The organism is Pseudoclavibacter sp. AY1H1, assembly GCF_002931055.1.
Classification (GTDB): Bacteria; Actinomycetota; Actinomycetes; order Actinomycetales; family Microbacteriaceae; genus Pseudoclavibacter.
Genome location: NZ_PSXX01000003.1, coordinates 229,595 through 285,450, shown reverse-complemented (window position 1 = coordinate 285,450; position 55,856 = coordinate 229,595). Strand labels below are relative to the sequence as shown.

Below are 55,856 nucleotides of genomic sequence, written 5' to 3'. Positions count from 1 at the left end.
CGTCGAGGTCGGTCGTGTACTTGTCGATGCCGTGCTTCGCGGCCAGCTCGCGGAGGCGTTCCTCGTTGCGGGCGACGAGGTAGAGCTCGATCGGGCGACGCGTGCCGTCCGACAGCGGGATGCCGCCCTCGTCGCGGAGGGCGAGCAGTGAGCGGACGAGGTGCTGGCGGTAGCCCATGCGCCCCGTCGCGCCGTTGACGATGATCCCGAGCTTGTCCGTGGTCATATCCATCCTCTCGTCTGAGTCTCGGCGTTGAGACTTCGACCAGCGTATTGGAAAGCGCTTACCGAAACAAGCGCGAGATCGAAGCGGGGTGCCTGGGCCTGGTCTGCTGGCCTAGTCGCGGGAGGTCTCGCGGGGAGTTTCGCGGGAGATCTCGCGGGTGGTGTCACCGGTGGCGTCGCGGACGCTCTGGCGAACGGGTCAGCCGCGGCGCGGAGTGCTCTCGCGGATGACGACGGCCGTGTTCACGGGCAGCACGACGGGGCCGTCCGTGCCGCGCTCCGCGAGGGCGAGGCGCACGGCGCGGTAGCCCATGTCGCTCAGGGGTGCGACGACGGTCGTGAGGGGAGGGGTCACGTCGCGCACGAGCGCGATGTCGTCGAAGCCGGCGACGGACACGTCGCGGCCGGGTTCCTTGCCGAGGTCCCGGAGGGCGGTGAGGACGCCCGTGGCCATGAGGTCGCTGGTCGCGAAGATGGTGTCGGTGTCCGGGAAGCGGGAGAGGAGCGTGCGCAGCGCCTCGTAGCCGCCGTCGCGGGTAAAGGAGGTGGAGATGACGGCGTCGTCGTCGATGCCGAGGTCCGACTCCGCGAGCCCCTCGGTGAAGCCATCCACTCGGTCTCGGTTGGTGAGCAGCTCCAGGGGCCCCGTGATGATCCCGAACCTCCGGCCGCCCTGGTTCACGAGCTGACGAGCGAGCTCCTGCGCGCCGTCGCGGTTGCGGAGCTCGACGACGTCGAAGGGGGAAGGGGCCTGGGCGACGAGCACGACTCGCCCGCCGGAGGCGTCGTACGCGAGCAGCTGCTCTTCGAGGGCCGCCTGCTGCGGGTCGTCGATGCGCCGGGACCCGGTGAGGATGATGGCGCGGGGGCGCTGCCCGCGCAGGGTGCGCACGATCTCGAGCTCGTTCGTGACGCTCCGCTCTGCCGCGGCGATGGTCACGATGAGGTTGGCTTCCTCGGCGCCGCGCATGACGCCCGCCGCGATGGCGCTGAAGTACGGGTCGGCGATGTCGCTCACGACCACGGCGATGGTCGAGGAAGCGCCCCTCGCGACGGCCTGCGCGCTCAGGTTGGGTGAGTAGCCGAGCCGGTCGGCGGTCTCCTGGACGCGCTTCTTGATCTCCTCGTTCACGCGCCTGCCAGCGCTGCCGTTGATGGCGCGCGAGGCGGTTGCGATCGAGACGCCGGCCGCCTGCGCGACCTCGCCGAGCGTGACGTGGTTTCCGTGTCGACTCACGTGTCTCCTCCCCGGCGCGCGACGGTGCGCGCCGCCCTGAATATCTGGAGCCTAGCGGGAAACGCTTTCCTCGGGCGCGTTCCGGTCGGTAGGTTGGGGGCATGCAGCGCCGCACCGTCATCGCACCGGATTCGTTCAAGGGCACCGCTTCGGCGGCCGAGGTCGCCGCGGCGATCAGGCGGGGCTGGCTTCGCGCCAGACCCGGGGACGAGTGCGTCGAGGTGCCGATGGCCGATGGCGGCGAGGGGACGACCGCGGCCATCGCCGGCTCGGTTCCAGGCGCGCGAGTGGCATCGGTGCGCGTCGAGGGGCCGCTCGGTGCCCCCGTTGACGCTGAGCTCGTGGAGCTCCCGGACGGCACCTGGGTCGTCGAGCTGGCGGAGACGAGCGGCATCGCGCTGCTCGACGGGGTGGACCGCGAGTCGTGCGCCCGAGCGTCGACCATCGGGCTCGGTCAGGCGATCAGGTTCGCGGCGGAGCACGGCGCGAGGCGAGTGCTCGTGGGGCTGGGGAGCAGCGCGTCGACCGACGGCGGCGCGGGGATGCTGTCGGCGCTCGGCGTGCGGTTCCTCGACGCCGCTGGCGCTGACATCCCGCTCGGGAATCGCGGACTGCACTCGCTCGAGAGCGTCGATATCTCCGGGCTCGTCCGGCTCCCCGCCGACGGCCTCGTCGCGCTGACCGATGTCGTGAATCCGCTCTTCGGGGTGCTCGGGGCCGCCGCCGTGTTCGGGCCGCAGAAGGGCGCATCCGCCGACGATGTTCCCCTGCTCGAGGCCGGGCTCACGCGGCTCGCGCAGGTGCTCGACGGGGCGCCGGAGGCGAGCGGCGATGTCCTCGCGCTCGCGGCGCATCCGGGTGCCGGTGCGGCGGGCGGCACGGGATTCGGCCTGCTCGCGGTCGGCGCGGAAGTCTCGGCGGGCGCCGTGGCGGTCGCCGAGGCGGTCGGCCTGCGCGAGCTGCTGCGCGGGGCCGACCTCGTCATCACCGGGGAGGGCAGCTTCGACGCGCAGTCCGAGGCAGGCAAGGTCCCCTCGCTCGTGCGCAGGCTCGCGCAGGAGGAAGGCGCACGCTTCGGGGTGATCGCTGGCCGTGTGGGCCTTGGCGCCGAGGAGCGGGCGGTGCTTGCGCGGGACGGGGTCAGCATCGTGTCCTTGTCGGAGCTCGCCGGCTCCGGCCAGCGCGCCATGGACGAGACGCTCGATTGGGTCGAGGTCGCGGGAGAGCGGATGGCGGGCACGGTCGAGTTCTCGGTGCGCGAGCTTCCGGCTTAACGCCCGCCGTTTCCCCACCTTCCCATGTCAGGCGTCAGGCGGTGCGATCGCGAAGCTCGCGCTCCACTCGGGCGAGGATCTCGGGGTCGCGCACGACGATGCGCGCTTCCTCGACCTGCGACCCCGAGCCCGAGATGGTGTCGATGGCGGCGGCGATCGCGTCCTCGAGCGGCCAGGCGTAGATGCCGGCGCTCACGAGAGGGAACGCGACCGAGGTGGCGCCGAGCTCGTCGGCGACCTCGAGCGAGCGCCGGTAGCAGGAGGTGAGGAGCGCGCGGTCGCGCTGGCCCGATCCGTAGTCGGGGCCGACGGTGTGGATGACCCATCGTGCTGGCAGCTCGCCGGCGGTCGTGTATCCCGCCTCCCCGGTCGCAAGGCCGTCGGGGAACCTGGCTACGCAGTCACGGAGCACCGCGGGGCCGCCCGCACGGTGGATGGCGCCGTCGACCCCACCGCCCCCGCGCATCCCGTTGTTGGCCGCGTTCACGACCGCGTCGACGGCCTGCTCAGTGATGTCTCCGAGAACTGCCACGATTCGCGTCATGAGAGCAGTCTGTCGCAGCGGCGCCGAGCGAAACGGCGGATGCGGTGACAGCTCAGCGCGGGGCGCGGCGAATCCGGCGAACGCAGAGGCCGGGGCCGAGGCGGCGGCAGCAGATCGGGCGGCACTTCGCCGGTGAAACGCTCGCCCCCCCGAGACCCATGCCCGCTACTGTGACGAGCAGAGCTCAGCGCACGCTCCCCAGCGCTCTCGAGCTCACGATGGACGGAGCTTCTCATGTGGATGCAGGACATCGACCCGTTCGGAAATCCCTGGTTGTCGGCGCTCGTCGCCGTGATCCCGATCGCCATCTTCTTCATCTGCCTCACGGCGCTCAAGATGAAGGGCATCCTCGCCGCCAGCATCGCCGTCGTCGCCGAGATCCTCGTGGCGCTCGTCGCGTTCGGGATGCCGGGGACCGCCGTCGCAGGGTCGGGGCTCCTCGGCGTCCTCACCGCCATCTGGCCCATCGCGTACATCATCGTCATGGCCGTCTGGCTGTATCGCCTCGCCGTCGCGAGCGGACGCTTCGACGTGATCCGCGCCTCCATCTCGGGCATCTCGCCGGACCAGCGCATCCAGGTGCTGCTCATCAGCTTCGCGTTCGGCGCGTTCCTCGAGGGCGCGGCGGGCTTCGGGGTGCCGATCGCGATCTGCGCGGCCCTCCTCGTGCAGCTCGGCTTCAAGCCGGTGAAGGCCGCCATGCTGTCCCTCGTCGCGAACGTCGCGGCGGGAGCATACGGCGCGATCGGCATCCCCGTGATCGTCGGCGCGCAGGTGGCCGGCGTCGAGGTGCTCGAAATGTCCCGCATGATGATGCTGCTCCTGCAGCCCCTCACATTCCTCGTGCCGTTCCTGCTCGTCATGATCCTCGACGGCTGGCGCGGCCTCCGCGAGACCTGGCCGGCGACCCTCGTCGTGAGCGTCGTCTTCAGCGGCGTGCAGGCGTCCGTGCTGTGGTTCCTCGGGCCGGAACTCGCCGACCTCGGGTCGGGCCTCGCGGCGATGCTCGCGCTCTTCGTGTTCGGCCGCGTCTGGCAGCCGAAACGCATCTTCCGCGAAGGCGGAGGGGAGGCGCCGGCCGTGGAACGTCACAGCGTGCGCGAGATCGCGGTCGCCTGGAGCCCCTTCTACATCCTCACGGGCCTCATCCTCGTGTGGAGCATCCCCGCGTTCAAGCAGCTCTTCGCCGTCGACGGGCCGCTTGCCGCCGCGGTCATCAAGTTCCCGATTCCGGGCCTCACCGGCGAGATCGCGCTCTCGAGCGGTGACCCCGTCGCGACCACCTGGGACTTCGCCCCTATCAGCGCCACCGGCACCGCCATCCTGCTCGCCGTCATCGTGTCGTTCCTCACGACGCCGAGCCTCAAGGCCGCAGACCTGTGGGGGCAGCTCGCCGCCACGTTCCGCGAGCTCTGGCAGGCGCTGGTGCTCATCGCGCTCATCCTCGTGCTCGCGAACATCGCGAACTACTCGGGCGGCTCCGCGAGCATCGGCAGCGCGCTCGCCGCCGTCGGCCCCGTCTTCCCGCTCCTCGCGCCCATCATCGGGTGGCTCGGCGTGTTCCTCACCGGATCGGTCGTCAACAACAACACGCTCTTCGGGCCCCTGCAGGTCGCGACGGCCGGACGCATCGGCGTCGCGCCCTCGCTGCTCGTCGCCGCCAACACGGCAGGCGGCACGACGGCGAAGGTCATCTCGCCGCAGTCGATCGCCATCGCCGCGGGCGCCGTCGGTCTCTCGGGCCGCGAGGGAGAGATCCTCCGCAGCTCCATCGGGTACAGCCTCGGGATGCTCGCCTTCATCTGCGTCTGGAGCCTCACCCTCTCGATGCTGCTGCCCTCCTGAGTGCGCTGGCGCCCGCTGGTGCAAGCCGGGACGCGCCGGGACGCGCGCAGGGTTGTGGCTTGGTGCGGTCGCGGAGCCCCCAAGGAGCGTTTTGCCACAACTCTGCGGTGCCACTGGGTGAGCGGGGTGAGCGGGTGTGGCGTCCGGTCTGGTGCGCGACCGCGCGGGGTGAGCCGGCCTCGGCGCCTGGTCCGATGCCTGGTCCGGTGCGTGTCGGTCGGCGCGTGCCGGGACGTACACAGTGTTGTGGCTTGGTGCGGTCGCGGAGCCCCCAAGGAGCACTTCCCCACAACTCTGCGATGGCGCCGGGGCGCGGCGGTGCGGGCACGCGTTGGGCGGGCGAGTGCGTGTCCCCGTGCGCAGGGTTGTGGCTTGGTGCTGTTGCGGTGCTTGCGAGGAGCGTTTGCCCACAATTCTGCGGTGGTGTCCGGCGCGCAGTGGTGCAGGAGGTGTGCAGGGTTGTGGCTGGGTGCGGTTGCGGAGCTCCCAAGGAGCGTTTTGCCACAACTTTGGGGGCGGCGCGGGGTGAGTCGGCTTCGATGCCTGCTCGGGCGCGCGTTGCGCGGGCGAGTGCGTGTCCCCGCGCGCAGGGTTGTGGCTTGGTGCGGCTGCGGTGCTTGCGAGGAGCATCTCCCCACAACTCTGCGGTGGTGCCCGGCGCGCAGTGGTGCAGGATGCTCGCAGCGTTGTGGCTGGGTGCGGTTGCGGTGCTCAGCAGGTGCACCAAGCCACAACTCTGTGCGGGGGAGCTGTGGCCGGAGGCGCTAGCGCGGCACCTACTTCGAGACGAAGAACTCCAGCGCGATCTGATCGGGGTCCTTGAAGCTCAGCGCGTAGCCATACGCCGCCTCGACGATGCCGCTGTGCTCGATACCGTGCTCGCTCAGGTGGCTTGCCCACGCCTCGAGCTCATCGCGGCTCTCGACGGTGAGCCCGATGTGATCGAGTCCCGGCGAGAACGGCGAGAACCCTCCGCCACTCGCCCCGTCGGTGCCGCCGTCGTGCTGCGTGAGTCCGAGGTTCGTGCCGCCCGGCAGCGCGAACAGCTTGCGGTGCAGCGATTCGTCGTCGATCTCGGTCGCCGGGGCGAAGCCGAAGACCTGCTCGTAGAAGGCGACGCTCGTCTCGAGGTCGCGGACGGTCACCGCGAGGTGATGGATGTTCGTGAAGGTGGGCATCGTCGCTCATTCCTGCGCGCGTCGGGGCTGCGCGCTCCGCCATCCATCTAACGCCGGTCCCGCTGGGAAGAACCGGGATGCTGCGGGCTCCGAGCGGCACGGGAACCCGAGCGGCCGGCTTTGACAGCAGCGGTGTGGCCAAGTGCGGTTGCGGTGCTTCGCGAGCGCACTTACCCACAACTTTGGCGCCGGGACAGTGGGGGAGCGCGAAAGGAAGCGAGAGGAAGGCCGACAGCGCGAGAGGAAGGCCGACAGCGCGAGAGAGCCCGAGGAGCGCGGGGGCGCCCGCAGACGCAGGCGCCCGCAGACGCAGGTGCCCGCAGACACAGCTGTGGCGAACCGGCACCCAGGAGTCCGCGGGTGCGGTTCGCCACAGCGTCCGACCGGGCAGGCAGCGCAGTCTGCCCGCCCGGTCTCCCCAGTTGTCAGCGCAGCGCCGACACCCCACGGAAGCGGAGCGTGACCAGCTGGAACGGGCGCACCGACAGGGCCAGGGCCCCCTCGGCATCCACGATCGCCGTCTGGTCGACGTCACGTTCGAGCAGGTCGGTCTCAGCGACCGACTCGAACGCGAACCCGGGCGTCACCGTCGCCCGAGCCTTCGCACCGCGAGCCTCATACAGGCGGACGACGACGTCGCCGCTCTGGTCCTCCGCCAGCTTCACGGCCTCCACCACGACGGCCGGGTCGTCGACCGTCAGCAGCGGCTCGATCGCAGCGGCTCCGGTCACGGCGCGCGGTGCGACGTTGAGCCGGTAGCCCTCGGCGGCCGCGTCCAGCACATCCGCACCCACTCGCACCGAGGTGCGGAGCACGTGCCGGCCCTGGTCGGCGTGCGGGTCCGGGAAGGTGGGAGCCCGCAGCAGCGACTCCCGCACGAGGGTGGTCGTGCCACCGGATTCGCGGGTCGTGCGGGTCACGTCGTGCCCGTACGTCGAGTCATTCGCGACGGCGACCCCGTAGCCGGTCTCCCCGACGTGCACCCAACGGTGTGCGCTCGTCTCGAACCGTGCGACGTCCCACGACGTGTTGCGGTGGATGGGGCGGTTGACGTGCCCGAACTGGATCTCGGACGACGACCGCTCCGCGTGCACATCCAGTGGGAACGCCAGCTTGAGGAGCTTCTGGCGCTCGTGCCAGTCGACATCCGTCGTCAGGTCGAGCGTCGGACGCCCGGCGCTCAGCGACAGCTCCTGCACGAAGGTGCTCGAGCCGTGCGAGCGAGACACTCGCACGACGACCCGGTCGGCGTCCTCCGAGACGACCTCGATCGAGTCGACCGAGCGGATCGGGCGGCCGTGGCGCTGGTAGTGCACGTCGATGTCCCACGCATCCCACTGGGCGGGGGTGTCGCGGTAGATCCACAGCTCGGCGGCGCGCTCGCCGGCCGGAACCAGCTCGCGATCAGCGGCGACGTCGAAGAGCGACGACACGAGACCGTCCGCGTCGATCGTGACGCGCACCAGCGAGTTGTCGAGCACGAGGGTGTCGCCGGAGCGCGTGAGCGTCACCGGGGCGCCGTGCGGCGCGGCACCTGAGTTGGCACCGGAGGCGGCACCGGATGCGCCACCACCGAGCGCGGGCACGCCATCCACCGCGTACGGTCCGGCGTTCGCGAGCAGCGCCGTCTCTCCGGCGCCCGTCAGCGAGCCGAGCGCCGACGAGATGAGCGTCTCGAGCTCACCCGCGACCCGCTCGTAGTGCTCCTCGGCGACCTGGTGCACCCAGGCGATGGAGGAGCCGGGAAGGATGTCGTGGAACTGCTGCAGGAGCACCGTCTGCCAGGCCGACTCGAGCTCCGCGTACGGGTACGCGGCGCCCGTGCGGATCGTCGCCGCACTCGCCCACAGCTCCGCCTCGCGCAGCAGGTGCTCGCTGCGGCGGTTGCCGCGCTTCGTGCGCGCCTGCGACGTGTAGGTGCCACGGTGGAACTCGAGGTAGATCTCGCCGGACCAGACGGGCGGCTGCTCGAGCTCGGCCTCGGCCTGCTCGAAGAACGCCTGCGGGCTCGTCATCTCGACCGTCGGCGAGCCTTCGAGGTCGCGGGTGCGCTCCGCGGCCGCGATCATCTCGCGGGTCGGTCCGCCGCCGCCGTTGCCGTAGCCGAACGGCACGAGCGAGGAGTTGGCTTCGCCCTTCTCCTTGTAGTCGCGCTGCGCCTTGTGCAGCTCCTCCTGCGAGAGCACCGAGTTGTAGGTGGCGACGGGCGGGAAGTGCGTGAACACCTGCGAGCCGTCGATGCCCTCCCAGTTGAAGGTGTGGTGCGGCATGACGTTCGTCTCGTTCCACGACGGCTTCTGCGTGAGGAAGTACTTCGAGCCGGCGGCCTTGACGATCTGGGGGAGCGCGGCCGAGTATCCGAAGGAGTCGGGCAGCCACACCTCGGGCGGCTCGATGCCGAACTCGCGGATGAAGAAGCCCTTGCCCGCCACGAACTGGCGGGCCATGGCCTCGCCGCCCGGCAGGTTCGTGTCCGACTCCACCCACATGCCGCCGACGGGCACGAAGCGCCCCTCGAGGACTCGCACCTTGATGCGCTCGAACAGGTCCGGGTAGTGCTCCTTCATCCACGCGAACTGCTGCGCCGACGAGCAGGCGAAGAGGAAGTCGTCGTTCTCGTCCATGAGCGAGAGCACGTTGGAGAAGGTGCGCGCGCACTTGCGGATCGTCTCGCGCACCGGCCACAGCCAGGCCGAGTCGATGTGCGCGTGGCCGACGGCGACCACGTGGTGGGCGCTCGCGTAGGCGGGGGAGGCGAGCAGGGGAGCGAGCACCTTGCGGCCGGCCTTCGCCGTGCTGGAGATGTCGTCGGGGTCGAGGGTGTCGATGAGACGCTCGAGCCCGCGGAGGATCTCCGCACGCCTGGGTGTCTCCTCGCCGAGCTCGCGCCACAGGCCGTCGAGGGTCCACACGTCCTGCGCCAGCTCCCACACGGGCACGTCGCGCAGGCCGATGTCGAGCACCCGAGTGCGGTAGATGGGGGCGTCACCGGAGGTGGCGAGGTCGCCCATGGGGGTGGGTGCGTAGACCGACTCGCCCTGCACGTCCGGGTTCGACGCCGCCTCGATGTAGAGGTCGATGCTGTCGCCTGGGCCGATCTTCAGCGGCACCGCCGTGTTGCGGGGCTCGATGGCCTTCAGGATGTGGCCTTCCGGGGTCCAGACGAGGCCCTCGGCTTGGAAGCCCGGGTGGCCGCTCACGAAGCCGAGGTCGACGAGCACCTCGACGCGTGCATCCGTCATCTCCCAGTCGGCTGGGACGGTGCCGGTGATGTGGAACCACGTGGTTCCCCACGGGCGGCTCCACTCGTCACCGACCCGGAAGGGCGTGAACTGCTGGGTGACCGCCTCGGCGAACGGCACGGGCTCGCCCGGAACGTCCCAGGAGGTGACGGTGAGCTGTTCGCGCTCGCGGTAGATGGCTGGGGTGAGTCGTTCGGACACGAACCGGCGGATGCGGAGGTCGACGAACTGCGTGGGATCAGGCATGAAGCGCCTTTCTGCGTTGAAGGAGACGTTGGAAGTCGTGGATCAGCCCTTGACGGCGCCGGCGAGCGCGAACGAGCCGCCGCCGAGGCGGGACACGAGCACGTACAGGGCCAGGACCGGCAGGGAGTAGAGGAGTGAGAACGCGGCGAGCTGGCCGTAGGCGACCGCGCCGTACTGGCCGAAGAACGAGAAGATGCTCACCGCGGCGGGCAGCTTGTCGGGGCTCAGCAGCAGGATGAAGGGGATGAAGAAGTTCCCCCACGTCTGGATGAACACGAAGATGAACACGACGGCGATGCCGGGTCGCATGAGCGGCACGACGATGAGCCGCAGGGTCGCCATGGCCGAGGCACCGTCCGTCCAGGCCGCCTCCTCGAGGGAGACGGGCACCGAGTCCATGAAGTTCTTCATCATCCAGATCGCCATGGGCAGCGAGGTCGCGGCGAGGAACAGGATGGTGCCGAACATGTTGTCGATGAGGTTGAACGCCACGAACAGGGCGTAGACGGGCACCATCATCGCGGTGATCGGCAGGCAGGTCCCGAACAGCACCCCGTACAGGAACGGCTTGTTGATGCGCGACTTGTAGCGGGAGAGCGGATAGGCGGCGAGGATCGCCGCGAGCACCGTCACGATCGCGCATCCGCCGGACAGCACGAGGCTGTTCCAGAGCGGGATGAGGGAGATCTCCGGGGTGAGGACGGCGAGGAAGTTGTCGAGCGACGGTGCTTCGGGCCACTTCACGGACAGGCTCGCGGTCGAGTCGAACGATGCCAGGAGGAGCCAGACGAGGGGGAGCAGGAAGATGATGCCGATGACGCTGAGCACGATGTTCGCGAACCAGCGCATCGCGCGACCCCGAGGGGCCGCCATGCTCGTCTCGACGTGGTGGCCGCCCGTCGCGATGGACCTGGTCGTGACGGCGGGGTCAGCCGCGGCCACGGACGTGTTGGTTGACATGATCAGTCCACCTCCGGTTTGAGCGCCCTGATGTAGGCGACCGAGAACAGCGCGCCGACAAGCAGCAGCATGGTGGCGATGGCGGTGCCAAAGCCGAGCTGGCCGAAGCGGAACGCCTCCTGGTAGGCGAGCAGCGGCAGGGTCGTGCTGTCGGTGCCCGGTCCGCCGTTGGTCATCACGAAGATGAGCGCGAAGACCGAGAGCGTCTGCAGGGTCGTGAGCATGAGGTTCGTCGAGATGCTGCGGCGGATCATGGGCAGCGTGATGAGCGTGAAGCGCTGCCAGCCTCTCGCGCCGTCGACCTCGGCCGCCTCGGTGATCTCCGGCGGCACGTCGTTGAGAGCTGCCCGGTAGACGAGCATCGAGAAGGCGGTGCCGCGCCACGTGTTGGCGAGGATCACGCTCAGCAGGGGGAGCGTGTAGAGCCAGTTGGGGCCGGTGATGCCGATCGCGGCGAGCATCGTGTTGAGCGTGCCCGCATCGCTGAAGAACGCGTAGGCCGCGAACGCGGCGACGATCTCCGGCAGCACCCAGGCGGTCACGACGATGGTGCTCACGGTGCTGCGGACGAACTTGTTCGACGACTGCATGAGCACGGCGAGGCCGAGACCGAGCACGTTCTGCCCCAGGATCGCGGAGGCGACGAGGAAGATGAGCGTGATGAGCACGGACTTCGGGAAGTCGGGACTCGCGAAGAGGTCGAGGTAGTTCTGGAACCCGACGAACTCCGCGCTCGAGGCGCCGACGCCGCTCAGCGTGGAGTTGGTGAACGAGCCGTAGAACGACGAGATGACGGGCCCGAGGAGGAAGACGGCGAGGAGGCCGACCGCTGGGATCAGCGGCACACCGCGGGTGACCCGCTGCAGCGCCTTCCGCTTCCTGGGGGCGGGCCGCCCCGTCTCGGGAGCGCGGGGCGCTCCCGAGACGGGGGAGAGGGTGGCGGTCATCAGCTCGACGCCGACGTCGTGTTCTCTTCGCCGACGATGCCGATGACGGCCTTGTCGTAGGCGGCGGCGGCTTCCTCTGGTGTCTGCTGACCCGTCATGACGGCTTCCATGGCGACCGTGATCGCGGCGGAGACCTGCGAGTAGTCGGAGTTCGCTGGGCGGAAGTTCGTGTCGGGCACGAGGTCCGCGAAGAAGCCGAACGTCGGGTTGGCGTCCGTGTACTCGGGGGCTTCGGCGACGTCGGTGCGCACCGGCACCTGGCTTGCTGCCACGTCGTAGCTCAGCGCGTTCTCCTGGTTGAGGGCGAGGCTGATGAAGTCCCAGGCCGCGTCCGGGTTCTTGGTCCCGGCGCCCATGGCGAGGGTCCATCCACCGGACATGCTCGTGACGCCCGGGTCCTGGCCGTCCTGCGTCGGCATCGGCGTGACCTGCATGACGTCCGACCATTCCGGCCACGGCTTCGAGCCGGAGTCGAGCCAGGTGCCGCTCACCCAGGAGCCGTCGAGGCTCATCGCGAGCTGCCCGTTCGGGATCCATTCGGTGTTGATGCTGGTGCCGACGTTCTTGTCGAGCGCCTCCTGCGGGGTCGGTCCGAGGCCGCCCTGGTAGATGTCGCCGACGAAGGAGAGCGAGTCGATGAAGCCCTGCGAGCCCGTGACCCACTTCTGCTCGTCGGTGTTGAAGAGCTCGTCCTCCGTGCCGGTGAGGAGCATCTGGAAGCCCTGCATCGAGGCGCCTTCTGACATGGCCTTGCCCGAGTAGATGTTGAAGGGGCGGATGTTGGGGTCGTGCGCCTTCACGGCTTCCGCGGCCGCGATGATGTCGTCCCAGGTCTTCGGCTCCCACGGCACCTGCACGCCGGCGGCCTTCAGGATGTCCTGGTTGTACCAGAGGGCGCGCGTGTCGGTGCCCATCGGGATGCCGTACACCTTGCCGTCGTCGCCGAGTCCGGCCTGGCGGGCGTTCTCGGGGAACTGCTCCCAGTCGGCCCAGTTCGCGACGTAGTCGTCGAGCGGGGCGAGGTAGCCGGCCTCGACGTCGGTCTTGACCATGAACGTGTCCTCGTACATGACGTCCGGCGCGGTGGCGGGGGAGCGGTTCATGAGGGCGAGCTTCGCGAAGTAGTCGGCTTCCTGTGCCTCGATCGGGATGAGCTCGACGGTCATTCCCTCGTTGGCCGCTTCGTACTCGGCCTTGACCTTCTGCATGTGATCGTCCATCTGGGTGAACTGCCCGAACTTCTGGTAGGCGACCTTGATGGTGTTCGAGTCGCCTCCGCCCGAGTCGCCGCCCGCGCAGGCGGACAGTGCGAGCACAGAGGCGGCGGCGAGTGCCACGACCCCGAGTGTGCGATTTTTCATGGTGCTCCCTTGCTCCACGACCGTTCTCCGTGCGGCTCGACATCGGTGTCGCGCCTTCGGCCTGCCATAAGTAAACCGATTGGACTAACTCATGTCAAGAGCTTCTTGCCACCACGCGGCGGCCGGGGCTGGGAGGGTTCACGGCAGGGTTGACGGCAGGCTGGCGGCAGGCTAACCGCACGGACGACGGCACGGGTGAAGGGCCTCGGGACGTGCGGCCGGTGCGTGAGCTGGACGTGCGAGCGGAGTGCGACCCGGCAGCGCTCAGCGCGAGATCAGGAGCGCCGACGTGTGGGGCGCGAGGGTCTGGTCGAGCACGAGGCAGCCGGCGCCGACGGCGGCGACGTCCTCGCCGATCGTGGAGTTCGGGACGAAGATCGGGTGGTGGGGGATGAGGGCCGCGTCAGCGTTGACGAGCTCCTCGATGCGCGAGCGCAGCGCTGGCTCGATGCGGCGCCAGAACGGCCCGCCGCAGACGACGGTGTCGATGTCGAGCAGGTTGATGAGGCTCACGAGGGCGCGCGCGATCTGCGTCGCCGCGGCCTCGATGACCTCCATCGAGCGCGCCTCGCCGCGGACGGCGGCCGCCGCGAATTCAGTGAAGAGTCGGTCGACCTCGTCGAAGTCGGACCGGTCGACGCTCTCCTCGCCCGGGAGCGCGCCGATGCGGATGGCGTGCTTCACGAGGCGGTGCGGGACGACGAGCTCGCCGACGCAGCCGCGGCGACCGCACGAGCAGACGGGGCCATCCGCCTGCACCATGATGTGTCCGAGGTCGCCGGCGTTGTCGCTCGCGCCGCGGAGCACCTCGTGGTTGACGACGAGCCCGATGCCGATGCCGGTGCCGTAGTAGAGGAACGCGAAGTTGTCGCGGCGGGGGCCGGAGTCGAGCCAGAGCTCGGCGACGGCCGCGGCGGTGACGTCCTTCTCGAGCACCACGGGGAACCCGGTGGCCTCGCTGAGGGCGTCGCGCAGCGGCACCGACTCCCAGCCGTCGAGCATGGGCGGGTCGAGCACCACGCCGCGCGCCGAGTCGAGCGGGCCGGGGGCCGCGATGCCCACGCCGAGCACCCGGTCGCGGGGGATCCCGGCGCGCTCGAGGATCGCGGCGATCTCCCTCGTCATGTCGGCGATGACGACGCCGGGGTCCGGCTCGGTGGGGGTGCGCGTGCGGTGGTCGACGACGACGGCGCCCGCGAGGTCGAGGACCGCGTAGGTGATGACGGTCGGGTCGAGGTGCACGCCGACGGCGTAGCGGCTCGTCGCGTCGAGGCGCAGCCTGGTGCGGGGTTTGCCCGGCCCGGTGATGAGGCGCTCGCCCTCCCGGACGAGGCCCCCGTCGATGAGGCGGCGGGTGACGTTCGACACGGTCTGGGCCGAGAGGCCGCTGGCCTGGGCGACCTCGACGCGGCTCACCCCGTCCGGGGCCCGGCGGATGAAGTCGAGGATGACGGCCTGGTTGTAGTCGCCGACGGCCAGCAGGTTGTGTCCTCGTCGCATGCGCCACCTCCCATCAACCCTGATCTTGGGAACTGACGTTCTCACATTTTCCGGCCGGCCGCGGACGTTCGCGATCGAATCCGCTGTGGCGCGTCGACTCCGGGCGTCCCAGTCGGCGCAGAGGGACGTCTCGGGGGTGAGTACGCTTGGACGGCGCCGCGCCCTTGAACGGGGCACGCGCATCCGGCACCGGATGCGCGTCGGCAGTCACAGGTTTCAGCACGAAGGAGCAACGATGACGGCAGCAAGAGTCACTCCCCAGGAAGCGTGGGACGACCTCGTCCAGGGCAACGAGCGCTTCATCAAGGGCGATCTCCTCCACCCGCAGCAGAGCGCGGCGCGCCGCACCGAGATCTCGGGCAGCCAGGCGCCGAACGCCGCGTTCCTCGGCTGCTCCGACTCGCGTGTCGCCGCCGAGATCCTCTTCGACTGCGGCCTCGGTGACCTCTTCGTCGCCCGCAACATGGGGCAGATCGCGAACGAGAACACGACCGCGACCATGGAGTTCGCCGTCGCCGAGCTCGGCGTGGCCCTCATCGTGGTGCTCGCGCACGGCTCCTGCGGCGCGGTGAAGGCCGCCATCAACCAGACCACGGCGCACCCGCGCGACGTGACGCCCGCCATCAAGGACGAGCTCGCGCGCATCCAGCCCTCCGTGCAGGAGGAGTGGTTCACGAGCGACCAGTCGACCCCGTACGTCGACGAGGCGCAGATCGACGTGGAAGCCGTCGGCCGCCGCCACCTGTACTCGACCATCAACTCGCTCGTGCGCAGCTCGCGTGTCATCAGCGACGCCGTCGCGAGCGGCGCGCTGAGCATCGTCGGCTGCCAGTACGAGCTGTCCGACGGCCGCGTCGCCCCCGTGACCGCGATCGGCCAGCTCGCCATCACCCGCTGAGCGCCGCGTCGCTGCGCCGACACGACTCGGCGCTTACATCGAGGTGCGCCGAAGTGCCTCGATGAGCGTCGATGAGCGCCGATGAGACCGTCCGGGCCTCCGCTCGTCGCGCTCGCGAGGACACGGCTCCGCTCGTCGCGCTCGCGAGGACACGGACCTGCTCGGCAGGGTCTTCGAAGGCACGCACGCACGCCGCGATCGTCGCCGAATGGGTCACTTTCACCCCGTAACGGCCGCCGAAATGGGGTGAAAGTGCCCCATTCGGCGGCGGTGGCGCTATCGGCGGTGGCGGCTGCGGGGCGGATGCGTCAGCCGGCCGAGCCCGACGTGCTCGCGGGGTCGCGCAGCGAGTGCACGAACGCGAGCTTCTCGACGACTTTGTCCGGCAGGACGAACGGGTAGAGGTCGCGCTGCCCGAGCGAGCGGTTGACGACGTTCATGGCGGTCGCGAACGGCATCCAGCTGTCGGCGACCACGTCGCGGGCGGACGCGCCCGCCTCCGGCGCGGGCAGCAGCTCGAACGCGACGGCCGTCTCGAGGGTGTCCTGGATGTGCAGGTAGTGCGCCCAGGTCTCCGCGAAGTCCTCGTACGGGTGCATCGTCGCGTAGCTGCTGAGGTAGTCGCTGCGCCAGTTCTCCGGCGGGCCCTCCTCGTAGTGGCGGTCGATCTCGGCCTGGTAGTCGGCGCGCTCGTCGCCGAACAGCTCCCTGGCCTCGTCGATGCGGGACGTCTGCTCGACGAGCTGCCACTCGTAGTAGTGGCCGCTCTCGTGGCGGAAGTGCCCCAGCATGGTGCGGTACGGCTCGGCGAGGCGCTGCCGGACCTGCTCGCGGTAGCTGTCGTCGCCCTCCGCGAGGTCGATCGTGATGACGCCGTTGGCGTGGCCGATCGTGACGCTCTCCGACACGCTCGACAGCAGGTCGAAGACGGGCGTCTGGCCGACCGTGGCGGGCTCGCCGCTCTCCTTGGGGCGCGTCGCGAACCCGAGGCGGGTGAGGTCGCGTACCAGGTGCCGCTTCGACTCCTCCGCGATCGGGAAGAGGCGCAGGCCCTTCGCGTCGGCGTCGCTGGGGCGGGTGCGCGTGAGCTGGCAGCTCTCGCAGAGCCCGCCGGCCTGCGCGGTCAACCACGTGCATCCGGCGAGCTCGGCGTTGCTGCACCGCCGCAGGCCGGCATCCGTCGCGGATGTGCCCCCTTCGACGAGCACGTCGTCGAGGCTGAGCACGTAGCCGAGCTTGGACGAGCATCGCTCGCAGGACACCGAGTCGAAGAAGACCTCGTTCTCGCACACATCACAGTCGAACCGTCGCACGGGGGGAGCCTCTCTTCTGCCGCGGCTCAGGGGTGCCGCGGCGACCGACGGATCACTGTACGCGGGCGCACATGGGAGGCCGCGACGCTTGACAAGACCCTTCCCGGGCAGTCGGCGGCGCACCGGGTCAGACGGGGAGGCCCTTCTGGCGCAGGAGCGCGTTGAACCGCTCTGGGTCGGAGGTGCCGTCCTCGTTGTGCTTGCGGATGCGGGCTTCCCGCTCCAGGTGCCGACGCGCGTCGTGCAGCAGCGACTCCGCCCGCTGCGCCGGGACGGCGAGCACCCCGTCGAGGTCGCCGAGGATGAGGTCGCCCGGGTTCACGACGAGGCCCGCGATCGAGACGGGCACGTTGATCTGGCCGGGGCCGTCCTTCGTGGGGCCGCGGTGCGTGTGCCCGAGTGCGTAGGCTGGCATGCCGCCTTCCCGCCACTCGGCGACGTCGCGCAGGGCTCCGTCGAGGACGAAGCCGCCGAGACCCTTCGCGAGCGCTGTCGTGCGGATGAGCCCGCCGATGACCGCCTGGCTGAGGTCGCCGCCGCCCTCGATCACGATGACATCGCCGGGGTGGGCGTCCATCGTGGCCTTGTGGATCATGAGGTTGTCGCCCGGTCGGATCTTGACGGTCACGGCCTGTCCCGAGAGGGGGGCGTCGCCGTGGTAGGCGGTGAGGCCGAGCGCTCCCACGGAGCGTCCGAGGCAGTCGCCGGCGACGGCGACCGGGATGGCGCGGAACGCGTCGATCAGCGCAGCCGGCAGCTCTGGCGCGCGCTCGCCGATGAAGTAGCCGGTCGGCCAGGCGGGTGCTTCGGTGGGATCCTGCTGGGTCATGCGGTGCTCCGTTCGGGCGAGAGGGTGGTGGGGTTCGCGCAGGAGCGCGCGTCCGGGATGGCGCCGTCGAGGTAGCCGAGCACGTTGTGGGCGGCCGCCAGCGCCATCGCCTCGAGTGCCGCAGGCGTCGAGCCGCCGACATGCGGCGTGATGACGACGTTCGGGCAGGCGAGCAGCGGGTTGTCCTGCTCGATGGGCTCAGCCCAGGTGGTGTCGAGGCCCGCGGCGAAGAGCCGTCCGCTGCGGAGCGCGTCGACGAGGGCTGGCTCGTCGACGATCTCGCCCCGCGCCGTGTTCAGCACGATGGCGTCTGCCGGCAGCAGGGCGAGCTGGGCGGCCCCGATGAGGCCGCGCGTGTGCTCGTTGAGTGGCACGTGGAGGCTCAGCACGTCAGCCTGGCCGAGCAGTTCCTCGAGGGTGCCGACCATCGTGAGCTCGGGGATGGGGGCGTCGAGGCTGAGCCCGGGATCGAAGGCCAGCACTCGCATGCCGGTCGCCGCCGCGGTGCGGGCGACCCGCTGCCCGATCTGTCCTGCCCCGACGAGGCCGAGCGTTGCGCCGGCCAGCTGCCGCCCATCCTGCGCTCGGCTCCAGCGGCCCTGCCGGATCTCCGCGTCCATCCAGGACACTCTGCGGGCGGCGGTGAACATGAGTGCGATCGTGAGCTCGGCGACGGACTGGGCGTTCGCCCCCGGTGTGGTGAGCACCGGGATGCCGCGCCGAGTCGCGGCTTCGACGTCGATGTTGCCGACGCCGACGCCGTGCTTCGTGATGACTCGAAGTGACGGGCACGACTCGATCGCCTCGGCCGACAGCTCGACGGTGCGGGAGATCACGGCGTCGACCGCTTCGCGCGCCAGGATCTCCTCGACCTCAGCCCGCCCGCCACCTTCCGGCAGGTAGATCACCCTGCTGCCGGACTCGGCGAGGGCATGCACCCCCGACTCGCCGAGGCGAGGGGCCGTCACGAACACCGTTGCGCTCATCGCACCGTCTCCTTCGTCGGTTCACAGTCCTGCTCGAGGTCCTGCTCTTGCTCTCGGTCCTGGTCCTGGTCCTGGTCCTGGTTCTGCTCTGCTCGGGGCGCTGGTCGTGTTCGGCCGCGCCCCCTCTTCACTCGAGTGCCGGGGGCAGCCCGGTGCGCGGCACGTCGCGCACGCAGGCGCGCAGCGCGTCGACGAACTCGGGGATGCGCGTGTCGACGAATCTCGCTGTAGGCCCGCCGAGCACGACGACGACGGGCTGCAGGTGCGGTCGCTCGGGATTCTCGGGGACGAGCATCGCCAGGCCGCTGTTGCCGGACTCCCGCTCGCCGTGGCTGAGCCCCCAGCCCTGCTCGCGGATCTCGTCGACCCGGTGTCGGAGGGCAGCGGTGTCGACGTCGATCGCCGGGTCTGCGTCGAGCTTCACGAGCACGGCGTCGAGCATCTCCGGGCGTTCGCCGCTGAGGAGCGTCGTGGATGCGGCGCCGCGCCAGATCGGGAGCTCGTCGCCGACCTGGACCACGTGGCGGATGGTGTGTCGCCCGGGGGCCTGGGCGATGGCGACGCGCTTGAGGTCGCGGCGGACGTAGAGGCTCACCGTCTCGCCCGTCTGCTCGGCGAGCTCGCGGAGGCGCTCAAGTGTGGGGGCCGGCGCCGACCAGGCTGCCTTCGCGAATGCTCCCCAGCGGATCATGCGGGGGCCCACGCTCACGCGTCCGTCGGGGAGGAGCTGCAGCATCCGCTCGCCCACCAGGGTGTCGACGAGGCGCAGCACGGTCGTTCGCGGGAGCTCGCAGCGGCGGACGATGTCGGCGATGGCGAGCGACTGGCCCTCGTTCTCGAAGCAGTCGAGGACATCGAGGGCTCGGCTCACGGCGCGGATGCCGCCCGGTTCTGACCGCTGGGCTGGTGCGTCGTCGGCGCTTGTCATGGGGTCTCCGGCTTCGGATCGTTTGCTTGCCCGGTCACACTAGCGTACCATCTGGTGGACAGATATGTCCGCTGTGTGGACAGTCAATCACAAGGGAGTGATCGTGACAGCAAAACGGAAGCTCATGGGCGCGGTGGGCATCGCCGCGACCATGGTGCTCGTCGGAGTGGCCGCGTTCGACGCGAGCCAATCGACGACGGGGACCGACCCCAGCACCAAACTGACCTTCATGTCGCCCTCCGCCCCGGGCGGCGGCTGGGATCTCGCGGCCAGGGAATCGCAGCAGGCGCTCCGGGCCGGCGGCATCGTGAACAACGTGCAGGTCGTCAACGTGCCAGGAGCTGGCGGCACGATCGGCCTCTCCCAGTTCGTCGGCCTCGGCGCCGACCCGACCAACCTCATGATGACCGGCACGGTCATGATGGGCGCCATCAACGTCAACAAGTCAACCGTCGACCTGTCGGACACGACCCCCATCGCACGCCTCGCCGAGGACTACGAGGTCTTCATCGTCCCCGCGAACTCGCCGTACGAGACGCTCGACGACTTCATCGCCGACTGGAAGCAGAACCCGCACTCCGTCGCGATCGGCGGGGGAGGCGTCGGCGGGACCGACCACCTCCTCGCCGGACTCGTCGCCGAGGAAGCCGGCATCGACCCGGGCGACATCAACTACGTCTCCTACGCGGGCGGCGGAGAGGTGCTCACGTCGCTGCTCTCCAACACCGTCGCGATCGGGGTCAGCGGCTACAACGAGTTCAGCGACCAGATCGAGGCGGGCAACCTCCGTGCCCTCGCCGTCTCCGCTGAGGAGCCGATCGACGGCATCGACGTCCCGACGCTCATCGACCAGGGCGTGGACGTGCACCTCCCGAACTGGCGAGGCATCGTCGCGCCTCCCGGCATCACGGAGGCCGAACGGGACCAGCTCGTCGCCATCTTCGAGGAGATGGCCGCGACGCCGGAGTGGCAGGACACCCTCGAGCGCAACAGCTGGGAGCCGGCCCTCCTCACGGGAGACGATTTCGCCGCGTTCATCGAGGAAGACCAGGCGAGAGTCGACCAGATCATCGAGGAGCTCGGACTATGACCGGCGTCATCCCCACCTCCGCGTGGACGCAGCACGACACCACCTCCAGGCCAGGCTGGTGGCGTCGCCGAACGGGCCTCGTCGTGCCCGGCATCCTCACGCTGACCGGCATCGGCCTCACCATCGGCACGATCACCATGGACGTTCCCGGCAACGTCTCGCAGCCAGGGCCGCAGGTCTTCCCGGCCATCGTCACGGTCGCGGTCTTCGTGATCGCGGTGCTGCTGGCCATCGACGTGATCCGCAACCCAGAGCCGGAGCGCGTCGCCGAACCCGACCAGGCCGAGCTGCGCGGAGAGCGGCGAGTGATCGAGGAGGATCCCGACTACGACCTCGACGAGCTCGCCGTCGCCCAGGACCGCGAGCTGCAGGCCGAGCACATCCGCCCCCGCACCAACGTGCGCTCGCTCCTCGGCGCCCTCGGCACGACCATCGTGTTCATCGCGGCGCTCACCCCGCTCGGCTGGCTGCTCTCCGGAGCCTTCCTCTTCTGGGGCATCTCCCGGGCGCTCGGAAGCCGGCGTCCGTTCTTCGACATCTTCCTCGCCCTCGCGATGTCCTCCATCGTGCAGATCGCGTTCTCGATCGGGCTGGGCCTCAACCTGCCCCCCGGCATCTTCGTAGGAGTCCTCTGATGGATACGCTCGCCAATCTCGGGGAGGGGTTCCTGACGGTCCTCACCCCCATCAACATGCTGTGGGTGCTCATCGGCGCCGTGCTCGGCACCGCCGTCGGCGTCCTCCCCGGCCTCGGGTCCGCGATGGCCGTCGCCCTCCTGCTCCCCGTCACCTTCTCCCTCGACCCCATCGGCGCGTTCATCATGTTCGCGGGTGTCCTCTTCGGCGGGCTCTTCGGCGACTCCATCGCCGGCATCCTCATGAACACCCCGGGCAACAGCACGGCCATCGCGGGCTCCATCGAGGGCCACATCATGGCCAAGAACGGTCGAGCGGCGCAGGCACTGGCGACGTCGGCCATCGGCGCGTTCATCGGCGGCATCCTGGCGTCGATCCTCGTGGTCTTCTTCGCGCCCCGCCTCGCCGAGCTCGCGACCCTGTTCGGCCCCGCCGAGTACCTCGCGCTCGCCGTGTTCGCCTTCATCGCCATCTCCGCCGTCGTGACGCAGTCGATCATCCGCGGCCTCGCCGCCCTCGTGCTCGGCCTCGCGATCTCGGTCGTCGGCATCGACTCCATCTCGGGCGCCTCTCGCTACACGGCCGGCATCCCTGAGCTGTTCGACGGCATCGACATCGTCGTCATCACCGTCGGTCTGCTGGCCCTCGGCGAGGTCTTCGCGGTCGCCGGCCGACGCGGCTACTCCGACGACACGGGGCTCATCCAGTCGAAGGGGCGCCTCTGGCTGTCCCTCCGCGAGCTTCGCCAGGCGATGCCCGCATGGCTCCGCGGCACCGCGATCGGGATTCCGTTCGGCATCATCCCCGTCGGTGGCGCCGAGGTGCCAACGTTCCTCGCCTACGGGACCGAGCGCAGGCTCGACAAGCGCCGGAAGAAGCCCATGTTCGGCCTCGGCGCCATCCAGGGCGTCGCGGGCCCGGAGGCCGCTGGCAACGCGACCGCCGGAACCGCGATGGGCGCGCTGCTCGCGCTCGGACTGCCGACCTCGGCGACCGCCGCGATCCTGCTCGCCGCCTTCCGGCAGTACGGCCTGCAGCCAGGGCCGCTGCTCTTCGAGCGGTCGAGCGAGCTCGTCTGGGCGCTCCTCGCGAGCTTCTTCATCGGCATGGTCGTGCTCCTCATCCTGAACCTGCCCTTCGCTCCGCTCTGGGCGAAGCTGCTCAAGATCCCGCGTCACTACCTCTACGCGAGCATCACGCTCTTCGCGATGCTCGGCGTCTACGCCACGAGCGGCAAGATCCTCGACCTCGTGCTCGTCGTCGTCATCGGCCTCATCGGCTTCACGATGCGGCGCTACGGGCTGCCGGTCGCCCCGATGCTCATCGCGATCATCCTCGGGCCGCTCGCCGAGACGGAGTTCCGCCGCGCGATGGCGGTCAGCGAGGGCGACCCGAGCGTGCTGATCGACAGCCCCATCACCATCACCCTCTACTCCGTTCTCGCGATCACCGTGGCGTTCGTCATCGTGCGCGTCATCCGCGCGAAGCTCGCCACCAGGAAGGAAGTCACGGTTTGACGGACAAGACATCGGGACCCCTCGCGGGGGTGCGCGTGCTCGACATGACCAACGTCCTCGCCGGGCCGTACGCGTGCTACCAGCTGGCCCTCATGGGGGCCGAGGTCATCAAGGTCGAGGTGCCGAAGGGGGGAGACCTCGCACGGAGCCTCGGGTCCGACTCGGAGCTGAACAGCGAGCTGATGGGGGTCTCGTTCCTGGCGCAGAACGCCCAGAAGCGATCGATCACCCTCGACCTGAAGTCGGACGGGGGCAAGGAGGTCATGCGCCGCCTGGTCGCCGAGGCCGACGTGCTGTGCGAGAACTTCCGACCGGGGGTGCTCGCGCGTCTCGGCTTCGGCTGGGAAGAGCTGCGCGCCATCAACCCACGCCTCGTGTACTGCGCGATCTCCGGATTCGGGCAGACGGGGCCGCTCCGATCCAAGCCCGCGTACGACCAGATCATCCAGGGCGGCTCGGGCATGATGAGCGTCACCGGCACGCCGGAGACCTCCCCGCTCCGAGCCGGCTACCCCATCGCCGACACGCTCGGCGGGCTCGCGGCCGCGTTCGCCATCACCTCGGCACTGCACGGGCGCGAGCGCACGGGCGAGGGATCCAGCATCGACGTGTCGATGCTGGAGACCGCCGTGACCGCCATGGGCTGGGTCGTCTCCAACCACCTCGTGGCCGGCCAGGTGCCCCGAGCGCTCGGCAACGACAACGGCACTGCCGCGCCGTCCGGCACCTTCCAGACGGCGACCGGGGCGCTCAACATCGCCGCGAACAAGCAGGAGCAGTTCGAAGCCCTGACGCGGGTCATCGGGCGCCCGGAGCTGGCGGCGGATGCCCGCTTCCGCGACCGGGAGGACCGCAAGCGATTCAGGGCCGAGCTCACGAGCGAGATCGAAGCGGCCCTCGGCGCCGAGGACACGGCCTACTGGGAGGAGCGGCTCTCGGCGGCGGGAGTGCCGGCGGCGGCGGTGCTCACGGTTCCCGAGATGCTCGAGAGCCCGCAGATCGTCGACCGTGAGCTTGTGCACGACCTCCCGTTCCCGGGACGAGAGGGGGAGACGCTGCGGGTGCTTGGCAACGGCATCCGCCTCGACGACCGCCCGAGCGCACCGACCATGCCGCCTCCGGGGCTCGGGCAGCACACCGACGAGATCCTGCGCGAGCTCGGCTACGACGCCGCGCAGATCCGAGCATTCCACGAGGAGCGAGCCGTATGACCAGCAGCGCCAGTCCCGCCGACCAGCCCACCGTCGCCGACACCACGGCGTGGTGGAGCACAAGCGTGACCCGGATCGCCCCGGGGGAGATCGAGCTCCGGGGGTATCCGATCGAGCAGGTCATCGGCAACGTCGGCTTCGTGAGCACGATCTGGCTGCTCACGACGGGGAGCCTGCCGAGCGCGACGGTCTCGAACCTCCTCGAGGCGACCCTCGTCGCGAGCGTCGATCACGGCCCGCAGGCGCCCTCCATCGCGAGCGCACGCATGGCCGCCACGTGCGGCGTCGGTCTCAACTCAGCCGTCGCCAACGGCGTGAACGTCCTCGGGGACACGCACGGTGGCGCGGGCCAGCAGTGCGTGCAGCTGCTGAACGAGCTCGTCGAACGCCACGAGACCGAGGGCGTCCCGCTGGATCAGCTCGCCCGCGAGGCGATCGCCGACCACAAGAGCCGGGGCGTGTTCGTGCCGGGCTTCGGGCACCGCTTCCACCCCCGCGACCCGCGGCGGGACCCGCTCCTGACGCTCGTTGAGGACGCGCTCGCCGCGGGAGATATCTCCGGGAGGCACCTTGCCGCCGGGCTCGCGGTGGAGCGGGCCCTGGAACGGGGGGAGCGGCGCATCCCCATGAACATCGACGGCATCTCCGCGATCGTCTACGCGGAACTCGGCGTCGAGCCGGAGCTCGCGAGGGGCCTGTTCGTGCTCTCCCGCTCCGTGGGGATCCTCGCCCATGCGTGGGAGGAGAAGCAGGCGGGCCAGCGCATCAAGGGGCCACTGCCCCCGCCCCTCCTCGCCGACTACACCGGCGAGCCGACTCGGGACGTGCCAGGCGCGCGCCGCCCAGCTACTCCCTGACCGCCCCCTCGAGCATCCCCTGGATGAAGTGCCGCTGCAGGAAGATGTAGAGCACGACGACGGGCAGCGCGACCATGATGGCGCCCGCCGCGAGCAGCGCGGTGCCCTGCGTGTACTGCCCCTGGAAGAAGGCCAGGCCCAGTGGCGCGGTGCGCACGCTGCCGTTCGGCGACATCACGAGGGGGATGAGGAACTCGTTCCAGGTCCACATGAACGTCAGCAGCACGAGCGTCAGGATGGCGGGCCGGCCGATGGGGACGAGCACCTGCCACAGGATGCGCATGGAGCCAGCCCCATCGAGCCTGGCCGCGTCGATGAGCGCCTGGCTGGAGGAGCGGAAGTAGGTGCGCATCCAGAACGTGCCGAACGCGATCGACATGGCGATCTGCGGGAACGCGACGCCCCACACCGTGTTCGTGAGGCCGACGGTGCGCAGGTCGAAGTAGAGGGGCACGATGAACGCCTCGGTCGGCACCATGATGCCGAGCAGGAACAGGTAGAAGATGGGCGTCGCGCCGCGGAACTTCATGGTGCCGAGCGCGTAGCCCGCGAGGATCGACGCGAGCACTGCGACCACGACCACGATGACGGCGACGACGACCGAGGTCAGCATGTACTGCCCGAACCGCGCGACCTCCCACGCCGTGGGGAAGTTCTCCCAGTGGAAGACGCGCCCTTCCTGCGCGACGCTCGCGTTCTCTGGACCGAACGCGAGCGTGACGATGACGCTGATCGGGCCGAGGATGACCAGCCCGAAGACGCCGAGGATCAGGTAGTTCGCGACCTTCTCGAACACGGAGACGTTCATGCGCGGTCCCCGATCCGGTTCACGACGAAGTTGATGGCGAACACGATGAGGGTGAGCACGGCGCCCACGGCCGTCGCGGCCCCGACCTCGCCGAGCTCGAACGCGCGCCGGTACACCTCGAAGCTCGGCACCGTCGTGGACGTGCCAGGACCGCCGCTCGTGGTGACGTAGATGAGGTCGAAGGTCTTGAGCGCCGCGACGATCGTGAGCGTCAGCGCCACCGTGATCTCGCCCCGCACCGAGGGCAGCGTGATCGAGAAGAACTCGCGCACCGGGCCCGCGCCGTCGAGCCTGGCCGCCTCGTAGAGCTCCTTCGGCACGCGGCTCATCCCGGCCATGAGCAGCACGGTCACGAGCCCGAGCGACACCCACGAGCCGATGAGGCCGACGGCCGGCAGCGTGAAGGTGTAGTCGCCGAGCCACGCCCGCGTCCAGCTCTCCAGCCCGACGAGGCGCAGCAGCCCGTTGAGGGGCCCGTCCGGCGCGTAGATCTGCCGCCACGTGACCGCGACGACGACCATCGCGATGACCTGCGGCAGGAAGATGAGCGTGCGGAAGAAGCCGAGGCCCCGCACCCGCGCCCGCGTGAGGATCGCCGCGAGCATGAGGCCCACCGCGAGGGGCAGGATCGAGTAGAAGAAGATCAGCACGAACGCGTGCCCGAACGCCTCCCGCAGCCGCTCGTCCTGCACGATCTGCACGTAGTTGTCGAACCCGACGAAGGTGGATGCGCCCAGCCCGTCCCACTCGAAGAACGAGAACTGCACGGCCCGGCCGAGCGGGAACAGCAGGAACGTGCCGTAGAGGAGGAACGCGGGCGCGAGGTACGCGAACGGCACCCAGGCGGGGGTGCCGCGGCGGGCGCCCTTCGCCGGGCGGCGTTCGCGCGCCGTCGCGCTCGAGCTCGTCATTCGGGGCGTCGCTCGGGCTGCGCGGGCGCCACCGGGCGCAGGCTACTCATTCGCCGCGATGAAGTCGGCGTAGTCGGTCTCGAGGGTCTCGGTGAACTGCTCCGGCGTGAGCTGCCCGTCGATGAGCCCCTGCAGGGACTGGCCGATGGTGTCGCCGAAGGTCGGCGTCGCGTAGTCCAGGTAGGGGAGCACGCTGCCCGACTCGGTGACCTCGCCGAACGCCCCGTAGATGTCGGCGAAGACGCCGGACTCCGGCGCGAGCTCAGCCGAGTTGTTGACGGGCAGGTTGCCGGTGTCGGCCAGGATCTGCATGGCCTCGTCGCTCGTCAGGAAGTCGATGTAGGCGGCCGCGACGTCCGTGTTGTCTGCCGCGGAGGTCATCGCGAACGGGAGTCCGGTGCCTCCGGTCGTCGCGAGCGCCCCGTCGCTCGTCTTCGGGACGAAGAAGCCGAGGTCGTCGCCCATGCTCGCCTCGAGATCGGCCGCGAGCCACGAGCCGCCGATGAGGAACACGCCGTTGCCCTCGGCGAGCGCCTGCCAGGCCGCGTCGTAGTCGGTGCCGTTCACGCCCGTGTTGAAGTAGCCGTCGTCGACCCAGCCCTTGAGCGCGGTCGCCGCCTCCACGTTCTCCGGAGTGGTCCAGCTCGCGCCGGGGTTGCCGAGCCCGAGGTTCGTGATGGTCTCCGCATCCACGTACTCGCCCTGGAGCGGGCCGAACACGTGGCCCGCCGGCCACTGCTCGATGTTGCCGAGCTGCATGGGCGTCTCGCCTGCGGCCTTCGCCGTCGCGAGCGCCGCCTCGAACTCGGGCCACGTTCCCGGCACCTCGACGCCGAGCGACGCGAGCTTCGCCTTCGAGTAGAAGATGCCGACGACCTCGCCGACCTGCGGCAGGCCGTAGAGGTTGCCGTCTCCGAAGACCTTCGCGTCCTCGCTGTACGTCGAGTACTGCAGGATCGACTCCTGGTAGCGGTCGAACCAGCCGTAGGCCTCCGCGTAGTCGTCGAGCGCGCGCAGCTGCCCGGCCTCGACGAACGCCCCCATCGTGTTGCGGCCGTTGTTGGCCTGCACGACGTCCGGCGCGTTCTCGTCGGTCAGGGCGAGGCGCAGCGTCGTCGCGAGGTCGTCGAAGGCCTGCGAGTTCCGCTCGATGGTGACGTTCGGGTACTTCTCCTCGAACGCCGCGTTCAGCTGCTCGATCTGCTCGTTCTGCCCGCCGCGCACCTCCTGGTCCCAGACGGTCAGCGTGACGTCGCCGACCTGCGAGATGTCGGTGCTGATCTCCGCCGTGGAGGCATCGGGGGCGGCCTGCTGGCCCGTGCCGGGCGCGCATCCTGCGAGGGCGAGCGCGAGTGCCAACCCGCCGGCGACCGCCGCGGTTCTCCGATGCTTCTCGTTCATGTTCGGCTTCCTTCTTTCGCTGAGGGTGCGTTTCGTGCGATGGGGACCAGCGGTCAATTGTCGCGGATGCGGTGCCGACAGCCCGGCTGGGTCGGCTCTGGCGCGCCGGTCAGACTCCGGGGAAGTGGTCGACGAGGCGGAACGTGGCCTCCGCGCGGCGGACCGCGCCTGGGCGCTCCGACGGCAGCACGTCCTGCAGGAAGCCGTAGCGCTCCGTGAGCTCGGTGTCTCCCGAGGCGCGCGTCGCATCCCACCAGTCGGCGATGTCGCCCCAGCCTGGGGCCGCGAGCGATCCGCCGAACTGCTGCACGGCGAGGGCCGAGCAGAGCGCCGAGAACTGGAGGCGCTGCTCGAGCGGCCAGTCGCGCAGCGAGCCGAGCACGAAGGATGCGCCGAACACGTCCCCGGCGCCGGTCGCGTCGAGGGCGCGGACGGGCACGGCGGGAACCCGGACCTCTTCACCCGTCGCGGAGTCGATGCCGATGGCACCGTCTTTGCCGCAGGTCACGACGACGATGGGCACGTGCTCGGCGAGGGCGCGGGCCGCGGCGAGGGGCGAGCTGGCGCGCGTGTACTCGACGGCCTCCCGCTCGTTCGGCATGAAGGCGTAGCAGGACGACAGGGGCTCGAGCACGGCTCGGTCCCACACGCCCGTGTCGTCCCAGCCCACGTCGGCGAAGATCCGGGTGCCGTCGGCCGCCGCGCGCAGCCACCACGGCTCCTGCTCGAGGCTCGTCATGGCGCCGAGCTCGGCGAGCGCGGTGCGGCTCGAGACGCCGTCGCTGAGGAGCGCGTCGCTCGAGATGGGGCTCGGGTGCCCGTGCGTGATCATGCTGCGGTCGCCGTCCTGCGCCACGGAGACCGTGACCGCGGTGTGCCAGTTCTCGAAGCGCCGCGAACGGCTGAGGTCGATGCCCTCGTGCTCCTCCAGCAGCTCCCAGCACCAGCGCCCGTAGACGTCGTCGCCGAAGACGGAGGCGAGCGAGGTGGTGAGCCCGAGGCGGCTGGCCGCGACGGCGAGGTTGGCGATGCCGCCCGGCGTCGACCCCATGCCCTCTGCCCACACCTCCGTGCCCGCGCTCGGCGAGCCGTGGAGGTCGGTGAAGACGATGTCGAAGAAGACGGAGCCCGCGAGGACCACATCGAATCGCGCACCATCGACCGAGTCGGTCGGGGGTGTGTCGTGATGGGCCGAAGCCATCGCGGCTCCTCTCGGTAGCAACAGCGGTGTTGCTCACACATCCTGCGCGGTGATCGTTCGTGCGTCAAGTCCCGCTCGTTCGTGCTTGCGACGTGCTCGTTGGTGACTGCTACGATGCCTCGCATGCTCACCACGACGCGTCAGGCTCGCATCCTGCAGTCGCTGCGCGCGGACGGTCAGGTCACGGTCGAGGAGCTCGCCGTCGAGTTCGGGGTGTCGCCGTCGACGGTCCGGCGGGACCTCAACGCCCTCAGCGCCGAGGGGCTGCTTCGCCGCGTCCGAGGTGGTGGCGGCGTCGAGCCCGACCGGGTGCCGTTCGCCGAGGTCGCGACCCACCAGAGCGCGCAGAAGACCGCCATCGCGGCGCGGGCCGCCACGCTCGTCCGGGACGGCGACGTCGTCCTCATCGACATCGGCACCACGACGGCGCTGCTCGCCAGGCAGCTGCGGGGGCGACGCATCACCGTCATCACCTCGAGCCTCGCCGTGGTGGACGCGCTCCGCGACGACGACGCCGTCGAGCTCATCGTGCTCGGCGGGGTCGTGCGGAAGAACTACAGCTCGATGGTCGGGGTGCTGACCGAGCAGGCGCTCGCGCAGATCCGCGCGACCGTGTGCTTCCTCGGCACGAGCGGCATCAGAGCAGACGGCACGATCTCCGATACGACCGGCACCGAGGTGCCCGTGAAGCTCGCGATGATCGCCTCCTCGCAGCGCACGGTCGTGCTGGCGGATGCCACGAAGTTCCCTGGAGTCGGTCTGCTGAGCGTGTGCGGCGCATCCGCCATCTCCGCGATCGTCACGGAAGACCATGCGGACCCGGCGACGCTCGCCGTGCTGCGGACAGCGAAAGTCGAGGTGATGTTCTCGTGAAGCTCACGATCATCGGAGGCGGAGGGTTCCGCGTCCCCCAGGTGTTCGAGGCGGTGGCCTCCGACGAGGCGCCCGTGCGCATCGACGAGCTGAGCCTCTACGACGTCTCGCCGGAGCGGCTGGCGATCATCCGCGTCATCGTCGAGCGCATCGCGAGCGAGAAGCGCTTCGCGCCGCGCATCAGCGTCACGACCGACCTCGAGGAGGCGCTGCGCGAGACGGACTTCGTGTTCAGCGCCGTCCGCGTGGGCGGCACGGCCGGCAGGGTCGCGGATGAGCGCATCGCCCTCGAGCTGGGGGTGCTCGGCCAGGAGACGGTCGGGCCTGGCGGGCTCGCGTATGCGCTGCGCACGATCCCGTTCATGGTCTCGCTCGCCGAGACCATCAAGCGAGTCGCTCCCGATGCCTGGGTGATCAACTTCACGAACCCCGCCGGAATCGTCACCGAGGCGATGCGGGGCGTGCTCGGCGACCGTGTCGTCGGCATCTGCGACACTCCGATCGGGCTCATGCGCCGAGCGGCGGCGGTTGCGGGGGCCCACGTCTCCGCCGGCCCCGAGGGTCGGGGAGAGCCCTCGGATATCGCCTTCGACTACGTCGGCTTGAACCACCTCGGCTGGCTGCGCTCGCTGCGGGTCGACGGCGTCGAGCGCCTGCCGGAGCTGCTCGCGTCCGACACGTCCCTGCAGCGCATCGAGGAGGCGCGCCTGCTCGGCTTCGACTGGGTGCGGGCGCTCGGCGCCCTGCCCAACGAGTACCTGTACTACTACTCGTTCACGCGTGAGGCCAACGCCAGCATCCGCGCCGCGGACGCGACCAGGGGCGAGTACCTCGACGCGCAGCAGGGCGAGTTCTTCGCGAACCCCGGCGCCGACCCCTTCGAGTCGTGGATGCGCACCCGCCACGAGCGCGAGGCGAGCTACATGGCCGAGAGTCGCGAGGAGGGGGAGGAGCGCGAGGTCGAGGATGTCGCGGGCGGCGGCTACGAGAGCGTCGCGCTCGACCTCATGGCGGCTCTCTCCTCAGGGCGGCCAGCCACCATGATCCTGAACGTGCGCAACGGCTCCCTCGTGCCCGCGCTCCCCGACGACGCGGTTGTCGAGGTCGGCTGCGTCGTCGACGCCGATGGCGTGCATCCGTGGCCGGTCGCGCCCGTCGAGGGCGAGATGCTCGGGCTGATGGTGCAGGTGAAGTCCGCCGAGCGGCTGGTCATCGAGGCCGCGACGCGCGGCTCCCGCGAGCTCGCCTGGCGCGGCTTCGCGGCGCATCCGCTCGTCGACTCGGTCGGGGTGGCCCGGAAGCTCGTCGACAGGTACAGCCAGCACTTCGCCGGGATCGGTGCGCTGCTGCGCTAAGCCGAGCGCGGGGCGTTCCGTCAGCGGGAGCGCGAGGCCCGACTCATGGCGCGCAGCAGCAGCTTCCGCGGGACGAGCTTCGAGGCGATCGTCAGGGACGTGTTGATCGGGCCGGGGACGACGGAGGGTCCAGGGTTCGGCTTCTTGAGTTCGCGGAGCGTCAGGCCGACGACCTTGCGGGCCGTCATCTTCGGCAGGCCGGAGCCGATATCCTCGCCGGCGACCTCGAAGAACTCGGTTGCTGTGGGGCCGGGGGAGAGCGCGAGAACGCGCAGCCCGGTGCCTGCCGACTCGGCCCACAGCGCCTCGGTGAAGCTGCGGACGAACGCCTTGGTCGCGCCGTAGACGGCGAAGCCCGGCGTGGGCTGGTAGCCGGCGACGCTCGCGACGTTGACGAGGAAGCCGTCGCCCGCGCGCAGCTGCGCGATGAAGGTGTGCGTGAGGTCGACGAGCGCCGCGACGTTGAGCGCGATCTCGGCGCGCACCCGCTCGGGGTCCTCCTCGTGGAAGCCGCCGCTCGTGCCGAACCCCGCGTTGTTGATGAGGCTCGTCACGCTCACTCCGCGGCCCTCGAGCTCGGTCCCGAGTGCGGACGCGGCGCCCGGCTCACAGAGGTCGGCGGCGATCGTCGTCACCGTCACGCCGAACCGGTCGCGCAGCTCGGCGGCGAGGCTCTCCAGCTTCGATTCGCGCCGGGCCACGAGCACCAGGTCGCTGCCGCGAGAGGCGAGCTGGCGGGCGAACTCCGCCCCGAGCCCAGAGCTCGCGCCCGTGATGAGCACTGTCTGGGATCCGAAACGAAGGGGGAGCATCCGGGAAGTCATGCCGTCAATGTACGGGTGCGTGACAGTGGAAGCCTGCGCGTGGGCCCTGCCGTCCCCGCAGCTGCCGGGACGCGGTTCGGGGGCTGCCCGCCCGGGCACGCCCCGCTCCGCCTCCGTTCCACCTCGGCCGCGGCGCGGCCAGTTCTCCGCCGTCGCGCAGCCAGACGAGGAATGCAGGCCCGTCCGGAAACGAGCCTGCATTCGCTGTGGGGATGCGTTCCGCCTCAGCGGCGTTCAGCGACGGACTGCGGGGGCAGCGGAGTCAGCGCGGGTCAGCGTGCGCCGGCGGTCTGACGCGCCTCGCGCTTCTCGTCCCGATCCGTGTCCCTCGCCCGCATCGCCTTCTCGTCGTCGAGCCAGTTCGCGCCCTTGTTGTGGAGGAAGAAGACGTAGACGACGAGCGACGCGGCGATCGCGATGGTGACGTAGACGATGAACAGCGGCACCTGCTGCGCTTCGCCGGCGGCCGTGTAGAGGAGCGGCGCCGTGCCGCCGAAGATGGAGTTCGCCATGGCGTAGCCGAAGCCGACGCCGAGGGCGCGGATGTGCGTCGGGAACAGCTCGGCCTTCACGACGGCGTTGATCGACGTGTAGCCGGTGAGGATCACGAAGCCGCCCACGAGGATGCCGAACGCCGCGAACTCGTTGGTCTGCTGCGGCAGGTAGGTGAGCAGGAACCACGTGTAGAGCACGCCGCCTGCGCCGAAGAACACGAGCAGCGTCTTGCGGCCCACGATGTCGGACAGCCAGCCGCCGATGGGCTGCAGCAGCATGAGCACGGTGAGCGCGATGAGGTTCAGGATCGTGCCGGACACGACGTCGTCGCCCGCGAATGCCTTCTTCACGATGCCGGGGCCCGTGACCGAGTACGTGTAGAAGGCGACGGTGCCGCCCATCGTGATGAGGAAGCAGAGCAGCAGCGGGCGCCACTGGTGCAGGATGAGCTCCTTCATCGAGCCGGAGGAGCGCGACTTGCCGTCCTTGACCGACTCGAGCGCCGACTCGCTGAGCGACTCGTCCATGGTGCGTCGCAGGTAGAAGACGACGATCGCGGCGACGCCGCCGATCGCGAACGCGATGCGCCAGCCCCACTCTGAGATCGCCTCGGTCGGCATGGCCAGCACCATGATGAGGAGGGTCGCCTGCGCGAGCACGTGGCCGCCGACGAGGGTCACGTAGTGGAACGACGAGAGGAAGCCGCGGCGGCCGCGGATGGCCGCCTCCGACATGTAGGTCGCGCTCGTGCCGTACTCGCCGCCCGTCGCGAAGCCCTGCACGAGGCGGCAGACGATGAGGATGATGGCTGCTCCGGCGCCGATGACGGCAGCGGAGGGGGTGAGGGCGATGACAAACGAGCATCCGGCCATGATCGACACCGACACGGTGAGCGCGAGGCGACGCCCGTGGCGGTCCGCGAAGCGTCCGAAGAACCAGGCCCCGATGGGGCGCATGAGGAACGTGACGGCGAAGATCGCCCAGATGTAGATCTGCGAGTTCTTGTCCTCGGAGTCGAAGAACTGGAACTCGAAGTACGAGGCGAAGACCGAGTAGACGTAGACGTCGTACCACTCGACGAGGTTGCCTGCCGAGCCCTTCAGGGTGTTGGAAACCGAGCGGCGCAGGCTGCCCGGCACTTGTGTCGTCGTCATTGACTTCTCCATCGTCGTCGATCTTCATCTGCCAGCAGGCGGAGCCCTGGCCCCACCTCGGTGTGGGTGTACTGGACAACTCTCTGCACCGGGCAAGGGGCGCGAGCGGATCCTTACATTCCCTTTACGTGGACCTCGCATCTCTGCCCGCGCCTACCATTGGGGGTATGCGTGTGCTCGTCGCCGAGGATGACGCGTCCGTCTCCGCCGCCCTCGCGGCCGTGCTCGGCCGCGCCGATCACGCCTGCGTGCAGGTCGCCCGCGGCAGCGACGTGCTGCTCCAGCACCGAGACGCCGAGCTCGTGCTCCTCGACCTGGGACTCGAGGACATGGACGGCCTGGAGGTGCTCAGGCGGCTCCGCCAGGTGAGCCAGGTGCCCGTCATCGTCGTCACGGCCCGCGGCGACGAGCGCTCGACGGTGCGAGCGCTCGGCCTCGGCGCCGACGACTACCTCGTCAAGCCCGTTCGCATGCACGAGCTGCTCGCCCGCATCGACGCCGTCGCCAGGCGTCGCGCGCCCGCGGCCGAGCCCGAGGTGGTGCAGCTCGGCGACGCGAGGATCGAGCTGCTCTCGCGGCGAGTCGTCGTCGGCGGCGCCGAGGTCTCGCTCACGCCGACCGAGTTCGAGCTGCTCGCGATTCTCGCGAAACGGCTCGGCAGGGCCGTGAGCAGGCAGGAGCTCCTCGACCAGGTGTGGGGCGACGCCTACGCCGCCACCTCGCGCTCCTTCGACGTGCACCTCGCGCAGCTGCGCCAGAAGCTGCCCGCCGTCGCCATCACCACGATCCGCGGCTTCGGCTACCGGCTCGAGACGAAGCCGGCGCGATGAAGCTGCAGGTGCTGCTGCCTCTCATGCTCTTCGGACTGCTCACGGTCATCGCCATCATCGTCCCGGCGAGCGAGGGCATCGCCGTGAACCGCACCCAGCAGCTCACCCTGCAGCGCGCCACCTCGATGGACCAGATCGTGCAGCGCGCGGAGACGGCGGTGGCCGCCGACGACGCGTCCGGGCTCGAGCGCTACCTCGAGCGCTTCGCCGAGACGTACGGCGAAGCGGCGATGGTCGTCGACAGCGAGGGCAAGGTCGTGTCCTCCGTCGGCGGCCTCGAGCTGGACCCGCAGGTCGCGTCGCTCGTGCTCGCCGCGTCGCGCACGGTGCCGCAGCGCTCCATCTCGACGATCTACCCGTGGAGCGACGACACCCACCTCGTGGCCGAGCCGTTCGCGAACGGCGCGAGCGCCGCATCCGGGGCGGTCGTCCTCGAGGTGAACCAGACGGAGGCGAAAGCGCAGATCACCGGCTGGTGGGCGCTCGTCGCGCTCGCGGGCCTGCTGCTCCTGCTGCTGCTCTTCGCCGCGTCGCAGTTCTGGACCAGCTGGGTGCTGCGTCCCGTTCGTGCCCTGGACGCGGCCGCGAACGCCCTCGCCGAGCAGCGGGAGCCCGACCTCGCGGCCGCGACCGGGCCCCTCGAGCTCAGGCGCCTCTCCTCCTCGTTCGCGCGCATGTCGAGGGGAGTCGAGGACGCGCTCGAGCAGCAGCGGGGGTTCGTCGCCGAGGCGTCGCATCAGCTGCGCAACCCGCTCGCCGCGATCCGCCTGCGCATCGACGCCCTCCCGCGCGACGAGGCGGAGGAGGCGGCGCTTGAGGCCGTCGGCGGCGACCTCGACCGTCTCGAGCACGTCGTCGACCGGATGCTGGTGCTCGCCGATGCCGAGCACCGCGCCACGGCAGAGGCGAGCGGCAGGCGCACGGGCTTCGCCGACGGCGCCGCGCGAGAGCACCTCACCTCGGCGGCCATGCTCACGGCGCCCCACGAGGAGCGCTTCCGCGAGGAGGGCATGCGTCTGCGGTTCGACGGCGGCGAGGAGATCAGGGTCGCGTGCCGCAAGAGCGACCTGGAGGAGATCGTCGAGACCATGCTCGACAACGCGCGGAAGTACGCGGGCGAGGGGGCGAGCGTCACGATCCGGTTCGCCGCGGCGCCCAGCTCCGGGTGGTCCGGGGCGGTGCCGGGCGAAGGAGAGCCTGACGGCGCGCTCGACGGCCGCAGCCAACCGCCTGAGGCGTTCGAGGCGTTCGCAGCGTTCGAGATCGACGGTCCACGCGCGGTGCTCGAGATCAGCGATGACGGACCAGGCGTCGACGAGGATGAGCTCGCCCAGCTCGGCACGCGGTTCTGGCGCTCGCCGAGCCACCGATCCCTGCCGGGGACCGGGCTCGGCCTCGCGATCGTCGGGGAGCTGGCACGCGCCAACCGCGCCACCGTCGACTACGACCGCGCCCCAGAAGGAGGGCTCCGCGCCCGCATCAGCTTGGTGCGGACGTGGTGATCCTCACGAGGCGGGGCCTGCTGTTCGGCGCCGGTGCGGCCTCGGCCGCCGCCGCGACCTTCGCGCTCGCCGGATGCTCTCTCGGGCAGCCGTCCCCGCGCATCCGCATGGCCTGCGGCGAGCAGGGCGGCACCTACGTGCAGTTCGGCGAGCTGCTCCGCGAAGCGCTCCGCCGAGACGGCACGACGGGGCTCGACGTGGTCACGACGGGTGGCAGCGTCGAGAACCTGGCCATGCTGCAGGCCCGCGACGCCGAGCTCGCCATCGTGCTCGCCGACGCGGCGGCGACCGACGCGCAGAACAAGGTCGCGATCGGGCGCGTCTACCAGAACTACCTGCAGTGCTTCGTGCGCTCAGACGGGCCCGTCAGCGCCATCGGCGACCTCGCCGGGCGGCGTGTCTCGGTCGGGGCGCCCCAATCAGGCGCGGCGCTCACCGCCAGGCGGCTCCTCGGCACGCTTGGCCTCCTCGAGGGCGCGGGCGCGAGCGTCATCTCCGAGCTGTACCTCGACGAGGCCGTCTCCGCCCTCGAGGCCGGCACCGTCGACGCGATCTTCTGGTCGGGCGGACTGCCGCTCCCCGCCGTGCAGGACCTCGACACCGCGGTGGAGCTCGTCGACCTCACCGATGCGCTCCCGGCCCTCGAGCTCGAGCATCCCGGCGTCTACACGCTCACGGCGGTTCCTGCCAGCACCTACGGGAGCGCCGAAGCGGTGCCCGCGATCGGGGTCTCCAACTACCTGCTCGCCAGGCCCGACCTCCCGGACCAGGTGGCGAGGGCGCTCGTCGACGTCCTCATCCGAGACGCCGCGCAGCTCGTGCCGGAAGGGTCGCTCGGCGTGCAGTACCTGACCGCGTCGAACCTCATCGACACCCTCCCTATCGCGCTGCACCCCGCCGCCCAGAGACGCTACCGGGAGCTCTACGGCTGACCGCCCTCGAGACCGTGCGGGATGCGGGGTGCGGGACGCGGGACGCGGGATGCGGGTGCGAGATGCTGGCCGCGGGACCTCAGCCGAGGAAGGCGTGGGCGACCGTGAAGATCGTCACGCCCGCGAGGGCGCCCACGATCGTGCCGTTCAGGCGGATGTACTGCAGGTCGCGGCCCACCATGAGCTCGATCTTCTCGCTCGTCTCATCGGCGTCCCAGCTGGCGACGGTGTCCGAGATGATCGACGAGATCTCGTGCCGATACCGGTCGACGAGGAACACCGCCGCGTCGATGACCCACGTGTTCACCCGCTGCTGGAGCTGCGCATCCGTCGTCAGTCGCTGACCGATGTCGACGAGCGCCGCCGTGGCGCGGGTGCGGAGCGCGCTCTCCGGGTCGGCGAGCGAACGCAGGAGGCCCGTCTTCGCGGCGTTCCAGGCCTCCGCGGCGAGCTCGCGCATGCGGGGGCTGTCGAAGATGTTGCCCTTGGCGCCCTCGAAGCGGGCGATGAGCTCCGGGTCGTGCTGCAGCTGGTCCGAGAGGCGAGCCAGGTAGCCGTCGATGGCGGCCCTGGCGGGATGCGCGTCGTCCGCTCGCACCGCCGCGACGAACTTGACCGCCTCGTTGTACGCGGTGTTGTCGACGAGCTTGGTCGCGACCGACGGAACCCACGAGGGGAGACGCCTCGACACGAGGCCATCGAAGGCGCTCTGGTTGGCGGCGAGCCACGCGGCGGCGCTGTCGGCGGCCAGGTCCACGGCGCCCCGATGCGCGCCGGTCGCGACGACGCGCGACATCCACTCGCCCAACGGGGGAGCCCACTTCGGCTCCACGAGGTGCTCGCGAGCCAGGTCTTCGATGAGGCCCTGGACGTCGTCGTCGCTGAGCGCCTCGAGCACCCCCGTCGCCATGATGGACGCCTCAGAGGCGATTCGCTCCGCGTGCTCCGGCTGCTCGATCCATTCGCCGAGGCGGGCCGCGATCGACGTGGCCTGCAGCTTCGTCCGCACCACGTCGCCGCGCAGGAACTCGGTCTCCACGAACTCGCCGAGCGTGCGGCCGATCTCGTCCTTCCGCTTCGGGATGATCGCCGTGTGCGGGATCGGGATGCCCAGCGGGTGCCGGAAGAGGGCCGTCACGGCGAACCAGTCGGCGAGGGCGCCGACCATGCCGCCCTCCGCGGCTGCGCGAACGTACGCGAACGCCGGCACATCTCGTTGCAGCGCGAACGCGACCACGAACACCACCGCCATGAAGAGGAGGGCCCCCAACGCCACCGCCTTCATGACTCGCAGGCTGCGCCGGCGCTCCTGGTCTGCGGGGCTCAGAAGCTCGGTCGGGGTGCGCGACATGCGGTCATCTTTGCACGCCTGAGCCGGACGGCGACTGCGGGGTGCCCCAGGTCTGCCTCGGGTCTCCGGGGATTCCCCGACGGGCCGAGATCGACAGACTGGACGCATGACTTCGCACTCCAGGGGCTCGTTCCGGTCGGCGGCCGACGGGTCGTCCACGACCTCGTTCATGTGGTGGATGGTGTTCGTGCTCGTCGGCGCGCTCAGCGGAGTCGTGTCATCGCTGGCGTCCGCCCAGCTCACGGTCGGCACCCAGCAGCAGGAGGCGCTCACGATGATCTTCTGGGTGTCCCTCGTCGTGAGCGGCATCTGCGCGATCGGTGCCCTGGTCGCCTTCATCCGCACGATCTACGTGCTGCTCGACCGCAGCGACCGGCGCTGGAGCGGGGAGTAGGGGCAGGGGCAGGGGCACAGGCACAGCGCACGGGTAGGGGACAAGGGCAGGGGCCGCGGGACGGGCAGACGCGCAGGCACGGCCCGGCGGTCGGCGTCCGCGATCTCCGTCGCGCAGCCGATGCGCCGGCTGGGGCGGATCTCGTACCGTGGGCCGCATGGATATCTCGTCGATGATCATGGGAGCGGCAGTGGCATCCGTCATGTGGATCGGATTCGTCCCGTGGGCGCGACTCAAGCGCCTCCGCGAGCTCGAGGCGCGGTACGCCGCAGGCCGGCCCGAGTCAGGGGGAGCCGGCGAGGGGCCGACCCCAGCTCTCTAGCGCCGCCGGTCGCTGCCTCCTACCCGCTGCCGACTGTCCGTCGCGCGTTGCTGGCTGCCCGACGCGGCTACCTGTTGCTTGCTGCCGCTGGTCGTTGCCGGCTACCCGCCCCGCGCTACCAGGGTCTGCCCCGGAGGTCGACCACACCAGGAGGCCAGGAATCGACGCTCTGCCGGATCGGCGAGATGAGCACCGGAGACCCCGCTTCGACGACTGCCTCGACGCTCGCCTCCGCTCGCATCACTGTCTCGGGTGGCATCATCGTCTCGGGTGGGAGCGAGCGCGGTGTGCTTCGCTCGACGACGCGGATGCGATGCCAGCCGGTCCGCTCGTAGAAGGGCACGACGTCTTCCCGGCATCCCAGATAGCCGTACTCGAGGTCGGGGGTGGCTCGCATCGCACCTCGAGCGAGCGACATCGCGAGCTCGCCAAGGCCTTGGCCTCGGAGCCCGTCATCGACGAGCACGCCACCCGTGCCGGCCACGACGACCTGGGCGCGGCCGACCGTGATCTCACGTCGCTGGAACCCGACGTGCGCCAAGGCCGAACCTGCTGCGTCGAAGACGATCGCGTGCGTGGAGGCCGGGGCGTAGCCGTAGGGCTGCTCGGGATCCCACTCGCCGTGCACTGAGCGGTACTCGCGATCGAAGAGTGCACGCAGGGCCGTGAGCTCGGCCGGTGTGAGGGCCGAGTGCTCGACCACTCGGGGGAGGTAGGTCATCACGTCAGCGTAGGACGCTGCTGTGCTCCTCCTCGCTCGGCAGCGGCGCGGCTCCTGCTCGCTCGGGCGGGGCCCGTGGCGAAGTGCGGGTGGATTTCCTCTGCTCACCTGGGGTATTCCGGGACAGATCTTCCGTTCGAAGCTAGCTCCTATTTTCTTGAAGAAAACCTGGTCCTGATATAGATTTTGGTGCGGTCCAGTGCTAGTCTGATGGTGATCTTGGGGGAGGTTGTCGTGGCATCGCAGGCGGAGCAAGAATCGGGTCGACAGTCGTCGGCGCAGCCAGGACAGTCATCGGCGCGGTCGTCAATGGAGACGGCTGTCGTGGACGCGCTTCTCGAGGCGCGGTGCCAGCTGGCAAGCCTTCCGGACGCGGAGATCGTCGTTGTGCTCCGTGAGCTCGCTGCTCGCCGACGCGTGCTGGATGCCGCGCTCGTTGAGGTAGCTGGCGAACTCTTGCGCCGTGAAGACGAGTCTCCGCGAGCGGAGACGGTCGCTCGGAAGTCCGGGTTTCGGAACCTTGCGGCGATGGTCGAGCAGGTGCTCGCGGTGAAGCCCTTCGAGGCGAAGACCCTCGTGCAGCTTGCAGAGGCGACGAGGGAGCGGATGAGCGCTACAGGCGAGTCGATCCCGCCGAAATACACGGAGGTGTCGAAGGCGGTGGGCTCCGGGGTCATGTCGGTGGCGCAGGCGACCGCGATCACGAAGGGCCTCGACCGCACCGGCAACCGCGTGGACGTCGACGAGCTCGCCCGCGCCGAGGGTGAGCTCGTGGCGTCCGCGTGCGGCCTGAATCCAGAAGATGAACAGCCCGCGGTACCGAAGGTCCTTGAGGTGCAGGCCGCGACCTGGGTTTCCTACCTCGATCCCGACGGCGACGAGCCGCGCGCCGACAAGATCGCCGAGCAGCGCGGCCTGTGGTTTACGCGGCGTACGGACGGTGCCGTCACCGGCAAGTTCGTCGCGACGCCCGAGCAAGGCGAGCAGCTGCTCTCAGTCTTCGACGCCCTCCTCTCCCCGCGCCGAGCCGTGGAGTTCCCGGCCGCGTCCGAGTGCGGGGAACCACTCGCTCCAGCACTCGGACCAGATGAACTCCCGTCCGGTGCCGGCCGCGCCGACGGTGACGACGACGGTGACGTCGGTGAGGACGAGATCGTCGACGTCCCACTGGTTGACCCGCGGTCGATCGAGCAGCAGCGCATCGACGCGCTCACGATGATCGTCCGCGCCTACGCCGAGTCACCCGACGCGCCCCGCACCGGCGGCGAGGCACCAACGGTCATCATCGTCACCACCACCGCCGGACAAGACGGCACCGCCACCCGACCCGAAGACCTGCCCCACCTCGAGCGCACCGGAGAGCCAGTCCCACCGTCGGTCGCAGCCCAGGTCGTCTGCGACGGGTTCATCCGCATCGCGATTACCGACACCAACGGCGAGATCCTCGACCTCGGCCGCAAGCAACGCCTCTTCACCACAGCCCAACGCCGGGCGGTCGCAACCCGCGACCGACAATGCCGCGCACCCGGATGCAGCGCACCAGTGCGCTGGTGCGAAGTGCACCACGCCCTCCCCTGGAGCGAAGGCGGACCAACCGACGCGAAAGACGGCATCCTGCTGTGCTCCTTCCACCACCACGAAGTCCACCGCGAAAGACTCACCCTCACTCGCAGCAGCAACGGACGCTGGCACGTCGTACCCGCGCTCGGGCGGCACGTCCCGCCCAGAGCCAGCCGCCGCCGCGGATATCCGCCACCGGCAGCCAACTCCCGGGCAGCCAACTCCCGGGCTGCCAACTCGCGCACCGCCAACTCCCCGGCGGCCACCCGCCCACAGGTCAACCGAAGACCGTGAGGCCGCCACGACGGCCTGGCCCGGAGAGGCACCGTTTGGCCCGGAGAGGCGCAGTCTGGGTCGGGGAGGCACCGCCTGGCCCAGAGAGGCACAGTCTGAATCAGGAAGACACCGCCTGGCGCGGAGAGGAGCGGCGCGGCTCAGAGGGCCCCGCTAGGGCGCGCAAACGCGAAAGTGCCGCCGTGGTCACGAAGACCAGGGCGGCACCGTTTGCTCACCAAGACCCTCCCAAGCCCTCTCAATCGAGAGAGCGCAGCAGCGCGATGAAGTGCTGCGATGAGTGCTGCGAGGAGAGCTGCGACGAGAGCTGCTGTTAGAGCTGCGGCTGACGAGTGTTGTAGCCGAAGCGCGTGGGGCGCTGCGCGTACCCATCCTTGCGGACGGCGCGAACAGTCTCCGCCGCGAAGGCGACAACCGCCACAACCCCGATACCAAGAGCGAGAAGTTCCATGAGTCCACCTCCGTGATCTGCCGGCAAACACCGGATACTGCAATCCAATCGGAGACGCCCGGGCGTGTCGCGGTCCACCCGAAGGTCAGTGGACTGGTCGCGCCAGGTCAACCCGCGCTTCCGGCGAGCCAATCTTCGAGGAACACCGCGACACCGTCATCGGTGTTGCTCGGAATCACCGACTCCACCACCGCGAGCGCCTCCGGGCGGGCGTTCGCAACGGCGATCGGGTGGCCGACGACCTCGAAGGCCGGCAGGTCGTTGAAGTTGTCGCCGAAGTAGTAGAGGTCCTCCCGCGCCACCCCCAGCAGGTCAGCGACCGCGAGCAGGCCCGTGCCCTTCGAGCACGCTGCGTTCGCGATCTCCAGGTACGTGTCCTTCGACCGGTACGTCACGACGCCCGAACGGTCCGCGAGGGCCGCCTCCAGCGCATCGACCAGGGCAGGGTCACCCATGCACATCACCTTGTGCGGCGGCGTCACATCCACGCCGCCAGAGGCGACGAACTCCAACGTCGAGGCGGGCTCCGGGAACACCCACGTGTGGGTGCGCTCCCGGTCCGTCCACTCGTCCTCACCCCACGCATACCAGTGCTCGCCGGCGAAGAAGCTCGCGTGCAAGCCGCTCGCCTCGCAGTGATCGGCGATGAAGCGCGCATCAGCGGCCGAGATGGCAACGTCGTGCCGCACCTCGCCGTCGCCGGACAGCACCAGCCCGCCGTTGAAGGCAACGAGCGGCGAGCCGATGCCGCCGTACAGGCGCTCGAGCACCCGCATCGACTCCGGGGGCCGGGACGAGCTCAGCACGAAGTGATGGCCGGCCGCTCGCACCGCCTCGATCGCCGCGATCGTCCGTGGAGAGAGCGTGCGCTGAGCGCTGAGCAGCGTGCCGTCGATGTCGCTGAGGAAGAGAACCATGGACTACACCATCTCAGGCAGACGCGTATCCGCCATCGATCGCACGTCGCGCGCCGAGAGTTGCGCCCAGGATTCGGCGAGGATCCGCGTGCCAGCTTCGAGATCGGCGACGGGTGCCGTGAACGGGACCCGAAGGAACCGCTCGAGGCTTCCGTCGATGGAGAACTTCGGACCAGCGACCAGGGCCAGGCCGCGCGCCTCCGACAGGGACGTCATCGCGGAGCTCGCCGGCTGCGCCAAGTGCACCCACATCGACAGTCCACCGTCTGGCCACGGCACGTGCCACTCCGGCAGGTGGAGGCTCAACGCGGCGTGCAGGGCGTCACGGTGCAGGCGCATCTGCTCGCGCCGCCGGGGCAGCAGCTCCGGAAGCGCCCGCACGACACGCTCCGCGAGGAGCTGCTCGATCTGCGGCGTCCCCAGATCGCCGGCCGGACGGGCCTGCACGAAGCGGCGGATCAGGGCGGCATCGGCGCGGATCCACCCGATGCGCAGGCCGGCCCAGGCCGCCTTGCTCAGAGAGCCGACCGTCACGACCCCCGAGCCGGAGAACGGGGACGCGCCGCGCGCGTGACGAGCGAACGGGCCGTCGTCCCACGGCCGGTCGATCGACAGGTCCGCGGTCGTCTCGTCCACGACGAGGATCGTGCCGGCCGCCCGAGCCGCCTCCGTCACGCGCACCCGGTCTTCCGGCCGCATCGACGCGCCCGTCGGGTTGTGGAAATCGGGGATGAGGTACGCGAGCGCGGGGCGCATCCGCTCGATCGTCTCGATGACGTGCTCGATCTCCCAGCCGCCAGTGGTCACCGGCGTCGCGATGAGTCGAGCGCCCGCGCGGCGCATCGCCTCGTAGGCGTGCGGATACGTGGGCGACTCCACCAGGACGAGATCCGAGCGCGTGAGGAGCGTGTGGGCCGTCAGCGAGATCGCGTGCTGGGCGCCCATCGTCACGATGATCTGCTCGGGCGTCGTCGGCAGCCCGCGCGCCGTGTAGCGCTCGGCGATCGCCGAGCGCAGCGACAGGGTGCCGAGGAGGTCGAAACCGGGGGCGCCGAGCGCAAGCGGCATCGAGCTCGCGGCGTCCGCGATGATCTCGGCCAGCCCCTCGACGGGCGGCGGCACCGCGCGAGCGAAATCGACCCCGAAGTTCTCTCCCTCGCCGCTCGGGCGGTAATCCTGCCTGCCGAGGCGGGGGAGCGTCACCCGGCTCCCGGAACCCTGCCGGCTCAGCACATGCCCGCTGTCGCGCAGCGACTGGTAGGCGGCCACGATCGTCGTGCGACTGCGCCCGGACTGCACAGCCAGCTCGCGCTCCGAGGGCAGGCGCGTCCCCACCGGGATGCGCCCATCGACGATCAACAGGCGGATGCGCTCGGCGAGGGCCTCGTAGGCGGACGAGTCGTCACGAAGCTCGCCCGCCAAGGAGAGCAGCGTGCGTGCGGATATGCGAGAACCAGATGTCGACTCCATGGGTCCAGTATGCGCCAAGTGGACCGCGACGGCCAGGCCAATGTGGCGATTGGATGTGCCTATCTGCAGTACTCGTCGACCGTCACGGAGGTGGCCCCATGGAACTCATCACGCTCATCATCACAGGAATCGTCGTCGCCGCCATCGCCGTTGCCGGAGTGACCGCGACCCTCGTCGTCATGCTGCGCGACGGCTACGGGCACCGCGCATTCCAGTCCAGTTACGACACTCGCCAGCCGAGGTAGCGAGCGACGCCCTCGGAGTGCCCGCTGGACCCGGGCTCGGAAAAACGGGAAGCGCCCGGAAAAACGGGAAGCGCCCGGGAAACTGGAAGAGGTTAGAAGAGGTTAGAAGAGGTTGACGAGCACGACGAAGGTCGCCGTGCCGAGTCCGACGCTGAGCAGCGTCCTGCGCCCCAAGCCCAGGTGCACGCCCACCGTCACGGCCAGCGCGAGCGCCGCCCAGAGTGCCGTGCGCGGCTCGCTCGCGAAGTCGCTGAAGGTGACGGCGGCGAGGATCGCGAGGATTCCCGCGGGCATCCAGACCGAGAGTCGCTGGACCGTCTTGGAGTCGCGAAGCGGCTTGAGCGCGACGAACGGCAGGGCGCGGAGCCCGAACGTGATGCCGCCGCACACCGCGAGTGCGACAACGAACCACCAGGCGTCAAACATCGCTCACCGGTGCCTCCGTGCGGTCTCGTCTCGCGGCGAAGAGCGCGCGCACCGCGAGCGCGACGGCGAAGAGGATGAGCGCCGCGAAGAGGGGCGCCCCTGGCACGAAGAGCAGCCCGAAAGAGACGCTCAGGCCGGCGATGAGGAGCGACGGCACGTCGTCACGGGAGCGGATCGCGTCGAGGGCGAGCACCGTGAAGAGCGCGCACAGCGAGAACTCGAGGCCCTTGATCTCGCCGGGGAGGACGCTCGCGAGTGCCACCCCGAGCAGGCCCCCGCCGACCCAGTACGTCTGCAGGGCGAGCTGCAGGGTGAGCAGTCGCGTCGCGGACCGCTGCTCGCGGGGGATGGGCGTGACGATCGCGTAGGCCTCGTCGGTCATCGCCCAGATCGAGTAGAGGCGCGCGAGCCGGCCCCGAACGAGGTGCAGGGGGAACGAGAACGCGTAGAACACGTGGCGGAAGTTGACGAAGAACGTGGTGAGGGCCATCGTCGCGATGGGCGTGCCCGCGGCGATGAGCCCGACGAGCAGCAGCTCGATCGAACCCGCGTACACGAACACCGACAGGGACGGGGCGACCCACCAGGGCAGGCCTGCCTGCAGGACCAGCACGCCGAACGCCACGCCGAGCGGCACCACTCCGAGTCCCGCGGCGAGCGAGTCGCGCAGTCCGGCCCGGATGCGCTCCCCGCGAGTCGCCGGGATCTCGGCGGGTGGCCCCAAGAGCGCTCCCGCGGTTGGATCCGCGGCAGGGTCCGTCTGGGGCGCCGCGGATCCCGGCGGGCGGGCGCCGCGCGCTCCTGGATCTGCGGTGGTCATGCGGAGATCTTGGCACGGAAGCCGCGCATTCCGAGAGCGGATGCGTGCCTCCAGGCGCCACATTCGGCAATAATCAAGTGTGGACACCATCGATCGCGCAATCGTTCGCGAACTGCAGGGAAACGCCAGACTGACGAACGCTGAACTCGCGCAGCGCGTGGGGCTCACCCCGGCGCCCTGCCTGCGCCGAGTTCGCCGCCTCGAGGAGGACGGGGTCCTTCTCGGCTACCACGCCGAGGTGAACCCCGACAGGGTCGGACGCGCCTTCAAGGTGCTCATCGACGTCGACCTCACGAGCCAGGCGCACACCACGGTGGAGGCGTTCGAGTCGCAGGCCGTCGAGCTCGACGAGGTCACCGAGGTTCGCCGCATGTTCGGCTCGCCCGACTACGCGATCCGCGTCGAGGTGGCCGACCTCGAGAGCTTCGAGAAGCTGCTCCGCGAGAAGATGTGGCGCCTCCCCGGCGTCCACCGGGTGACCTCGCACTTCACGATGAAGGTGCTCAAGGGATGACCCAGCCGACGGCGGCGTCTGCCGCGCGCGGCAAGCGCTCGTGGCTCGCCGCCGCGCCGGCCGTGCTCATGATGGCGTGGGGTGGCAACCAGTTCACCCCGCTCCTGCTGCTCTACCGGAAGGTCGAGGGCTACTCCGCCCTGCAGGTCGACCTCTTCTTCGGCGCGTACATCATCGGGCTGATTCCCGGGTTCCTCATCGCCGGCTCCCTCTCCGACCGCTTCGGGCGGAAGCCCCTCATGGCGGTCTCCGTGGTCCTGAGCGTGGCCGCCGCGGTCGTGCTCGCGCTCGGCAGCGCGAGCCCCACAGCCATGATGATCGGGCGCCTCCTCTCCGGCCTCTCCGTGGCCGTCGCGATGGTCGTCGGAACCACGTGGATCCGCGAGCTCTCGACCGGCACCGTGCCGCCAGCCGTCACCGCCAGACGCGCATCCCTCACCATCACGGCGGGCTTCCTGCTCGGCGCGGTCGCCGCCGGAGTGCTCGCCCAGTGGGCCCCGTGGCCGACCATCACGCCCTACGTCGTGCAGCTCGTCCTGACGAGCGCCGCAGCCGTCGCGCTGGCTCGCGGCATCGAGACCGCCGGCGATCGATCTGGCCCGAAGGGAAGGGGACGTGAGCGTCGCCCGCTCGTGGACGTGGTCATCGCGCCCGAGCATCGTCGGCGCTTCTTCACCGTCGTGGTGCCCATGGCGCCGTGGGTATTCGCCGCCCCGGCGCTGGCCTTCGCCGTGTCGCCCGCCATCGTCGTCGAGCGGCTCGGGGGCCTCGAGATCGCCTTCGCGGCCCTCCTCACGCTCGTGTCGCTCACCGTCGGCTTCCTCATCCAGCCGAGCGTGCCGCGCATCGCCGCCCGCGTCGGCGGAGCCTCCGGTTCGGTGGGGCTCGGGCTCCTGGCCGTCGGGACCCTCCTCGTCGCCGCCAACGTCGCCGTCCAGTCTCCGCTCGTCGCCTGCGCCGCCGGGGTGCTCCTCGGCGGCTCCTACGGCGTCTGCATGCTCACGGGGCTCGTCGAGGTGCAGGCGATGGCCGGCGGCCGCAACCTCGCGGGACTCACCGGCCTCTACTACGCGCTCACCTACATCGGCTTCGCGCTGCCCGCCATCCTCTCCGCCCTCGCCCCGACCTTCGGCATGCTCCCGCTGCTCGTCGCGGTTGCGGTCCTGGCAAGCGGATGCGCGGCGATCGTCGCGTTCGGGGTGCGGCGCACGCGGTAGCCGCGCGGGAAGGTCGGGGCGCGTGCCGCGCAAGAAGCTGGGAGCGCATGCACCCGCTGGTCAGTGAATGCCCACGTTCGGTCCCTAGCGTTGATTCGGTCCCGGCCGGGGGCGCACCTCGTCACGAGAGCCTCCCGCCAGTCACGACGCACGACCGACCCCACGGAGGCGCACGATGACCGCACTCACCGACCCCCGCTCCCTGTTCCGCGAGAGCGGATTCCCCGGCCAGGGGCAGCAGCAGCCCGGGCTCACGGGCGAGACCACCCCGGCCCCCGATCACGGCGAGCGGAGCTACACCGGCCACGGCAGGCTCAAGGGCCGCCGCGCGCTCATCACCGGGGGAGACTCCGGCATCGGCCGCGCCGTCGCCATCGCCTACGCCCGAGAGGGCGCCAAGGTCGCGATCTCGTACCTGCCAGAGGAGGAAGCCGATGCGCAGGAGACGGCGCGCCTCATCAACGAGGCGGGTGAGACCGGGCTGCTCCTGCCGGGCGACCTGCGCAACGAGCAGTACTGCGCCGAGATCGTCCACGCGACCGTCGCCGCCTTCGGGGGCCTCGACCTGCTGGTCCTCAACGCCGCATACCAGCGAGACCGCACGAGCATCGGCGACACCCCGACCGACGAGATCAGGCGCGTGATCGCGACGAACCTCGAGGCGCCCATCTACACGCTCCGAGCAGCGGAGTCGCACCTCCCGCCCGGCGCATCCGTCATCTTCTCCTCGTCGGTGCAGGGCTACGAGCCGAGTGATGGGCTCTTCGACTACGCCATGACGAAGGCGGCCCTCGTCTCGCTCACCGAGTCCATGGCGAAGGAGTTCGGGCCGAAGGGCGTGCGCGTGAACGCCGTCGCCCCCGGCCCTGTCTGGACGCCGCTCATCCCCGCCACTGGGTGGGACGAGGAGAAGCTCGCGAGCTTCGGGCAGGACACGCCACTCGGGCGCGCCGGCCAGCCCGCCGAGATCGCTGGCGCCTACGTCTACCTCGCGTCCGACGACGCCAGCTACACGACGGGCGCCATCATCGCCGTCACGGGCGGCAAGAACCTCTGAGCGGGCACCGCGAGCGAGCGGGCACGAGCACAGGGCGAGCGTCAGCTCACGAGCGAGAGGAGCAGTCGATGGCCAAGAAGAAGTCCGGCGCCGACAACCAGCCGAGCCTGAAGGACGAAGAGCTCTACGAGAAGCTGCGCGACGAGGGCAACTCGAAGGAGAAAGCCGCCAGGATCTCGAACGCCGCCGCCCGGAAGGGGCGAAGCGAGGTCGGCAAGAAGGGCGGGGAAGCCGGCTCCTACGAGGATTGGACCGTCGATGAGCTGCGGAAGCGGGCCAAGGAGCTTGAGCTGACCGGATACTCCGGCAAGCGCAAGAGCGAGCTCATCGACCTGCTCCGCGATCACTGACGCCGGGCCGACCGGTGCGGGCCGGAGAGCATCAGCTCATCGGGCCGGGCGTCAGTCGAGCTCGAGCGTCTCGAAGGGCTGCAGGTCGATGAGGTTCGCGCCGACCCGGTCCGCGGATTCCCGCAGACGCGTGACCGCGAGCGTCTTGCCGACCTTGGCCAGCAGCATCTCGTGCACGGGCAGCACTCGCTTGGGGCGCACCCGCTCGACGTAGTCCATGGACTCGGCGAGGCGCATCCACGGCGCGTTCGCGCAGACCGCGAGCACGTCGATGTCGACCCCCTCCGGCGCGACGTAGGCATCGCCGCCGTAGTAGAGCGCGCCGCGTTCCACGAGCACGCCGATGTTCTCGATGCGGAGGATCGAGCTGTGGATGAGGGCGTGCTCGCCGCCGAAGAACTGCAGGTCGAAGCCCCCGACCAGCACCGATTTCCCGGCAGCGACGTCGATGACCTCGCCGATGTCGGGGAGGTCTGCAGCGATGATCTTTTCCGCCGCGGACGGCGTGGTGAAGATGGGCGTCCTCGGATTCCGGGACAGGATGCGCGTCAGCTGCTCCGGCGTCCAGTGGTCGTCGTGCTCGTGCGTGATGACGATGGCGACCGTCCCGGCCGCCTCAGTGATCGGGGTCGTGAACTTGCCCGGGTCGATGAAGAGACGCGAGCCGCTCTTCTCGATCGAGAGTGCGGCGTGCTCGAGCTTGGTGAGGCGCATGTTCCCCCTTGGTGGCGGCGGCCCCGTGCAGGCCCAGACGAAGTGCAACGCTAGCAACTCGTGACTGACGGACTCCTCGACGGGTGGCCCGTTCCACGGATCATGGACCGGCAGGACGGCCTGCAGCGCGGCTGGCGCGTGGCGCGAGTCGTGGCCCGGAATGGCGGGCGACGCGCCGACTCCGAAAACCCGATTTGCTTTGCCGTTCCCCGGTGTGCCAGAATATCCGAGTTGCCAAAACGGTCCCATCGTTTAGCGGCCTAGGACACCGCCCTCTCACGGCGGCAGCGCGGGTTCGAATCCCGCTGGGATCACCAACACAAGCCCGGTTCGAGAATTCTCTCGCACCGGGCTTCGTGCATTCCGGCTGGGCTCTGTGTGCTGCGCCGGGCTCTGTCTGCTGCGCCGGGCTCTGTCTGCTGCGCCGGGCTCTGTGCTTCACCGGGTCTGTGCGCCCCGGCTGTGCTCTCGGGAACTCGAACGGTTCTCGGGGTCCGGTGCTAAAATCTTTGCGTTCTTGTTCCCGAAGATCGGCAGGCCGGTGAAGACTCTCGACGCCCCCGCACCGCACGCTGTGCGCTGACGCCCGTCGAACCCACCTCCTGAGGCTCCCGGTGTCAGTGCGCGCACTGAACCTTCAGGGAGCACCGTGTCTCAGACGACACCGAAGAACAACCACCCACTCTCGTTCGACCGCCTCAGCCTGAGCTGGCCGGACGGGTCCCCGGCCATCGACGCGCTCACCGGGGCTTTCCCGCCCGGTCGAACCGGCCTCGTGGGCCGAAACGGCAGCGGCAAGTCGACGCTGCTGCGCCTGCTCGCAGGAGAGCTGGCGCCGACGGGAGGCGCGGTCAGAGCTGACGCGGACGTGGCCTACCTGCCGCAGCAGCTGACCCTCGACACGGAGCTTCCCGTCGCCGCGCTCCTCGGCGTCGATCGCAAGATCACCGCCCTCCGCGCCATCGAGGGCGGCTCCGTCGACCCCGCCGACTACGACGTGCTCGGCGACGACTGGGACATCGAGACGCTCGCCGCGGCCGAGCTGCGCGCCATAGGGCTCGACGAGGAGATGCTCACGCGCACCCTCGGCGGCCTCTCCGGCGGCGAGGCGATGCTCGTCGCCATCGCCGGGCTCCGCCTCGGCAGGGCGCCCATCGTGCTGCTGGACGAGCCGAGCAACAATCTCGACCGGGATGCGCGACACCGCCTCGCGGCGCTCGTCGAATCGTGGCGAGGCACGCTGGTCATCGCGAGCCACGACGAGGAGCTGCTCGAGCACGTCGACCAGATCGCCGAGGTGAGGGGCGGTGAGCTGGCGGTGACCGGCGGCGGGTACAGCGCGTACCTGCTGCAGCTCGAGCGCGAGCAGGCGGCGGCCGCGCAGGCCCTCCGATCCGCGGAGAGCGCCCTGAGGTCAGAGCAGCGCGATCGGCGCGAAGCCGAGGCGAAGATCGCGAGCAGCCTGCGCGCGGGGAAGAAGGCGCAGGCCAACAAGCGCGCGCCCAAGATCCTCCTCAACGGGCAGAAGGCGCGAGCGCAGGTCTCCGCCGGCAGGCTCCGGAGCCAGCACGACTCCCGCCTCGCGGGGGCCGAGGCGGCGGTGGAGCTCGCCGAGGGGCGAGTTCGGGACGACGCGAGCATCCGCATCCACCTCCCGGACCCGGATGTCGCGACCTCCCGCCGCCTCGTGACGCTCGAGCTGGCAGCGGCACGCGCTGACCCCGCGCGCGCCGAACCGACGCAGCCCGGCCCGGCGCACCCTGATCCTGCCCGGCCCGAGCCTGCGCGGCCCGAGGCCGCCGGGCGGCTGGTCATCATGGGCCCGGAGCGCATCGCGCTGACGGGTCCGAACGGCTCCGGCAAGACCACGCTCCTCGACGCGATCGCCGCGTCGGCGCAGTCGCTCGGCGTGGAGGGTGCCGGTGCCGGTGCCGCTGCCGGCGGCGAGCGCATCGAGACCCGAGGGGGAGCCTGGGTCACGGCGTCCACGAGCCGAGTCGGATACCTGCGCCAGCGCCTCGACGGGCTGGACGACGACGCGAGCGTCCTCGAGAACGTGCAGCGCTCCGCCCCCGAGACCGCCGCCCAGGAGCTCCGCGCCCAGCTCGCGCGGTTCCTGCTGCGAGGCGCCGTCCTCGAGCGGCCCGTCTCCTCGCTCTCGGGCGGCGAGCGCTTCCGGGTCTCCCTCGTGCGTCTGCTGCTCGCCACCCCGCCCGCGCAGCTCCTGCTGTTCGACGAGCCCACGAACAACCTCGACCGGGAGTCGACGGCGCAGCTCGTCGACGCGCTGCGCGACTACCGTGGCGCGCTGCTCGTCGTGAGCCACGATGAGCGCTTCCTGGGACGGCTCGGCGTGACGCGCCGCATCCGCCTCGACCGGCTCGGCACGATCCTGGACGGGGTGTGAGAGTCCGACGGTGTCGCGGGCCGGTCTCGCAGCAGCGCCGCCGCAATGCCACAATGGACGCAGGCGCGATCTACGCGTACAAGGTGTGCCTTCGGGGCAGGCCACCCGGGCAGAGTTCCAGAGGTGCTATTTGTGAATACTGAACTGGCTTCGTCGTACGCACGCGCGGAGGAAGCCGTCGCGCTGCGCGTGAGCGCCGCCAGCGACGTCGGAAGCGTGCGCCAGGTGAACGAGGACTCCGTGCTGGCGCGCATGCCCGTCTTCTTCGTCGCAGATGGAATGGGCGGTCACGCCTACGGCGACCGCGCGAGCCAGACCGTCGTCGCGACCTTCGACGAGGAGTTCCAGGTCGAGGAGCCGGCAACCCCGGACCGCGTGCTGCGCACCATCGACCGCGCCAACCGTGCCGTGCAGGACCTCGTGACCGAAGCCGACGGGCCAGGCGCCGTGGCGGGAACCACGCTGTCCGGCATCGCCCTCGTCGACCTCGCCGACCTCGGCGCCGAGCTGCTGCACTGGATGATCTTCAACGTCGGCGACTCCCGCGTGTACGGCTGGAACGGTCGCGCGCTCGTGCAGGTGACCGTCGACCACTCCGCCGTGCAGGAGATGGTGGCCATGGGCCTCATCTCGGCAGCGGATGCGCTCATCCACCCCGACCGGAACGTCATCACGCGGGCGGTCGGCTCCGAGAGCGACGTCGAGGCCGACATCTGGCTCATGCCCGTGCACGGCCATCAGGTCTTCCTCGTCTGCTCCGACGGACTCACGAAGGAGCTCAGCGACGAGCAGATCTCGCAGGTCATGCTCGAGTACCACTCCGATCCGGAACCGGAGCTGACCCTCGCGGAGACGCTCGTGCAGACGGCCGTCGAGGTCGGCGGACGAGATAACGTGAGCGTCGTCGTCATCGACTCCGAGTACGCGAACGCCGACCAGGCATCGGCGAGCCCGCCCGTCACGACGGGGCCGATCGCAGCCCCGGCCGCAGACGACACCTTCGAAGACACGACGCCGAGGTAACCATGACCGAGGCACCCCACGAGGTCGAGGCAGAAGCTCCGGTGGTCTTCCGCCAGCGTCGGCATGCCCTTCTTCTGGTGCGCCCGTCTGCCCCGTCGCATCCTGCCCCATCGCAATCTGCCCCGTCGCATCCTGCGGAGTCGACCCCCGCGGAGTCGAGCCCCGAGTCTCGTGACGCCCGCGAGGGGACCGGGACCATCGGGGCCGCACGCCTCGCGTTCGCCGACGGTGCCGTCTCGCTCGACAAGGTCTTCGCCGCCATCATCGGCACAGGACCGCTCAGCGAGGTCGCCCCATTCGTCTACCTGACGCGCGAGGGCAACGGGCTGCGTGTCTTCGCGCGGGGCCCCCTCCGCGTCGAGGAGCTGCCGAGCGCACCGCACGTCGGCATCCGACCGGCCGTCATCAGCGCGGGGGAGGCATCGACGTGGGTCGAGGTGCTCCTGCCGTCGGCGCGAGGCGTCGAGGTCACGGTGGAGAACGATCGGCGGGGACTCGACCAGGTCCCGATCCAGCTGCTCTTCGCCGCCTGCGACGAGGAGATCTCCGAGACGCGCGCCCCCGTGGGCGTGGGACCGGAGACGGTCGTCGCCCCGGACCCGGATCTCGACACGCCGAACCTGCACTCGCGGGCCCTCGAGTCGCGCGGCACCCACGGTCCGGACGCGGACCCGGCTTCAGGTCCAGACGGCGAAGAGAGCAGGCACATCGGCGACAGCGGGCATAGCAGCGACGCCATCTCCGAGGCGACCATCCTCGACCTGCCGCCCGAGGCCACGACGACACCCGGCTCCGACTCCGACTCCGGCTCCGGCTCCGACGACGGCGTCGATGCGCCGCGACTCGACCGCGACGAGCTGCCGATCCTCGACCAGTCACCGATCCGTGACGTCCAGACCTTCCCCGTGCCGATCCTCGACCCGGAGGTCACTGCGGATCAGGTCGGGGAGCACGACGGTCGCACGATCCTGAGCGCCGAGGCGAGCCGCATCCGCCAGGAGGCCTCAGCGCGCAGCGCCGCCCGCCAGGAGTTCCGGGACGGCAGCGCCCAGCAGCCTGTGGCCCACGCGACCCCTCCGGCCTCCGAGGCGCTCGAGGTCCCGGCGGCGCTCGACGAGGTCGGGGAGCACGACGGCCTCACGATCGTCGGCGGCTCCCTCCGAGACCTCCGCGTCGACGACGCCCACCGCCACGAGTCCGCCCCGCGTGGCGGAGACCTCGCCGACACCGTGCTCGTCCAGGCGCTCTCCTCCGAGACGCGCCCGGAGGTGGACCTCGCCTCCCTCACCGCCCACGCCGCCGATCAGCGGCGGCAGCAGCGCGCCGTCGACGTCTCACCGGACTCGTCAGCTGAGCAGAACCCGCCTGAGCAGAACCCGCCTGCGCAGAACCCGCCAGAGCAGCGCGCCGGCGGGGGAGAGGCGTCGTACATCGTCGAGCTGTCCACGGGAGCCACCGTCGATCTGGCGGGTCCGCTCGTGCTCGGAAGGGCGCCCAGCATGGGCGCGGAGCAGACGGGCGGCGTCCTGCCTCGCCACGTCAAGCTGACCGGCGCCACTGACATCTCACGCAACCACGTGCTCCTCACCGTCGAGGGCGGCGTCATCGTCGTCACCGACCTCCACTCCCGCAACGGCACCGACGTCGTCATGCCCGGACGCGGCCCGCAGCGCCTGCGAGCGGGGGAGCCGACCGCGGTCATGCCGGACACGGTCATCGACCTCGGAAGCGGGGTGTTCCTCACCGTGCGGAACCTCGCCATGACGGCGAGGCGCTAGCCATGGCAGGGCAGCGACGATCCCCAGCCGAGCCGCCCCAGATCCCTGGCTACCTCTACCGAAAGCACTTAGGTTCCGGCGGGTTCTCCGACGTCTTCCTGTATGAGCAGCAGTTCCCGAGGCGCCTCGTCGCCGTGAAGGTGCTCCTCGGCGGCGACGACCTCGGCGAGACCAGCAGGCAGGCGTTCATCGGCGAGGCCAACCTGATGGCGCAGATGTCGTCGCACCCGTACATCGTCACGATCTTCCAGGCGGATGTGGCCGGCGACGGGCGTCCCTACTTCGTCATGGAGTACGCGTCCGGGCTCAGCCTCTCGGATCGATACAAGCGCGAGCAGATCCCCGTCGAGGAGGCGCTGCGCACGGGCGTGCGCATCTCCAGCGCCGTCGCGACGGCGCACACCGTCGGCATCCTGCACCGTGACGTGAAGCCGGCGAACATCCTCACGAACGACTTCGGCTGGCCCGCTCTCACCGATTTCGGCATCTCGTCCGCCGTCGACGACGAGCTCGCAGAGGCGGACGACCTCGTCGAGGCGCCCCCCACTGGTGGTGGCGGCCTGTCCGTACCATGGTCGCCGCCGGAGATGTTCGAGGACGAGCCCAAGCCCGACGTGCGCAGCGAGGTGTTCTCGCTGGGCGCGACCGTCTACTCGCTCGTCGCCGGCCACACTCCCTTCGAGCGCCCCGGTGAGCGCAACACGACGCTCGACCTC

General features: G+C 70.2%; 52 protein-coding genes and 1 tRNA gene (2 of these 53 running past the window's edge). 26 read left to right on the top strand and 27 right to left on the bottom strand.

Annotation, left to right across the window (positions count from 1 at the left end):
• Both C5E05_RS08030 and C5E05_RS08025 read right to left on the bottom strand, forming a co-directional pair.
• On the bottom strand, positions 1-226 hold the 5' portion of the coding sequence (locus tag C5E05_RS08030) for a Gfo/Idh/MocA family protein (protein ID WP_104306167.1). It extends 932 nt beyond the left edge of the window; 226 of the gene's 1,158 nt are visible here — the first part of the coding sequence; its start codon is at positions 224-226; the stop codon falls past the left edge of the window.
• Positions 227-424: 198 nt separating this feature from the next.
• Positions 425-1,462 (bottom strand): LacI family DNA-binding transcriptional regulator, encoded by a 1,038-nt coding sequence (locus tag C5E05_RS08025; protein ID WP_104341596.1) that lies wholly within the window; start codon positions 1,460-1,462, stop codon positions 425-427.
• Positions 1,463-1,563: 101 nt separating this feature from the next.
• Between C5E05_RS08025 and C5E05_RS08020 the strand changes: the two genes are divergently transcribed.
• Entirely contained in the window at positions 1,564-2,736 is a 1,173-nt protein-coding gene (locus C5E05_RS08020) for a glycerate kinase (RefSeq protein ID WP_104341595.1), read from the top strand.
• A 34-nt stretch (positions 2,737-2,770) separates the two neighbouring features.
• Here the strand turns inward: C5E05_RS08020 and C5E05_RS08015 are convergent, their stop codons facing one another.
• Entirely contained in the window at positions 2,771-3,280 is a 510-nt protein-coding gene (locus C5E05_RS08015; protein ID WP_104341594.1) for an O-acetyl-ADP-ribose deacetylase, read from the bottom strand.
• Positions 3,281-3,514: 234 nt separating this feature from the next.
• On the opposite strand from C5E05_RS08015, the gene C5E05_RS08010 reads away from it, so the two are divergent.
• Positions 3,515-5,125 carry an L-lactate permease gene (locus tag C5E05_RS08010; protein WP_104298436.1) on the top strand — a complete coding sequence of 537 codons (1,611 nt, stop codon included), beginning with the start codon at positions 3,515-3,517 and terminating at the stop codon, positions 5,123-5,125.
• Between the two features lie 776 nt (positions 5,126-5,901).
• Here C5E05_RS08010 and C5E05_RS08005 read toward each other — a convergent pair.
• The 6 genes from C5E05_RS08005 to C5E05_RS07980 all read right to left on the bottom strand — a co-directional run bounded on the left by C5E05_RS08005 (position 5,902) and on the right by C5E05_RS07980 (position 14,559).
• A complete protein-coding gene (locus C5E05_RS08005; RefSeq protein ID WP_104240563.1) occupies positions 5,902-6,303 on the bottom strand; it encodes a VOC family protein in 402 nt (133 codons plus the stop codon).
• Between the two features lie 425 nt (positions 6,304-6,728).
• Entirely contained in the window at positions 6,729-9,791 is a 3,063-nt protein-coding gene (locus C5E05_RS08000) for a glycoside hydrolase family 38 C-terminal domain-containing protein (RefSeq protein WP_104341593.1), read from the bottom strand.
• 42 nt (positions 9,792-9,833) lie between these two features.
• Positions 9,834-10,664 (bottom strand): carbohydrate ABC transporter permease, encoded by an 831-nt coding sequence (locus C5E05_RS07995; protein ID WP_104240660.1) that lies wholly within the window; start codon positions 10,662-10,664, stop codon positions 9,834-9,836.
• Positions 10,665-10,753: 89 nt separating this feature from the next.
• Entirely contained in the window at positions 10,754-11,698 is a 945-nt protein-coding gene (locus tag C5E05_RS07990) for a carbohydrate ABC transporter permease (protein WP_104240565.1), read from the bottom strand.
• Complete coding sequence (locus C5E05_RS07985) at positions 11,698-13,059, bottom strand: extracellular solute-binding protein (RefSeq protein ID WP_104240566.1); 1,362 nt, start codon at positions 13,057-13,059, stop codon at positions 11,698-11,700. The genes C5E05_RS07990 and C5E05_RS07985 overlap by 1 nt, the downstream gene beginning before the upstream one ends.
• A gap of 264 nt (positions 13,060-13,323) precedes the next feature.
• On the bottom strand, positions 13,324-14,559 hold the full coding sequence (locus C5E05_RS07980) for an ROK family transcriptional regulator (protein ID WP_104341592.1): 1,236 nt from the start codon (positions 14,557-14,559) through the stop codon (positions 13,324-13,326).
• 235 nt (positions 14,560-14,794) lie between these two features.
• Here C5E05_RS07980 and C5E05_RS07975 point away from each other — a divergent pair, with 235 nt between their 5' ends.
• Positions 14,795-15,457 (top strand): carbonic anhydrase, encoded by a 663-nt coding sequence (locus tag C5E05_RS07975; RefSeq protein ID WP_104240568.1) that lies wholly within the window; start codon positions 14,795-14,797, stop codon positions 15,455-15,457.
• 308 nt (positions 15,458-15,765) lie between these two features.
• Here the strand turns inward: C5E05_RS07975 and C5E05_RS07970 are convergent, their stop codons facing one another.
• The 4 genes from C5E05_RS07970 to C5E05_RS07955 form a co-directional block, all read right to left on the bottom strand.
• A complete protein-coding gene (locus C5E05_RS07970) occupies positions 15,766-16,770 on the bottom strand; it encodes a putative zinc-binding metallopeptidase (protein ID WP_104341591.1) in 1,005 nt (334 codons plus the stop codon).
• A gap of 127 nt (positions 16,771-16,897) precedes the next feature.
• Positions 16,898-17,599 carry an RraA family protein gene (locus C5E05_RS07965; protein WP_104341590.1) on the bottom strand — a complete coding sequence of 234 codons (702 nt, stop codon included), beginning with the start codon at positions 17,597-17,599 and terminating at the stop codon, positions 16,898-16,900.
• Positions 17,596-18,585 carry a hydroxyacid dehydrogenase gene (locus tag C5E05_RS07960; RefSeq protein WP_104298443.1) on the bottom strand — a complete coding sequence of 330 codons (990 nt, stop codon included), beginning with the start codon at positions 18,583-18,585 and terminating at the stop codon, positions 17,596-17,598. The genes C5E05_RS07965 and C5E05_RS07960 overlap by 4 nt, the downstream gene beginning before the upstream one ends.
• Before the next feature lie 127 nt (positions 18,586-18,712).
• A complete protein-coding gene (locus C5E05_RS07955; protein ID WP_104341589.1) occupies positions 18,713-19,513 on the bottom strand; it encodes an IclR family transcriptional regulator in 801 nt (266 codons plus the stop codon).
• 103 nt (positions 19,514-19,616) lie between these two features.
• Here C5E05_RS07955 and C5E05_RS07950 point away from each other — a divergent pair, with 103 nt between their 5' ends.
• From C5E05_RS07950 to C5E05_RS07930, 5 genes are read left to right on the top strand one after another with little or no spacing between them, the layout of a single operon-like run.
• Entirely contained in the window at positions 19,617-20,603 is a 987-nt protein-coding gene (locus tag C5E05_RS07950; protein WP_258063047.1) for a tripartite tricarboxylate transporter substrate binding protein, read from the top strand.
• Entirely contained in the window at positions 20,600-21,238 is a 639-nt protein-coding gene (locus C5E05_RS07945) for a tripartite tricarboxylate transporter TctB family protein (protein WP_104240574.1), read from the top strand. Before C5E05_RS07950 ends, C5E05_RS07945 begins: the two co-directional genes overlap by 4 nt.
• Positions 21,238-22,755 (top strand): tripartite tricarboxylate transporter permease, encoded by a 1,518-nt coding sequence (locus C5E05_RS07940; protein ID WP_104240575.1) that lies wholly within the window; start codon positions 21,238-21,240, stop codon positions 22,753-22,755. The genes C5E05_RS07945 and C5E05_RS07940 overlap by 1 nt, the downstream gene beginning before the upstream one ends.
• The gene (locus C5E05_RS07935) at positions 22,752-23,966 is read left to right on the top strand and encodes a CaiB/BaiF CoA-transferase family protein (RefSeq protein WP_258063048.1); all 1,215 of its coding nucleotides are present in this window, start codon (positions 22,752-22,754) and stop codon (positions 23,964-23,966) included. The genes C5E05_RS07940 and C5E05_RS07935 overlap by 4 nt, the downstream gene beginning before the upstream one ends.
• A complete protein-coding gene (locus C5E05_RS07930) occupies positions 23,963-24,823 on the top strand; it encodes a citryl-CoA lyase (protein WP_104341588.1) in 861 nt (286 codons plus the stop codon). Before C5E05_RS07935 ends, C5E05_RS07930 begins: the two co-directional genes overlap by 4 nt.
• Here C5E05_RS07930 and C5E05_RS07925 read toward each other — a convergent pair.
• The 4 genes from C5E05_RS07925 to C5E05_RS07910 all read right to left on the bottom strand — a co-directional run bounded on the left by C5E05_RS07925 (position 24,813) and on the right by C5E05_RS07910 (position 29,144).
• Positions 24,813-25,631, bottom strand: a complete 819-nt coding sequence (locus tag C5E05_RS07925; RefSeq protein WP_104341587.1) for a carbohydrate ABC transporter permease — start codon at positions 25,629-25,631, stop codon at positions 24,813-24,815. The two genes, C5E05_RS07930 and C5E05_RS07925, sit on opposite strands and share 11 nt — an antisense overlap.
• Positions 25,628-26,542 carry a carbohydrate ABC transporter permease gene (locus C5E05_RS07920; protein WP_104240578.1) on the bottom strand — a complete coding sequence of 305 codons (915 nt, stop codon included), beginning with the start codon at positions 26,540-26,542 and terminating at the stop codon, positions 25,628-25,630. The genes C5E05_RS07925 and C5E05_RS07920 overlap by 4 nt, the downstream gene beginning before the upstream one ends.
• Before the next feature lie 42 nt (positions 26,543-26,584).
• Positions 26,585-27,943, bottom strand: coding sequence for an ABC transporter substrate-binding protein (locus C5E05_RS07915; RefSeq protein WP_104240579.1), 1,359 nt, complete (start codon positions 27,941-27,943; stop codon positions 26,585-26,587).
• Positions 27,944-28,052: 109 nt separating this feature from the next.
• Positions 28,053-29,144, bottom strand: coding sequence for a PfkB family carbohydrate kinase (locus C5E05_RS07910; RefSeq protein WP_104341586.1), 1,092 nt, complete (start codon positions 29,142-29,144; stop codon positions 28,053-28,055).
• 123 nt (positions 29,145-29,267) lie between these two features.
• On the opposite strand from C5E05_RS07910, the gene C5E05_RS07905 reads away from it, so the two are divergent.
• Positions 29,268-30,017, top strand: coding sequence for a DeoR/GlpR family DNA-binding transcription regulator (locus tag C5E05_RS07905; RefSeq protein WP_104240581.1), 750 nt, complete (start codon positions 29,268-29,270; stop codon positions 30,015-30,017).
• Positions 30,014-31,372 (top strand): 6-phospho-beta-glucosidase, encoded by a 1,359-nt coding sequence (locus C5E05_RS07900; RefSeq protein WP_104341585.1) that lies wholly within the window; start codon positions 30,014-30,016, stop codon positions 31,370-31,372. The genes C5E05_RS07905 and C5E05_RS07900 overlap by 4 nt, the downstream gene beginning before the upstream one ends.
• A gap of 20 nt (positions 31,373-31,392) precedes the next feature.
• Here C5E05_RS07900 and C5E05_RS07895 read toward each other — a convergent pair whose 3' ends face one another.
• Both C5E05_RS07895 and C5E05_RS07890 read right to left on the bottom strand, forming a co-directional pair.
• Positions 31,393-32,196, bottom strand: coding sequence for an SDR family oxidoreductase (locus C5E05_RS07895; protein ID WP_258064798.1), 804 nt, complete (start codon positions 32,194-32,196; stop codon positions 31,393-31,395).
• A 272-nt stretch (positions 32,197-32,468) separates the two neighbouring features.
• Entirely contained in the window at positions 32,469-33,845 is a 1,377-nt protein-coding gene (locus C5E05_RS07890; protein WP_236558539.1) for an MFS transporter, read from the bottom strand.
• Between the two features lie 167 nt (positions 33,846-34,012).
• Between C5E05_RS07890 and C5E05_RS07885 the strand changes: the two genes are divergently transcribed.
• From C5E05_RS07885 to C5E05_RS07875, 3 genes are read left to right on the top strand one after another with little or no spacing between them, the layout of a single operon-like run.
• A complete protein-coding gene (locus C5E05_RS07885) occupies positions 34,013-34,675 on the top strand; it encodes a response regulator transcription factor (RefSeq protein ID WP_104240585.1) in 663 nt (220 codons plus the stop codon).
• Entirely contained in the window at positions 34,672-36,177 is a 1,506-nt protein-coding gene (locus C5E05_RS19800) for a HAMP domain-containing sensor histidine kinase (RefSeq protein WP_146081067.1), read from the top strand. The genes C5E05_RS07885 and C5E05_RS19800 overlap by 4 nt, the downstream gene beginning before the upstream one ends.
• Positions 36,171-37,109: a TAXI family TRAP transporter solute-binding subunit gene (locus C5E05_RS07875; protein ID WP_104341583.1), complete on the top strand. Its 939-nt coding sequence runs from the start codon at positions 36,171-36,173 to the stop codon at positions 37,107-37,109. Before C5E05_RS19800 ends, C5E05_RS07875 begins: the two co-directional genes overlap by 7 nt.
• 79 nt (positions 37,110-37,188) lie before the next feature.
• Here the strand turns inward: C5E05_RS07875 and C5E05_RS07870 are convergent, their stop codons facing one another.
• Positions 37,189-38,460, bottom strand: coding sequence for a DUF445 domain-containing protein (locus tag C5E05_RS07870; RefSeq protein WP_104341582.1), 1,272 nt, complete (start codon positions 38,458-38,460; stop codon positions 37,189-37,191).
• Positions 38,461-38,566: 106 nt separating this feature from the next.
• On the opposite strand from C5E05_RS07870, the gene C5E05_RS07865 reads away from it, so the two are divergent.
• Both C5E05_RS07865 and C5E05_RS20105 read left to right on the top strand, forming a co-directional pair.
• The gene (locus C5E05_RS07865; protein WP_104341581.1) at positions 38,567-38,854 is read left to right on the top strand and encodes a hypothetical protein; all 288 of its coding nucleotides are present in this window, start codon (positions 38,567-38,569) and stop codon (positions 38,852-38,854) included.
• A gap of 157 nt (positions 38,855-39,011) precedes the next feature.
• Complete coding sequence (locus tag C5E05_RS20105; protein ID WP_181057766.1) at positions 39,012-39,176, top strand: hypothetical protein; 165 nt, start codon at positions 39,012-39,014, stop codon at positions 39,174-39,176.
• Positions 39,177-39,291: 115 nt separating this feature from the next.
• On the opposite strand, the gene C5E05_RS07860 is transcribed toward C5E05_RS20105, so the two are convergent.
• Positions 39,292-39,897: a GNAT family N-acetyltransferase gene (locus tag C5E05_RS07860; RefSeq protein ID WP_104341580.1), complete on the bottom strand. Its 606-nt coding sequence runs from the start codon at positions 39,895-39,897 to the stop codon at positions 39,292-39,294.
• A gap of 324 nt (positions 39,898-40,221) precedes the next feature.
• Between C5E05_RS07860 and C5E05_RS07855 the strand changes: the two genes are divergently transcribed.
• Entirely contained in the window at positions 40,222-41,751 is a 1,530-nt protein-coding gene (locus tag C5E05_RS07855) for an HNH endonuclease signature motif containing protein (protein ID WP_181059450.1), read from the top strand.
• Positions 41,752-42,064: 313 nt separating this feature from the next.
• On the opposite strand, the gene C5E05_RS20100 is transcribed toward C5E05_RS07855, so the two are convergent.
• The 3 genes from C5E05_RS20100 to C5E05_RS07845 all read right to left on the bottom strand — a co-directional run bounded on the left by C5E05_RS20100 (position 42,065) and on the right by C5E05_RS07845 (position 44,589).
• Positions 42,065-42,202 (bottom strand): hypothetical protein, encoded by a 138-nt coding sequence (locus C5E05_RS20100; protein WP_160072589.1) that lies wholly within the window; start codon positions 42,200-42,202, stop codon positions 42,065-42,067.
• A 107-nt stretch (positions 42,203-42,309) separates the two neighbouring features.
• Positions 42,310-43,119, bottom strand: coding sequence for a Cof-type HAD-IIB family hydrolase (locus C5E05_RS07850; RefSeq protein ID WP_104341578.1), 810 nt, complete (start codon positions 43,117-43,119; stop codon positions 42,310-42,312).
• Between the two features lie 3 nt (positions 43,120-43,122).
• The gene (locus tag C5E05_RS07845; RefSeq protein WP_104240593.1) at positions 43,123-44,589 is read right to left on the bottom strand and encodes a PLP-dependent aminotransferase family protein; all 1,467 of its coding nucleotides are present in this window, start codon (positions 44,587-44,589) and stop codon (positions 43,123-43,125) included.
• Positions 44,590-44,687: 98 nt separating this feature from the next.
• Here C5E05_RS07845 and C5E05_RS20095 point away from each other — a divergent pair, with 98 nt between their 5' ends.
• On the top strand, positions 44,688-44,834 hold the full coding sequence (locus C5E05_RS20095; protein WP_181057770.1) for a hypothetical protein: 147 nt from the start codon (positions 44,688-44,690) through the stop codon (positions 44,832-44,834).
• Positions 44,835-44,936: 102 nt separating this feature from the next.
• Here the strand turns inward: C5E05_RS20095 and C5E05_RS07840 are convergent, their stop codons facing one another.
• Positions 44,937-45,260 carry a branched-chain amino acid transporter permease gene (locus tag C5E05_RS07840; RefSeq protein WP_104306192.1) on the bottom strand — a complete coding sequence of 108 codons (324 nt, stop codon included), beginning with the start codon at positions 45,258-45,260 and terminating at the stop codon, positions 44,937-44,939.
• On the bottom strand, positions 45,253-46,080 hold the full coding sequence (locus C5E05_RS07835; RefSeq protein WP_104341577.1) for an AzlC family ABC transporter permease: 828 nt from the start codon (positions 46,078-46,080) through the stop codon (positions 45,253-45,255). Before C5E05_RS07835 ends, C5E05_RS07840 begins: the two co-directional genes overlap by 8 nt.
• A gap of 79 nt (positions 46,081-46,159) precedes the next feature.
• On the opposite strand from C5E05_RS07835, the gene C5E05_RS07830 reads away from it, so the two are divergent.
• The 4 genes from C5E05_RS07830 (at position 46,160) to C5E05_RS07815 (ending at position 49,218) form a co-directional block, all read left to right on the top strand.
• Positions 46,160-46,594 carry an Lrp/AsnC family transcriptional regulator gene (locus C5E05_RS07830; RefSeq protein ID WP_104330679.1) on the top strand — a complete coding sequence of 145 codons (435 nt, stop codon included), beginning with the start codon at positions 46,160-46,162 and terminating at the stop codon, positions 46,592-46,594.
• Positions 46,591-47,811 (top strand): MFS transporter, encoded by a 1,221-nt coding sequence (locus C5E05_RS07825; protein WP_104341576.1) that lies wholly within the window; start codon positions 46,591-46,593, stop codon positions 47,809-47,811. Before C5E05_RS07830 ends, C5E05_RS07825 begins: the two co-directional genes overlap by 4 nt.
• A gap of 175 nt (positions 47,812-47,986) precedes the next feature.
• Entirely contained in the window at positions 47,987-48,868 is an 882-nt protein-coding gene (locus C5E05_RS07820) for an SDR family oxidoreductase (protein ID WP_104341575.1), read from the top strand.
• A gap of 68 nt (positions 48,869-48,936) precedes the next feature.
• Complete coding sequence (locus C5E05_RS07815; protein ID WP_104298465.1) at positions 48,937-49,218, top strand: Rho termination factor N-terminal domain-containing protein; 282 nt, start codon at positions 48,937-48,939, stop codon at positions 49,216-49,218.
• Between the two features lie 51 nt (positions 49,219-49,269).
• Here the strand turns inward: C5E05_RS07815 and C5E05_RS07810 are convergent, their stop codons facing one another.
• Positions 49,270-49,932 carry an MBL fold metallo-hydrolase gene (locus C5E05_RS07810; RefSeq protein ID WP_104341574.1) on the bottom strand — a complete coding sequence of 221 codons (663 nt, stop codon included), beginning with the start codon at positions 49,930-49,932 and terminating at the stop codon, positions 49,270-49,272.
• Between the two features lie 241 nt (positions 49,933-50,173).
• On the opposite strand from C5E05_RS07810, the gene C5E05_RS07805 reads away from it, so the two are divergent.
• The 5 genes from C5E05_RS07805 to C5E05_RS07785 all read left to right on the top strand — a co-directional run.
• Positions 50,174-50,249 (top strand) — tRNA-Glu (locus tag C5E05_RS07805).
• A 332-nt stretch (positions 50,250-50,581) separates the two neighbouring features.
• Entirely contained in the window at positions 50,582-52,339 is a 1,758-nt protein-coding gene (locus tag C5E05_RS07800) for an ABC-F family ATP-binding cassette domain-containing protein (RefSeq protein ID WP_104341573.1), read from the top strand.
• 132 nt (positions 52,340-52,471) lie between these two features.
• Complete coding sequence (locus C5E05_RS07795) at positions 52,472-53,362, top strand: PP2C family serine/threonine-protein phosphatase (protein WP_258064797.1); 891 nt, start codon at positions 52,472-52,474, stop codon at positions 53,360-53,362.
• 2 nt (positions 53,363-53,364) lie between these two features.
• Complete coding sequence (locus tag C5E05_RS20515) at positions 53,365-55,140, top strand: FHA domain-containing protein (RefSeq protein ID WP_258064796.1); 1,776 nt, start codon at positions 53,365-53,367, stop codon at positions 55,138-55,140.
• A gap of 2 nt (positions 55,141-55,142) precedes the next feature.
• Positions 55,143-55,856 carry the 5' end (the start) of a serine/threonine-protein kinase gene (locus C5E05_RS07785; protein ID WP_258064795.1) on the top strand. Its footprint extends 1,038 nt past the window's final position, so 714 of the gene's 1,752 nt are visible here — the first part of the coding sequence; it begins with the start codon at positions 55,143-55,145; the stop codon falls past the right edge of the window.

Coding starts and splice junctions, on each gene's coding strand:
- C5E05_RS08020 (WP_104341595.1), top strand. CDS start 1,564: ATGCAGCGCCGCACCGTCATCGCACCGGATTCGTTCAAGGGCACCGCT.
- C5E05_RS08015 (WP_104341594.1), bottom strand. CDS start 3,280: ATGACGCGAATCGTGGCAGTTCTCGGAGACATCACTGAGCAGGCCGTC.
- C5E05_RS08010 (WP_104298436.1), top strand. CDS start 3,515: ATGTGGATGCAGGACATCGACCCGTTCGGAAATCCCTGGTTGTCGGCG.
- C5E05_RS08005 (WP_104240563.1), bottom strand. CDS start 6,303: ATGCCCACCTTCACGAACATCCATCACCTCGCGGTGACCGTCCGCGAC.
- C5E05_RS08000 (WP_104341593.1), bottom strand. CDS start 9,791: ATGCCTGATCCCACGCAGTTCGTCGACCTCCGCATCCGCCGGTTCGTG.
- C5E05_RS07995 (WP_104240660.1), bottom strand. CDS start 10,664: ATGGCGGCCCCTCGGGGTCGCGCGATGCGCTGGTTCGCGAACATCGTG.
- C5E05_RS07990 (WP_104240565.1), bottom strand. CDS start 11,698: ATGACCGCCACCCTCTCCCCCGTCTCGGGAGCGCCCCGCGCTCCCGAG.
- C5E05_RS07985 (WP_104240566.1), bottom strand. CDS start 13,059: ATGAAAAATCGCACACTCGGGGTCGTGGCACTCGCCGCCGCCTCTGTG.
- C5E05_RS07980 (WP_104341592.1), bottom strand. CDS start 14,559: ATGCGACGAGGACACAACCTGCTGGCCGTCGGCGACTACAACCAGGCC.
- C5E05_RS07975 (WP_104240568.1), top strand. CDS start 14,795: ATGACGGCAGCAAGAGTCACTCCCCAGGAAGCGTGGGACGACCTCGTC.
- C5E05_RS07965 (WP_104341590.1), bottom strand. CDS start 17,599: ATGACCCAGCAGGATCCCACCGAAGCACCCGCCTGGCCGACCGGCTAC.
- C5E05_RS07960 (WP_104298443.1), bottom strand. CDS start 18,585: ATGAGCGCAACGGTGTTCGTGACGGCCCCTCGCCTCGGCGAGTCGGGG.
- C5E05_RS07955 (WP_104341589.1), bottom strand. CDS start 19,513: ATGACAAGCGCCGACGACGCACCAGCCCAGCGGTCAGAACCGGGCGGC.
- C5E05_RS07945 (WP_104240574.1), top strand. CDS start 20,600: ATGACCGGCGTCATCCCCACCTCCGCGTGGACGCAGCACGACACCACC.
- C5E05_RS07940 (WP_104240575.1), top strand. CDS start 21,238: ATGGATACGCTCGCCAATCTCGGGGAGGGGTTCCTGACGGTCCTCACC.
- C5E05_RS07930 (WP_104341588.1), top strand. CDS start 23,963: ATGACCAGCAGCGCCAGTCCCGCCGACCAGCCCACCGTCGCCGACACC.
- C5E05_RS07925 (WP_104341587.1), bottom strand. CDS start 25,631: ATGAACGTCTCCGTGTTCGAGAAGGTCGCGAACTACCTGATCCTCGGC.
- C5E05_RS07920 (WP_104240578.1), bottom strand. CDS start 26,542: ATGACGAGCTCGAGCGCGACGGCGCGCGAACGCCGCCCGGCGAAGGGC.
- C5E05_RS07915 (WP_104240579.1), bottom strand. CDS start 27,943: ATGAACGAGAAGCATCGGAGAACCGCGGCGGTCGCCGGCGGGTTGGCA.
- C5E05_RS07910 (WP_104341586.1), bottom strand. CDS start 29,144: ATGGCTTCGGCCCATCACGACACACCCCCGACCGACTCGGTCGATGGT.
- C5E05_RS07905 (WP_104240581.1), top strand. CDS start 29,268: ATGCTCACCACGACGCGTCAGGCTCGCATCCTGCAGTCGCTGCGCGCG.
- C5E05_RS07895 (WP_258064798.1), bottom strand. CDS start 32,196: ATGACTTCCCGGATGCTCCCCCTTCGTTTCGGATCCCAGACAGTGCTC.
- C5E05_RS07890 (WP_236558539.1), bottom strand. CDS start 33,845: ATGACGACGACACAAGTGCCGGGCAGCCTGCGCCGCTCGGTTTCCAAC.
- C5E05_RS07885 (WP_104240585.1), top strand. CDS start 34,013: ATGCGTGTGCTCGTCGCCGAGGATGACGCGTCCGTCTCCGCCGCCCTC.
- C5E05_RS19800 (WP_146081067.1), top strand. CDS start 34,672: ATGAAGCTGCAGGTGCTGCTGCCTCTCATGCTCTTCGGACTGCTCACG.
- C5E05_RS07870 (WP_104341582.1), bottom strand. CDS start 38,460: ATGTCGCGCACCCCGACCGAGCTTCTGAGCCCCGCAGACCAGGAGCGC.
- C5E05_RS07865 (WP_104341581.1), top strand. CDS start 38,567: ATGACTTCGCACTCCAGGGGCTCGTTCCGGTCGGCGGCCGACGGGTCG.
- C5E05_RS20105 (WP_181057766.1), top strand. CDS start 39,012: ATGGATATCTCGTCGATGATCATGGGAGCGGCAGTGGCATCCGTCATG.
- C5E05_RS07860 (WP_104341580.1), bottom strand. CDS start 39,897: ATGACCTACCTCCCCCGAGTGGTCGAGCACTCGGCCCTCACACCGGCC.
- C5E05_RS20100 (WP_160072589.1), bottom strand. CDS start 42,202: ATGGAACTTCTCGCTCTTGGTATCGGGGTTGTGGCGGTTGTCGCCTTC.
- C5E05_RS07850 (WP_104341578.1), bottom strand. CDS start 43,119: ATGGTTCTCTTCCTCAGCGACATCGACGGCACGCTGCTCAGCGCTCAG.
- C5E05_RS07845 (WP_104240593.1), bottom strand. CDS start 44,589: ATGGAGTCGACATCTGGTTCTCGCATATCCGCACGCACGCTGCTCTCC.
- C5E05_RS20095 (WP_181057770.1), top strand. CDS start 44,688: ATGGAACTCATCACGCTCATCATCACAGGAATCGTCGTCGCCGCCATC.
- C5E05_RS07840 (WP_104306192.1), bottom strand. CDS start 45,260: ATGTTTGACGCCTGGTGGTTCGTTGTCGCACTCGCGGTGTGCGGCGGC.
- C5E05_RS07835 (WP_104341577.1), bottom strand. CDS start 46,080: ATGACCACCGCAGATCCAGGAGCGCGCGGCGCCCGCCCGCCGGGATCC.
- C5E05_RS07825 (WP_104341576.1), top strand. CDS start 46,591: ATGACCCAGCCGACGGCGGCGTCTGCCGCGCGCGGCAAGCGCTCGTGG.
- C5E05_RS07820 (WP_104341575.1), top strand. CDS start 47,987: ATGACCGCACTCACCGACCCCCGCTCCCTGTTCCGCGAGAGCGGATTC.
- C5E05_RS07815 (WP_104298465.1), top strand. CDS start 48,937: ATGGCCAAGAAGAAGTCCGGCGCCGACAACCAGCCGAGCCTGAAGGAC.
- C5E05_RS07810 (WP_104341574.1), bottom strand. CDS start 49,932: ATGCGCCTCACCAAGCTCGAGCACGCCGCACTCTCGATCGAGAAGAGC.
- C5E05_RS20515 (WP_258064796.1), top strand. CDS start 53,365: ATGACCGAGGCACCCCACGAGGTCGAGGCAGAAGCTCCGGTGGTCTTC.